This is a genomic window from Corallococcus sp. AB030, from assembly GCF_003668965.1.
GTDB classification, from domain to species: Bacteria; Myxococcota; Myxococcia; order Myxococcales; family Myxococcaceae; genus Corallococcus; species Corallococcus exiguus.
In genome coordinates, this window is record NZ_RAWQ01000074.1 from 1 (window position 1) to 40,961 (window position 40,961).

Annotated in this window: 38 protein-coding genes; 19 read left to right on the top strand and 19 right to left on the bottom strand. The window is 70.7% G+C overall.

The genetic code is table 11. The features are described 5' to 3' along the window. The first annotated feature begins 40 nt into the window (after positions 1 to 40). The 6 genes from D7Y15_RS18900 to D7Y15_RS18925 are packed head-to-tail and all read left to right on the top strand — an operon-like array spanning position 41 to position 8,582. Positions 41 to 676 (top strand): outer membrane beta-barrel domain-containing protein, encoded by a 636-nt coding sequence (locus tag D7Y15_RS18900; protein ID WP_120576595.1) that lies wholly within the window; start codon positions 41 to 43, stop codon positions 674 to 676. Beyond that, the gene (locus D7Y15_RS18905; protein ID WP_120576594.1) at positions 673 to 2,286 is read left to right on the top strand and encodes a hypothetical protein; all 1,614 of its coding nucleotides are present in this window, start codon (positions 673 to 675) and stop codon (positions 2,284 to 2,286) included. Before D7Y15_RS18900 ends, D7Y15_RS18905 begins: the two co-directional genes overlap by 4 nt. Beyond that, entirely contained in the window at positions 2,283 to 5,552 is a 3,270-nt protein-coding gene (locus D7Y15_RS18910) for a tetratricopeptide repeat protein (RefSeq protein WP_120576593.1), read from the top strand. Before D7Y15_RS18905 ends, D7Y15_RS18910 begins: the two co-directional genes overlap by 4 nt. Further along, a complete protein-coding gene (locus D7Y15_RS18915; protein WP_233605011.1) occupies positions 5,543 to 6,046 on the top strand; it encodes a hypothetical protein in 504 nt (167 codons plus the stop codon). The genes D7Y15_RS18910 and D7Y15_RS18915 overlap by 10 nt, the downstream gene beginning before the upstream one ends. Next, the gene (locus D7Y15_RS18920) at positions 6,043 to 6,681 is read left to right on the top strand and encodes a hypothetical protein (RefSeq protein WP_120576591.1); all 639 of its coding nucleotides are present in this window, start codon (positions 6,043 to 6,045) and stop codon (positions 6,679 to 6,681) included. Before D7Y15_RS18915 ends, D7Y15_RS18920 begins: the two co-directional genes overlap by 4 nt. Continuing rightward, positions 6,681 to 8,582 carry a tetratricopeptide repeat protein gene (locus D7Y15_RS18925; RefSeq protein WP_120576590.1) on the top strand — a complete coding sequence of 634 codons (1,902 nt, stop codon included), beginning with the start codon at positions 6,681 to 6,683 and terminating at the stop codon, positions 8,580 to 8,582. The genes D7Y15_RS18920 and D7Y15_RS18925 overlap by 1 nt, the downstream gene beginning before the upstream one ends. A 61-nt stretch (positions 8,583 to 8,643) precedes the next feature. Here D7Y15_RS18925 and D7Y15_RS18930 read toward each other — a convergent pair whose 3' ends face one another. Together D7Y15_RS18930 and D7Y15_RS18935 are read right to left on the bottom strand one after the other, a co-directional pair. Continuing rightward, on the bottom strand, positions 8,644 to 9,465 hold the full coding sequence (locus D7Y15_RS18930) for a hypothetical protein (protein ID WP_121753468.1): 822 nt from the start codon (positions 9,463 to 9,465) through the stop codon (positions 8,644 to 8,646). A 14-nt stretch (positions 9,466 to 9,479) separates the two neighbouring features. Next, the gene (locus D7Y15_RS18935) at positions 9,480 to 11,117 is read right to left on the bottom strand and encodes a hypothetical protein (protein WP_120576588.1); all 1,638 of its coding nucleotides are present in this window, start codon (positions 11,115 to 11,117) and stop codon (positions 9,480 to 9,482) included. Between the two features lie 205 nt (positions 11,118 to 11,322). Here D7Y15_RS18935 and D7Y15_RS18940 point away from each other — a divergent pair, with 205 nt between their 5' ends. Beyond that, complete coding sequence (locus tag D7Y15_RS18940) at positions 11,323 to 12,033, top strand: hemerythrin domain-containing protein (protein WP_158629071.1); 711 nt, start codon at positions 11,323 to 11,325, stop codon at positions 12,031 to 12,033. Here the strand turns inward: D7Y15_RS18940 and D7Y15_RS18945 are convergent. Both D7Y15_RS18945 and D7Y15_RS18950 read right to left on the bottom strand, forming a co-directional pair. Continuing rightward, a complete protein-coding gene (locus tag D7Y15_RS18945) occupies positions 12,014 to 12,508 on the bottom strand; it encodes a hemerythrin domain-containing protein (protein WP_121753470.1) in 495 nt (164 codons plus the stop codon). The two genes, D7Y15_RS18940 and D7Y15_RS18945, sit on opposite strands and share 20 nt — an antisense overlap. Positions 12,509 to 12,517: 9 nt before the next feature. Then, positions 12,518 to 13,162, bottom strand: coding sequence for a hypothetical protein (locus D7Y15_RS18950; RefSeq protein WP_121753471.1), 645 nt, complete (start codon positions 13,160 to 13,162; stop codon positions 12,518 to 12,520). Positions 13,163 to 13,218: 56 nt separating this feature from the next. Here D7Y15_RS18950 and D7Y15_RS18955 point away from each other — a divergent pair, with 56 nt between their 5' ends. From D7Y15_RS18955 to D7Y15_RS18965, 3 genes are read left to right on the top strand one after another with little or no spacing between them, the layout of a single operon-like run. Beyond that, on the top strand, positions 13,219 to 14,061 hold the full coding sequence (locus D7Y15_RS18955) for an LEA type 2 family protein (protein WP_169821730.1): 843 nt from the start codon (positions 13,219 to 13,221) through the stop codon (positions 14,059 to 14,061). A gap of 14 nt (positions 14,062 to 14,075) precedes the next feature. Then, on the top strand, positions 14,076 to 14,762 hold the full coding sequence (gene aat / locus D7Y15_RS18960; protein WP_120576583.1) for a leucyl/phenylalanyl-tRNA--protein transferase: 687 nt from the start codon (positions 14,076 to 14,078) through the stop codon (positions 14,760 to 14,762). A gap of 10 nt (positions 14,763 to 14,772) precedes the next feature. Then, complete coding sequence (locus D7Y15_RS18965; protein ID WP_121753472.1) at positions 14,773 to 15,696, top strand: hypothetical protein; 924 nt, start codon at positions 14,773 to 14,775, stop codon at positions 15,694 to 15,696. Here the strand turns inward: D7Y15_RS18965 and D7Y15_RS18970 are convergent. The 6 genes from D7Y15_RS18970 to D7Y15_RS18995 form a co-directional block, all read right to left on the bottom strand. Further along, on the bottom strand, positions 15,690 to 15,950 hold the full coding sequence (locus D7Y15_RS18970; protein WP_121753473.1) for a hypothetical protein: 261 nt from the start codon (positions 15,948 to 15,950) through the stop codon (positions 15,690 to 15,692). The two genes, D7Y15_RS18965 and D7Y15_RS18970, sit on opposite strands and share 7 nt — an antisense overlap. Next, a complete protein-coding gene (locus tag D7Y15_RS18975) occupies positions 15,947 to 16,546 on the bottom strand; it encodes a hypothetical protein (RefSeq protein ID WP_121753474.1) in 600 nt (199 codons plus the stop codon). Before D7Y15_RS18975 ends, D7Y15_RS18970 begins: the two co-directional genes overlap by 4 nt. Before the next feature lie 39 nt (positions 16,547 to 16,585). Beyond that, complete coding sequence (locus tag D7Y15_RS18980) at positions 16,586 to 16,786, bottom strand: DUF4926 domain-containing protein (RefSeq protein ID WP_121753475.1); 201 nt, start codon at positions 16,784 to 16,786, stop codon at positions 16,586 to 16,588. Further along, on the bottom strand, positions 16,783 to 17,118 hold the full coding sequence (locus D7Y15_RS18985) for a hypothetical protein (RefSeq protein ID WP_121753476.1): 336 nt from the start codon (positions 17,116 to 17,118) through the stop codon (positions 16,783 to 16,785). Before D7Y15_RS18985 ends, D7Y15_RS18980 begins: the two co-directional genes overlap by 4 nt. Before the next feature lie 146 nt (positions 17,119 to 17,264). Continuing rightward, positions 17,265 to 18,269, bottom strand: a complete 1,005-nt coding sequence (locus D7Y15_RS18990; protein WP_120576579.1) for a hypothetical protein — start codon at positions 18,267 to 18,269, stop codon at positions 17,265 to 17,267. 63 nt (positions 18,270 to 18,332) lie between these two features. Then, positions 18,333 to 19,136, bottom strand: coding sequence for a hypothetical protein (locus D7Y15_RS18995; RefSeq protein ID WP_121753477.1), 804 nt, complete (start codon positions 19,134 to 19,136; stop codon positions 18,333 to 18,335). A 55-nt stretch (positions 19,137 to 19,191) separates the two neighbouring features. Here D7Y15_RS18995 and D7Y15_RS19000 point away from each other — a divergent pair, with 55 nt between their 5' ends. Further along, a complete protein-coding gene (locus D7Y15_RS19000) occupies positions 19,192 to 20,553 on the top strand; it encodes a hemolysin family protein (RefSeq protein ID WP_120576577.1) in 1,362 nt (453 codons plus the stop codon). 4 nt (positions 20,554 to 20,557) lie between these two features. On the opposite strand, the gene D7Y15_RS19005 is transcribed toward D7Y15_RS19000, so the two are convergent. Genes D7Y15_RS19005 through glgA form a run of 3 tightly spaced genes read right to left on the bottom strand, consistent with a single transcriptional unit; the run spans position 20,558 to position 23,436 of the window. Beyond that, complete coding sequence (locus D7Y15_RS19005; protein ID WP_121753478.1) at positions 20,558 to 21,049, bottom strand: hypothetical protein; 492 nt, start codon at positions 21,047 to 21,049, stop codon at positions 20,558 to 20,560. Next, a complete protein-coding gene (locus D7Y15_RS19010; RefSeq protein ID WP_120576575.1) occupies positions 21,049 to 21,966 on the bottom strand; it encodes a serine/threonine-protein kinase in 918 nt (305 codons plus the stop codon). Before D7Y15_RS19010 ends, D7Y15_RS19005 begins: the two co-directional genes overlap by 1 nt. A 36-nt stretch (positions 21,967 to 22,002) precedes the next feature. Beyond that, positions 22,003 to 23,436 (bottom strand): glycogen synthase GlgA, encoded by a 1,434-nt coding sequence (gene glgA, locus D7Y15_RS19015; RefSeq protein ID WP_121753488.1) that lies wholly within the window; start codon positions 23,434 to 23,436, stop codon positions 22,003 to 22,005. Positions 23,437 to 23,507: 71 nt separating this feature from the next. On the opposite strand from glgA, the gene pdxH reads away from it, so the two are divergent. Next, positions 23,508 to 24,107, top strand: coding sequence for a pyridoxamine 5'-phosphate oxidase (pdxH, locus tag D7Y15_RS19020; RefSeq protein ID WP_120576574.1), 600 nt, complete (start codon positions 23,508 to 23,510; stop codon positions 24,105 to 24,107). A gap of 9 nt (positions 24,108 to 24,116) precedes the next feature. On the opposite strand, the gene D7Y15_RS19025 is transcribed toward pdxH, so the two are convergent. Together D7Y15_RS19025 and D7Y15_RS19030 are read right to left on the bottom strand one after the other, a co-directional pair. After that, positions 24,117 to 26,534 carry a CapA family protein gene (locus tag D7Y15_RS19025; protein ID WP_121753479.1) on the bottom strand — a complete coding sequence of 806 codons (2,418 nt, stop codon included), beginning with the start codon at positions 26,532 to 26,534 and terminating at the stop codon, positions 24,117 to 24,119. Positions 26,535 to 26,683: 149 nt separating this feature from the next. Further along, entirely contained in the window at positions 26,684 to 27,373 is a 690-nt protein-coding gene (locus D7Y15_RS19030) for an SDR family oxidoreductase (RefSeq protein ID WP_121753480.1), read from the bottom strand. A gap of 103 nt (positions 27,374 to 27,476) precedes the next feature. Here D7Y15_RS19030 and hemG point away from each other — a divergent pair, with 103 nt between their 5' ends. The 3 genes from hemG to D7Y15_RS19045 all read left to right on the top strand — a co-directional run bounded on the left by hemG (position 27,477) and on the right by D7Y15_RS19045 (position 30,961). Continuing rightward, a complete protein-coding gene (gene hemG, locus D7Y15_RS19035) occupies positions 27,477 to 28,877 on the top strand; it encodes a protoporphyrinogen oxidase (protein WP_121753481.1) in 1,401 nt (466 codons plus the stop codon). 255 nt (positions 28,878 to 29,132) lie between these two features. Beyond that, positions 29,133 to 30,191 (top strand): sensor histidine kinase, encoded by a 1,059-nt coding sequence (locus D7Y15_RS19040; protein WP_120576569.1) that lies wholly within the window; start codon positions 29,133 to 29,135, stop codon positions 30,189 to 30,191. Further along, positions 30,188 to 30,961: a LytTR family DNA-binding domain-containing protein gene (locus D7Y15_RS19045; protein WP_121753482.1), complete on the top strand. Its 774-nt coding sequence runs from the start codon at positions 30,188 to 30,190 to the stop codon at positions 30,959 to 30,961. Before D7Y15_RS19040 ends, D7Y15_RS19045 begins: the two co-directional genes overlap by 4 nt. Before the next feature lie 210 nt (positions 30,962 to 31,171). Here D7Y15_RS19045 and D7Y15_RS19050 read toward each other — a convergent pair whose 3' ends face one another. Further along, positions 31,172 to 32,638, bottom strand: a complete 1,467-nt coding sequence (locus tag D7Y15_RS19050; RefSeq protein ID WP_121753483.1) for a hypothetical protein — start codon at positions 32,636 to 32,638, stop codon at positions 31,172 to 31,174. A gap of 114 nt (positions 32,639 to 32,752) precedes the next feature. Beyond that, positions 32,753 to 34,240, bottom strand: coding sequence for a glutamate--cysteine ligase (locus D7Y15_RS19055; protein ID WP_121753484.1), 1,488 nt, complete (start codon positions 34,238 to 34,240; stop codon positions 32,753 to 32,755). A gap of 170 nt (positions 34,241 to 34,410) precedes the next feature. Between D7Y15_RS19055 and rlmN the strand changes: the two genes are divergently transcribed. Further along, positions 34,411 to 35,487 (top strand): 23S rRNA (adenine(2503)-C(2))-methyltransferase RlmN, encoded by a 1,077-nt coding sequence (gene rlmN / locus D7Y15_RS19060; RefSeq protein WP_121753485.1) that lies wholly within the window; start codon positions 34,411 to 34,413, stop codon positions 35,485 to 35,487. A 200-nt stretch (positions 35,488 to 35,687) separates the two neighbouring features. Continuing rightward, positions 35,688 to 36,074, top strand: coding sequence for a hypothetical protein (locus tag D7Y15_RS19065; protein WP_120576564.1), 387 nt, complete (start codon positions 35,688 to 35,690; stop codon positions 36,072 to 36,074). A 3-nt stretch (positions 36,075 to 36,077) separates the two neighbouring features. Here the strand turns inward: D7Y15_RS19065 and D7Y15_RS19070 are convergent, their stop codons facing one another. Further along, positions 36,078 to 37,688: an adenylate/guanylate cyclase domain-containing protein gene (locus D7Y15_RS19070; RefSeq protein WP_121753486.1), complete on the bottom strand. Its 1,611-nt coding sequence runs from the start codon at positions 37,686 to 37,688 to the stop codon at positions 36,078 to 36,080. Between the two features lie 33 nt (positions 37,689 to 37,721). Continuing rightward, entirely contained in the window at positions 37,722 to 38,576 is an 855-nt protein-coding gene (locus D7Y15_RS19075; RefSeq protein WP_120576562.1) for a metallophosphoesterase, read from the bottom strand. 91 nt (positions 38,577 to 38,667) lie between these two features. On the opposite strand from D7Y15_RS19075, the gene gluQRS reads away from it, so the two are divergent. Both gluQRS and D7Y15_RS19085 read left to right on the top strand, forming a co-directional pair. Then, positions 38,668 to 39,606 carry a tRNA glutamyl-Q(34) synthetase GluQRS gene (gene gluQRS / locus D7Y15_RS19080; protein ID WP_233605012.1) on the top strand — a complete coding sequence of 313 codons (939 nt, stop codon included), beginning with the start codon at positions 38,668 to 38,670 and terminating at the stop codon, positions 39,604 to 39,606. Positions 39,607 to 39,763: 157 nt separating this feature from the next. Next, positions 39,764 to 40,714, top strand: coding sequence for a hypothetical protein (locus tag D7Y15_RS19085; protein ID WP_120576560.1), 951 nt, complete (start codon positions 39,764 to 39,766; stop codon positions 40,712 to 40,714). Positions 40,715 to 40,961: the final 247 nt, after the last annotated feature.

A 40,961-nucleotide genomic window follows, 5' to 3' on the forward strand; every position in this document is an offset into this window, starting at 1 on the left:
CCCCACGTCGTCCCCCGCCACCTGACAGGAAAAAGTCCCCGTGCGATTCCTCCTGCTCTCCCTCCTGTGCCTGGTGCCCGGCCTCGCGCGCGCCCAGGCCGAGGAACTCGAGAACCCCGGCACCGTCTCCGCGGTGCAGGACCGGCTCTACCGCATGCACCACGAGCTCTCGCTCGGCGTGGGCGTGCTGCCCGCGGATGCCTTCTACAAGGGGCTCATCGGCACCGTCGGCTACACGTACCACTTCAGCGACAGCGTCGCGTGGCAGGTGGGCCGCGGCACGTACAGCTACAACGTGCAGACCAGCCTGCGCCGCCAGTTGGAGCGTGACTTCGACGCCGCCCCCACCGCCACCGCCTTCGAGGACCAGGTGCAGTGGATGGTGGGCTCCGACCTCATGTGGAGCCCGCTGTACGGCAAGACGTCCTTCCTCAACTCCAACGTCATCCACTTCGAGGTCTTCCTCCTGGCGGGCGGCACGGTGGTGAAGGTGGACCGCAGCGACGGCTTCCGTCCCGCCGTCAACCTGGGCCTGGGCGTGCGCATGTTCTCCAGCCAGAACGTGTCCTTCCGCCTGGACGTCACCAACAACACCGTCTTCGCGGGCGCGTCGCGCATCATCAACGTGCCCACCGTGCAGATTGGGACGGCCTTCAACTTCGGCGCCACGGAATGACGTCCCGCCCGCTCATCGTCGCCGCGCTCGCCAGCGCCGCGCTCCTCGTGTCCCCGACGGTCGCCCGCGCGGCACCGGACGCGGGCACGCTGCCCATGCCACCCCCACCGGCCGCCAGCGCGAAGGCCCCAGCCGCCGCCACGGACGCGGGCACAACCGGTCCCACGGACGCGGGCACCGCCGCTGGCACGCCCGCTCCCGCCAAGGCCGCCGTCGCGGAGGCGCCTCCGCCCCCGCCGCAGAAGGTGCCGCCAGAGACCTTCGACAACGCGCTCAAGGCCTACTTCGACGGCAAGCCTCGCGACGCCGCGGGCCCGCTGTACGCGTGGCTCCAGGCAACGCCGCGCACGGACGACAACTACGCGTGGGGCCAGTACTTCCTCGCGCGGAGCCTCATCGACCTGGGCCTCACGCACGCGGGCGCGACGTACCTGGCGCGCATCGCGCGTGAGCGCTCCAACCCCAACGTGCTGCCTCGCGCGCTGGACGCGCTGAAGGGGCTGACGGACCGGCCGCACGACGAGGTGATGATCGACGAGCAGGTCTTCGGCGCGCTCGACCTGGGCTTCCTCCCGGACGAGACGGGCGCCTACGCGCACTACCAGCAGGGCCTGGTGGACCTGCGCGTGGGCAACGAGCGCTGGGCGAACACGCACTTCTCCAAGCTGCCGGAGACGAGCGCGGAGGCCAGCCGCGCGAAGTTCGCGCTGCTCGTCACCCGGCTCAAGCAGGTGAAGGATCCGCCGGAGGAGATGGTGAAGGACTTCCTCGGCCTGTCCCAGGACGAGAAGCTCACCCGCGAGGCGCGCAACGAGGCGGCGCTCGCGGTGGCCCGCCTGCGCTACGAGAAGAAGGACTTCCCCGGCGCGCTGGAAGCGTACGGCAAGGTGAAGCTGCCGGAGCTGGACCCCGGCCGCGCCAGCCTCTACCTGGAGGAGGCGTGGACCCGCTACAAGCTGGGCGAGCTGCGTGCGTCGCTGGGCATCCTCACCACGCTGGACGCGCCGTCCTTCCGCGATGAGTTCATGCCGGACAAGTACCTGCTGCGCGCGCTCATCTTCCGCGACCTGTGCCACTACCTGCCCGCCAAGCGCGCGGCGAAGGAGCTGACGCGCCGGTACGCGGACTCGCTGGAGTCCGTTCGCAACCGCGAGGACCTGAGCCAGGACGCCCGCCTGCGCCGCGCCGCCAACGCGCACGGAGGCACCCAGCGCGCCGCGAAGTTCGTGTCGCTGCTGGACCTGGAGGGCGAGCGCCTGGGCCGCTATGCCGGCAGCTTCGGCGACCGGCTCTTCGGACACCTGACGCGCGTCTACGACTTGTCCCACGCGGAGGCCGTGCGCGTGTACGACGCGCGGCTGCAGGACGCCGTGCGCCAGGAAGCGGACACGCTGCTGCGCGCCGCCGAACAGGTGCGCCTCATGGAGTACGAGGTCGGCCTCAAGCTGTACGAGCGCGTGAAGAAGGGCGCGCAGGTGGTGGCGGCGCAGGAGGAAGAGCTGCTGTCCCCCGCGCAGGTCGCCTTCAAGTTCGACAACGAATACTGGAACGACGAGCTCAAGTCCTACCGGGTCCGCATCGAGAGCCGTTGCATCGAGGAAACCCCATGACCGGCCCGTTCACCGGCCTCATCACCGCCGCGCTGCTCGCGGCCGCGGCCCCTGGCCCTGGCCGTGTCGGGCCCAACACCAACCCCATCGTGTCCAAGGCGAAGGAGCGCGAGGAGCTCGTCGCCAAGCTGAAGCGCGACATCTTCAAGGTGGACCGCGCCATCGGCGAGACCGAGAAGCTCATCTCCAAGAGCCGCAACGCCCCCTACCTGCCGGACCTGCAGTTCCGGCTGGCGGAGCTCTACGTCGAGAAGAGCCGCTACGTTTACTACCTCCAGGCGGAGACCCGGCCGGAGGGCGCTACCGGCGCCATCGTCTCTCCGGAGACGCGCCTGATGAAGCAGAAGGCGGTGCAGATGTACTACCGCCTGCTGCGCGAGTACCCGGACTTCAAGGACGGGGACCAGGTGACGTTCTACCTGGCGCACGAGCAGCGCGAACTGGGCCAGTTCGACGAGATGCTCAAGACGCTGGGGGACCTGACGCGCAAGTTCCCCAACAGCCCGCTGCGCCTGGAAGCCGAGCAGATTCTCGGTGACCACTTCTTCGACAAGGCGGAGCTCGTCGAGGCGGAGAAGCACTACCAGGCCATCCTGGAGCTGCCGCCGTCGCCGGTGCACGACCTGGCCCGCTACAAGATGGGCTGGATCCGCGTGAACCAGGCCAAGCACGCGGAGGCCGTCACGTTCTTCGAGGCGGCGGCCGCCAGCGCGCCCCTGCCCGGCGTGGACGTGAAGAAGGCGCTCAACGTCAAGCGCGAGGCGCTGCTGGACCTGGTCTACAGCTACACGGAGGCCAAGCCCCCCAAGGGCGCGCTCAACTACTTCGAGAAGCTCAGCGAAGGCCGCGCCACGTACGCGCTCGCGCTGGACAAGCTGGGCAACCGCTACTTCATCAAGCAGCAGTACGAGTGGGCCATCCCCACGCTGCGCAAGCTGATGGAAGTGCAGCCCGACCCTGAGATGGACCTGGAGCGGAGCCAGAAGCTGTACGACTCGCTCAAGGCCGCCAAGGGCAAGGTGATGCCGGAGCCGGAGGACATCCGCTTCCTCGTGCGCGCCGCGGTGCAGAGCAAGACAGACCCGGAGATGTCGGAGTCCGACCGCAAGAAGCAGCTCGCGGAGACGGAGGAGATGGCGCGCGACCTGTCCACGCAGGTGCACCTGGCCGCGCAGAAGGCGGACTCGCGGGACCTGTACCTGAAGGCCGCGGCCGCCTACCGCGAGTACCTGGGGCTGTTCCGGCCGGACCAGTACGTGCGGCCCATCATGAAGAACCGCGCGGACGCGCTCTTCGCCGCCAAGGAGTTCCCGGAGGCCGCGCGCCAGTTCGAGGAGCTGGCCCGCTACGAGGACAAGGCCAAGGACGGCAAGGCCGTGGACACCGCCATGTACGGCGCGCTCCTGGCCCACTTCTCCACGCTCAAGCCGGAGGAGGCGCAGAAGCGCAACGCCTTCGAAGTGGCGGACGCTCGGCAGGCCCTGAAGCTCCTGGGCGCGAACTACGTGTCGCGCTACCCGCAGAGCCCGCACGTGCTGGACGTGAAGTTCAACATCGCGCGCGCCTACTACGAGGACGGCGATTACCCGAAGGCGGCGGAGCTGTTCACCGCGTTCGCGCTGGCGCACCCGCAGTACAAGGACGCGCCGGTGGCGGGCAACCTGGCCCTGGACAGCCTGCGGCAGGTGAACGACTTCAAGAAGCTGGACGAGACGGGCCGCAAGTTCCTCGCGTCCTCGCTGCCGTCCAACTTCCGCGGTGAAGTGCAGAAGATCCTCACGCAGAGCAAGGCCGAGGCCCTGGACGAACTGGCCCTGCAGAGCGCGCAGGAGACGGGCGACGTCATCGAAGGCCTGATGAAGGTCGCGGACGAGAACAAGAACAGCGACATCGGCGAGAAGGCGCTCTACGGCGCGTTCACCGCCGCGCGCGAGAAGCGCGACCTGCCGCGCGAGCGCGAGCTGGGCGCGAAGCTGGTGCAGTCCTACCCGAAGAGCCAGTACCTGTCGGACGTGCTGCTGACGCTGGGCCGGCACGCGGCGGAGGCGGCGGCCTTCAACGAGGCGGCCGGCTGGTTCGAACAGGTGGGCCAGAAGCTGACGGGCGACCTGGCGTCGGTGGACGGCTGGATGGCCGGTGCCCGCCTGCGCATCGCGCTGGGTGAGTACAAGGAAGCGTCCCGCAACCTGGAGACGGCGTCGGAGGCCGCGGGCGCGCGCAAGGGCGAGGTGCTGTCGCTGCTCGCCGAGACGCGCCTGAAGCAGAAGGACTACTCGCGCGCGAAGACGGCGGCGGAGACGGCGCTCAAGCTGGACAAGAACAACGTGGCCGCCGCGGCGGTGCTCGCGGAGGTGCAGGCCACCACCGCGCCCACCGCTCCGCCGGACGCGCTCATCTCCACCCTCACCGCCGCGGTGCAGGGCCCCAACGGCCAGACGGAGGAAGCGGCCAAGGGACTCTGGTACCTGGGTGAGATTCTGTACCGCGGCTACAAGGACCTGCCCGCGGACAAGGTGGAGGAGAAGGTCGCCGCGCTCCAGGCCATGGAGGGCGTGTACACGCAGGCCGCGTCGCTCGGGTATCCGGAGTGGGCGGTGGCGTCGCTGTGGAAGATTGCCCTGGCGTACGGCCACATCGCGGACGTGGTGGACCAGACGCCGGTGCCCGGCGGGCTGTCCGCCGCGGAGACGAAGCAGTTCCAGGACGCGGTGAAGCAGCAGGTGGGGCCGCTCAAGGCCCGCTCGGACGAAGCCTTCAAGGCGTGTCTGTCCCGCGCGGAGTCGCTGGAGGTCTTCAACGCGGCGGTGGTGGGTTGCCGCAGCCGCACGGACGTGGCCGCGCTGCCGGTGCCGCAGCCGGCCGCGCCCACGCAGCCCGCGGCGCTGGAGGACCTGCGCAAGAAGGCGGAGAAGGTGCTCACCGCGGAGGCGCTGGAGGCCCTGGGCATGGGCTACCTGGACGCGCACCAGTACGGCATGGCGCAGCTGACCTTCGGGCGCGTGACGGAGCTGCAGGACACGCGCGCGTCCGCGCACGCGGCGCTGGGCTGGGCCATGCTCAACCTGGGGGATGCCATGGGCGCCCGCGAGGCGTACGCCAAGGCGCTGGAGGCGGACCCCACCTACGACAAGGCCCGCCTCAACCTGGCCGCGCTGCGCTGCCGCTTCGGCGACACGGACGGCGCGCGCCGCGAGCTGGCCGTGCTCAAGGACATGGGCACGCTCAACGGTCCGGACGTGGACGCGGGATGGAAGGCATGCAAGTGAGCGCGCCCTTCCGCCGCATCGCCCCGGTGCTGTTCGCGCTCGTCGCCACCGCGTGTGGTGACGAGGGCGGCAAGCTGGAGGGCAGCGTGACGGAGCTCATCGACCTGCGCTACCAGCGCACGGAGGCGGCCCTGGCGGAAGGGACGCTGGCGGTGAGCTTCGTCAGCACGCAGGGCAGCGGGCAGGACGTGGTGTTGAAGGTGAGCGCGCGGGTGGCGGACATGCTGCCGGACAACGAGTACGCGGGCTCGCTGGACATCGACCTGGCGCAGGCGCTGGACGACGGCTCGCAGCGGGGCAGCGTGGACCGCAGCGTGCTGGACGAACCGGTGCGTCCGTTTCCGCCGCTCGTGCGCGGCAACCTCTTCGTGAAGTCCCTTCCGAAAAACACCGGGGACCGGGTGTCGGGCGAGTTCAGCGTCACGTTCACCAACGGCACCGACGTCTACTCCGGCCGGACCATCTTCAGCCGTTTCGAGGCCATCGCTCCATGAAGCGCCACCTGCTCCTCAGCCTGTCCCTCCTGACCGCCGCCTGCGGCCCGAGCTACGGCATGCGCGTGCCGGACGCGCTGGTGAAGAAGCTGCCGTACGAGACGCGCATCGAGCTGCTGGAGGCGGAGAACGACCTGGCGCTGGCCATCGACCGGGTGGACGAGGCGGACAACGAAGTCAACCGCGCGCGAGACAACATCCGCCGGGCCAAGTCCCGCCAGGAGGCCGCCGAGGACGAGGAGGACCGCGCGCAGGACGCGTCCTCCCGCGAGGTGGCGCAGCTGGCCATCGCGGAGTCGGAAGCCCGCGTGGAGTACCTGCGCGCGCACCAGCGCCTCAACGTGGGGCTGCGCGAGGTGGAGAAGCTGTCCCTGCGCTGCGCGTTCGCCCGCTTCGAGCTGGCGCGGCTGACGTCGGCGCGCAAGGCGAAGGTGCAGGGCAGTGAGCGTCTGGAGCCGAAGGACTTCGAGCAGCAGGTGTCCGAGTGCGAGGCCGCCGTGAAGGAAGAGCGCGCGAACCTCGGGGGGGACACGAAGGAAGCGCAGACGGCGAAGGAGGCGTGGGAGGCGAAGAAGGCCGCCCTGGCCAAGAAGACCTTCGACGCGCGCGCCAGCCCGTACGTGGAGAACCTGTGATGACGAAAGCCGGAGTCCTCCTCCTCCAGTTGTTGACGGCCCAGGCTCCCGCCCCGGAGGCACCTCCGCCGGAGAAGCCCGCCGCGCGCGCGGACAAGCTCCCGGACGACCCGGACGCGCTCTACAAGCTGGGCACGGCCTTCCTGTCGCAGAACCAGGCGCGCCGCGCGGTGGCGCCGCTGACGAAGCTGGTGGGGCTCACGCCGGACGGCGTGCCCGCGAAGGTCGCGCTGGCGCGGGCGCTGCGGCTGTCCGGTGACGTGCCCAAGGCCAAGGCGGTGCTGGACGCGGCGCTCGCGGCCTTCCCGGAGGAGGCCACGCTGCGCTCGGAGCGCGGCCTGCTGGCGCGCATCCAGGACGACACGGACGAGGCGATTACCCAGTACTCCGTGGCGACGGAGCTGGCGCCCAAGGACGCGGAGCTGCGCTTCAACCTGGGCGAGGTGCTCCAGCGCGCGAACCGCACGGATGACGCCATCGAGGCGTACCGCGAGGCGCTGAAGCTGGACGGCGCGCTCCAGGTGGCTCGGGTGAACCTGGGCAAGGCGCTGGCGGAGAAGGGACTGGCCGCGGAGGCGAAGGAGACGCTGCGCGAGGCCATCCGCCAGAAGGACAGCGACGCGGAGGCCCACTACAACCTGGGCGTCGTGCTGATGCGGGAGAACGACGTCACGGGCGCGTTCTCCGAGTACCAGGCGGCGCTGAAGGCGGATCCGAAGCACGCGCGCGCGCAGAACAACCTGGGCGTGGTGCTGGACGGCCAGGGCAACGCGCGCAAGGCGGCGGAGGCGTTCCAGAAGGCCATCACGTTGGATCCGAAGTACGCGGAGGCGCACTTCAACCTGGGGCTCGCGTGCTTCCAGTTGGGGGAGAACGCCCGGGCGACGAAGGCCTTCGAGAAGGCGCTGCTGCTGGAGCCCCGCCGCGCGAGCGGCCCGTACACGCAGCTGGGCCAGCTGTACCTGGCGCAGGGCAAGAAGACGCAGGCGGTGGCCGCGTTCCAGAAGGCCATCGAGAAGAGCGCCGACGACGGCAAGAAGACGACGGAGTCCTACCAGGGCCTGGCGCGCGCGTACCTGGAGCTGGGCAAGGTGGACGACGCGGTGGCCACGCTGAAGACGGCGGTGGAGACCTTCCCGGACGAGCCCGGCGTGCGCGCGGGCTACGGCGACGCGCTCAAGGCCAAGGGCGACCTGGAGGGCGCCATCGCGCAGTACTCGGCCTGCGTGAAGCTCCAGCCCACGGTGGAGAACCGGCTGATGCTGGCGGAGGCGTACGCGAAGAAGCACGTGGGCGCCCAGGCGCGGCCCCTCTACGAGGCCGTGCTCCAGGAGGATCCGAAGCACCGCGCGGCGAAGCTGGGCCTGGCGGACCTGCTGCTCGCGATGGGCGACTACGCGGCGGCGGAGAAGCTGCTCACGCCCGCGCCAGGCGAAGAGGCGGAGACGGCGGCGCTGGCGCGGCTGGGCATCCTGCACTCGCGGCGCGGCCGGCCGGACCTGGCGGTGCCGGAGCTGGAGGCGGTGGTGGCGAAGGACCCCGCGCAGTTGGAGGCCCGCGCGGAGCTGGGCTTCCTGTACCTGCGCGGCGGCGACGAAACCAAGGCGCTCCAGGTGCTGAGCGACGTGCTGGCGGTGGAGCCGCGCAACTCGCTGGGCCTGCTGTACCTGGGGCACACGCTGTACCGGCAGGGCAAGTTGCCGGAGGCGGAGAAGGCCTTCCGGGGCGCGTCGCAGGTGGACGCGAGCGCGGGCGAGCCGCACTTCGCGCTCGCGCAGCTGCTGGAGGCCACCAACCGCAAGCCCGAGGCGAAGAAGGAGTACGAGGCCGCGGTGCAGTTGCAGCCGGACCACGCGGACGCGAAGACCGCGCTGCGGAAGCTGGCCGTGGACGTGCCGTAGTCGCGGCGGGAGCGCACCGCACGAACCTGTCCGACAGTCGGACAGGTTGGGCCCGTGCTCTCTAGTCCCGGGCTCGCATGAGGCTGTCCGGGAGCGAGGGCCCCGTGGGCGCGGGCCGCGGTGACTCCGTGAGCGTCCGGCCGAAGTGGTAGCGCGCCTCCGCGTGGACGCCGAAGTATTCGCCTCCGGCGCTCGCCAGCAGCACGAGGTCGTCATCGGGGCGCCCATCCGCGGGCAGGCCCAGGGTCCAGGGCACTTCCCGCGTCTCCCCGTCCAGGACGATGGGCGACTTGGGGCCCTCCCGGAGAATCGTTCGCGGCGGCACGAGCAGGGAGACCTCCACGGGCGCGGTGAAGCCCGGGCTCCGGTCCAGCCGCGCGACGAGCCGCACCGTGTCCGCGCTGGCATCCACCACCCGCCAGGAGACGTGCAGCGGCGCCGGGATGCGCGCCGTGGCGGGGAGCACCGTGGGCCGTGACGCAGGGCTGTCCGTGGCCGTGGCGTCGTCCTCCGGGCCTCGCGTGAGCACCGTGGACGAAGGGGTTGTCGCCGCATCCCTGACGTGTGGCTTCGCCGGGACAGGCCGCGAGCCCTGACGCACGCGCGACTTCACGTCCCACGTATCCATTCCGTACGCGGGGAGCGCCACCGACCGCGCGGACGCGAGGAGCGTTGGAGAGGACGCGTGGACGGGCTTCTCCTGCGCCTGAGGAGGTGACTCGGAAGGCCTTGGTGGCTTCTTGCGCCGCACCCGGTCCACGCCGGACGCCATGCCCGCGGAAAGTGCTCCAACGAGCGCCAATGCCAGCACGGCCCCCGCCACGCGTTTGCGCATCAAGGGACGCAGGAGGTTCAGGGTCGTGGACCGTCGGCTTCGCTGCATCGGACGAGGGAGCTTCATGGACACAGGGGCTCGTGGCTCGGATACGGGAAGGCGGTGGCGGGTTCGGTGGCGGCGTCGACACGGGTGCTCGGGAAGCCCTGGCACATCAGCGCGTCCAGGAAGTCCGCGAGACACGGTGAGGACCTGCCCGTGTCCACGACGTCCGTGAGCGCGCCCTTCTCATCCCGCGTCCAGGTGTGTCGCGTGTAGCCGCGCGCCCAGGGCGCTCGGTTCATCGAGGGCGCGGCGAGCGCGTCGTAGAGGGGCTGACTCGACGGTGTACCGGCGGCCGTGCGGTAGAGGATGGCGGCCACCTCGTTCTCGTCCACGGGCTGGAGCAGGCCATCTTCGGCGCGGGGCCGCGTCCACGGGCTCACCGAGGAGGCTCGCGCGGACAGGTCCACCCAGAACAGCGTCCCGCCCTGCCGGTCGAAGTAGCGGGGACTGCGGCGCGCGTCCGCGCTGAACCACGTGGCCCAGCCCTCGCTCCATGCCTGTCCCGGGAAGGTGGGCACGCCCACGTAGTGCGACCCGCCCTCCTCCGGACTGGTGCCCCGGCTGGCCATCACCCAGTGCCCCAGCTCGTGCATCACCATCGCGTCCGACCACCACGCCGCATCCGAGTCCCCCGGCAGCCACACCTGCGCGTCCCAGCTTCGGCCCACCGCCGTCACCGGCCACGGCGCGAAGCACGCACCGCAGGACCAGGTCGTCCCGAAGCCCAGCCACGCCACCACGGGCAGGCCGTCGCGTCCGCCGTAGCGCTCGCGCATCTGGCGCCAGGCCGTGCCCAGCACGTCGAACACCGCCGCCGCGCCGGAGCCTTCAGACTCGGCGAGGGTGAACGCAGGTTGTTCGGACAGCTCGCGCGTCGTGCGCGACCAACTCCAGATGCGGGCCGCGTCCCCCGGCACCGCCTTCACCGACTGCGCGCCCGGCAGCCCGGGGTCCGCCACCGCGTAGGCCACCGCGCCGTCCCGTCCACGGCCAGCGGCGTACACGACCACGCGGTCGTCATCGCCCAAGGAGGACGACACCTTCAGCGTGAAGCGGCCGGCGTCATCCGTCACCTGCGAGTCGAGCACCTTCGTGCCCTGGAACGACACGATGAGGAACCCGCGAGCAGGCACCGGCTCCACGTCCAGCGTCCACGCGCGGAACTCCGCATCCGGGAAGCGGCGCGCGTAGAGCACCGTGCCGCTCAACGTGGGCCCGGGTCTGCCGCAGAAGCCCCGACCGGGCGTGGCTTCGCAGGCCACGTCACAGGCCCGCGTGGACCACCGGCCATTCGTGCACACCTGCAACGCCCGGGACTCCGTGCACCGCGAGACGCCGTCGACACATGCCGTACCTGAAACGCAGGCGACCTCCGGCGATTCGACGCAGGTCGTGTCCTCCGCGCAGTCCTCCCGGTGCACTGCGCCATCGACGCAGCGCTCCAGCACGCGAGGCCCCAGGCACCGTGACGGCGCGGGGAGCTGATCACACGCGAGCGCGGGCCGGACGGCCTCTTCAGGCAGGGACGTGACACAGGCCGCGCAGGCCGCGCCCTCGCAGTCCGCGGCACAGGGCGTCAGCTCCGCCCCCGGGTCGCAACCCGCGAGCGCCAGCGCCACGAGCGCCCAGCACCACACCCAGACCCCGCGTCCCACCAGGAGGAAACCTCGTTCGAGCCAGCGCCCCACACCGGGGCCGGATGCGAGCGTGAGGACAGCACGCACGACTCAACGTCAGGCAGAGCCAGGAGGACGACGGCCCCCCTGCCCGCTCGCCCTACCCGCCGCGCCACGCACAAAGCTGTTCGACTGTCGGACAGGTCCGGCCGACGAAACAACGAATCATACAAGGTGCATGTCCATGAATGAGGCGTCCAGCCGTCGCCGCTTCTTGTCCACGGCCGCATTGCTGGGCGTTGGAGCCACGGCAAGCCACCCTGTTGCCGCGGCCCCCAAGGCGGCGCCCAAGTCAAAGCCCGCGGAGGTGAACGCCACCGAGGACCTGATGCGCGAGCACGGCATCATCCGCCGCACGCTCCTGGTCTATGAGGAGATCGCTCGCCGCCTCGACCTTCGTGAAGAGAAGGCTCCCGTGGAGGTGCTCGCCCAGGCCACCCGCCTCATGCGTCGCTTTGGCGAGGCCTACCACGAGAAAACGGAGGAGACAGAGGTGTTCCCCCGGCTGGTGAAGGCGGGCCAGCAGAAGGAGCTCGTTCAGGTGCTCATCGAGCAACACGCCGCAGGGCGCAAGCTCACCGAGTCCATCCTCGCCGCGACCTCAGGCCGCGACGCACTCACGCAACCCCAGCCAAGAGCCGCGGCTGCGCGGCAGCTCAACCTGTTCATCCGCATGTACGGGCCGCACGCCGCGCGCGAGGACACGAACCTGTTCCCCGCCTTCCGCAACCTCTTCGACGAGAAGCAATTCAACGAACTCGGCGAGCGCTTTGAAGCGCAGGAACACCGGCTGCTGGGGAGCGATGGTTTCGAGAACGCGCTCAAGGAGGTGGCTCAGTTGGAGCGCGCGCTTGGGATCCACGACCTCGCCCGGTTCACGCCCTCGGAGAGGTAGGGGCCGTGCGCTCAAGGAACGCGGCCAACAGCGCCTTCCGCTCCTCTTCATTCAGCACCCCATCCAGCGCGGGGAACAAATACGTCTCCTCGCGCAACGAGTGGTGGTGCTCCAGATGCTTGAACGTGCTCTCCATGTCGAACACGCGCAAGACCGCGCGGCGGTAGTCCGGAGCGCTCGCGTCCAGCGCGTCCACGGCCTCCTGACACTTCGCCAGCAGCTCCCGCATGCGCTGGTGCTCGCCGGTGAAGAGTTCTGGCGCGGCGCCTCGGATCCTTCCGGCGCGCGGCAGCTCCGGCAAGAGCAGCGCCTCCTCCGCCTCCAGGTGCCGCGTCAGCTCTTCGCGGTAGCGCGCCAGCCGTTCACGCGCGGCGGGCAGGTCCATGCCCATCAGCGCTTCCTGGTGCAGGAGGAACAGCTCTTCCAGGTCGCGGTGGAGCGCTCCCAGGCTGACGAAGTCGGTGGGCGCGGCCATCAACGCCCTTCAGTGCACCTTGTCGTCGCGCACGTGGGCCTCGCGGGCCACTCGTGGACGCGGCGTCACCATGCGGGCCACTCCGGAGTAGAGCTGATCCTCCGTGTAGACCTTGCGCACGCGACGATGCGACGCGCGTGGGTGGTAGGCCGGGCCCGGGCGCTCCAGCCACTGCAGCACCCGCACCTCGCCCGAGTGCGCCAGGTCCGCGAGCAGCGCCTCCGGGCACAGCTTCAGGTAGCGGCGCACCAGCGGCCGCAGGCGGCGCCCGAACTCCGTGCCCAGCTTCGCGTGGCGGCGGCCCGCGTGCAGCGTGCCATCGAAGCGAAGCGAGATGTGGAAGAGCTCGTGCATCAGCGTTTCCAACCGCGACTTCGCGGTGGAGCCCCGGAAGAAGAGCGGGCGCAGCGTGATGCAGTACAGGATGCGGCGGCCCCGGATGCGCACCTCTGGCTTGCGCCGCCCCGCCTTGTCGATGCTCTTGCCCCCCTTGAAGCACAGGGGCTTCACCGTGCCTCGCGACGCGCGACGGGCCTCGCCTGCCACCACCAGGATGCGGCCCACCTTCACGTGGTTGAACTCGGGCATGCGCGCGGCGATGTCCCGGATGAGGGAGCGCAGGGTCCGGTTGAAGTTGGGACGTCGGGGAGCCACGGTTGGTGGACAGTCTAGCGGAAATCCCCTTGGGACTGGCCCCTGGCCTCCCCAGAATGTCCTTTGTGAATCGCTCGACCTGCCTGATGGCCCTGGTGTCCGCGCTGTTCGCCCTTAACTCCGGGTGTGCTTCCGCCCCCGTCCGCTCCGGGGGCCCCCCTGCCCTGACGGCCCAGGAGACCGCCGTCGTCTCCCAGGGGCTCACCGACGCCTCCGTGCGCTACACCGGACAAATCACCGGCACCGCCAACGGCGTCGTGGAGCGCGCCGACTATGAGCTCGTCGCCGACGGGCAGGTGGTGAAGACGGGCTCCACGAAGCTGGGGGTGCCGTTCGCGCCGGGAGCGCCCGCGGACTTCTCCATCGAGGAGAAATCCGCCTACGTGAAGAGCCCGGAGGACCTGGCCCGCCTGAGCGCCCAGGGCGGCACGGTGCTCATCGCGCTGCGCGGCACGCTGGTGGTGCGCTCCGGCGGCAGCGAGGACTCCCTGCCCTTCGCCGCCAGCCGCGCCGTGCGCGTGCCCCGGCTGCCGGAGGTCATCGTGGAGAGCCTGGACGCGGCCCGCTATTCGCCGGAGGAGGTGCAGATCAACCTGCGGCTGGGCGTGCGCAACCCGAACCCGTTCCCGCTGCGGCTGGACTCGCTGACCTACCAGGTCGCCATCGCGGACAAGCCCCTGGAGGAGGGCACCACCGCGCAGGCGGACTCGGTGGATGCGTCCGCCACGGGCGTGTACCCGGTGGAGGTGGCGGTGACGGCCCAGTCCTGGGGCCCGGGCGTCAAGGCGCTCATCGGGAAGGGCGTCCTGCCCTACAGCGTGAAGGGCGAGCTGAAGGGCCCCATGTTGCAGGTCCCCTACTTCCTCAAGGGTGACGTGAAGCTCAACGTGTCCCGCTAGACTGGCGCGCACGCGTGCCCATCTACCTGCTGAGTGACGACGAGCCGGAGCTGTTCCCCCCACCCGCCAAGGCGGACAAGAGCGGCCTGCTCGCGGTGGGCGGCGACCTGCGCCCGGAGCGGCTGGTGGCCGCGTACTCGCAGGGCATCTTCCCCTGGTACAGCGAGGGCCAGCCCATCCTGTGGCACTCGCCCGACCCGCGCTTCGTGCTGGAGCCGGAGAAGATTCACGTGGGCCGTTCGCTGCGCAAGGTGATGAACCGGGGCACTTACACGGTGCGATACGACACCGCGTTCCCGAAGGTCATCGACGCGTGTTCGCGCGTGCACCGGCCGGGGCAGGACGGCACGTGGATTACCGACGCGATGAAGCAGGCGTACATCCGACTTCACGAGTTGGGGCTGGCGCACTCGGTGGAGGCGTGGGACGGCGAGGTGCTGGTGGGCGGGCTGTACGGCGTGTCGCTGGGCGCGGCGTACTTCGGGGAGAGCATGTTCGCGCTGGCGCCGGACGCGTCGAAGGTGGCGTTCGCCACGGCGGTGGAACGACTCAAGGGGTGGGGCTTCCAGCTCATCGACTGTCAGGTGGAGACAGAGCACCTGGAGCGCTTCGGCGCGGAGTCCTGGCCGCGCAAGCGCTTCCTGACGGCGCTAGAGCGAGCGTTGAAGGAGCCCACGCAGCGAGGGGCGTGGACGGAGTAGACTTCACCGGATGGACGTCCACTACACCTGGATTGGCCCCCCTCCGACGGACCGCAACCGCGACATCACCGCGCCGAAGGCGCTGGCGACACGATGCGCGGGACAGAGCGTCAAAATCTATTTCTGGTGCCTGGACGCGCACGTCGCCACCTACGAGCGGGACTTCGCCGCGCACAAGAACGTCACCGTGCGAGGCATGCAGGCGTTCCTGACGAAGGCGGGCACGAGGGCGTATCGCTGGTACTACTGGTACCAGGAGTCGGACGACTGGGCCGTCGCGGCGATGACGGACATCCTCGACTGGGGCCTGGCGCTGGCGACGCCGCCCTCATACCGGGCCTTCGTGAAGGACGCGTGGTCGCTGTTCCTCATGTACACGTGGGGCGGCTACGTGCTGGACGCGGGTGTGGGGCCGCAAGGCGGAGGCACGTTCGCCCTGCCGGAGCCGCAGGCCTTCATGGCGCCGTCGCTGACGAGGGACGACGCGCTGATGATCCGCCGCTTCCAGCTGTCACGGCTCACCGGGTGGCAGGCGGAGGGCGACGTGACGTTCAACGAAAGCCGCGCGGATGAAGTCTGCGAGGCGATGAACTACGGCGCGGCGGACGACGGCGAAGGAGAGATGTGTCCCCAGTTGGAGGTCTGGATGCTGGGGAGCCCGCGCTACTCCAAGGGTGCCTGGGCCGCGCTCAAGCAGTACTGCGTGGTCTGGAAGGAGATGCAGCAGAACAACACGCTGGTGAGCACGACCGCGCCGCAGGTGTTCCGCTACCTCATCGCCGGCTCCGTCTACAACGGGCTGACGCGCACGCAGAAGGGCGGCGTCCAGGCTCCGCACGGCGCGCTCTGGTACTGCACGGACAACAAGAACGGCACGGTGGATGTGCCGGACCTGAAGCTGCGCAAGACGTACCACGGCTCCAGCGCTCAGTAGCCGGGCTGCAGCTGAAGCTCGTATCGCACTTGGACACCCGACTTCGCGAGGATGACATCCATCAGCCTCGCGGCAGTCACGCTCGCTTCCGCGGCAGAGACAGCATCCACGCGGAAATACACCTCCTCGACCCCGCCATTCTGCGGGCCGACACAACCGCTATCGAGCACGACCTCGTCAAGCGCTTCAAAGACAGACTGCCGCTCCGCAGCGATCAGTGGGCGCGACAAGTCGGCGTAGACGGACCAATTCATCCACGGGCCTCCCCCAGCGGTATCTCCGGGAAGGCTCCGCTCCACACCTCGCGGATTGCTTCCACCACCTGGGGCCCGTTCCCGGTGGCGGTCTGCTCCCAATAGGGGAAGTGCGCGAACACGGCCTCATGGTTCGCGGTCACCTCTGCGTGGAAGTCCATCCCGTTGTACCCGTGGATCCCAATCAGGGTCTTCAGTTGGGTCCGCGCATTCTGCCCACGCAGGGAGAAGGCCTCTGGAATCCTGCCCGTGAAGTGAGGACCAAAGTCCGCGGCGATCACACGAATCCGTCCCTGGATGTGATCGTTGAACGCATCCAAGGCCTCGGCCAGAACCCAGAGTTCCTGGTGCATCCGGGCACCGACCTGCTGGACCTCGAATGAGGCCGCGTGGGCATCCTCCACGTCGAACGCCGTCACGTAGCCGGCGCCTTCGGGGCTCTTGGCGTTCCAGTCCCGGCTGATCTGCCGGGCATAGGGCTCGTTGAGCACCGGGTAGAAAATGGGCTGCTCCGGCAGGCGCGGTGGAAAACGCCGCATGCCCGACCGGTAGATCAACAACAACTCGGCAAGCCCGACGGGACGATAGAGGCGCATGACGAACCTTACGATGTGACGACTGACTTCTGGACCACTTCACGCGAACGACACTGCCTCCAGGTCGTCTTCCGTCAGGGTCGCTTGAACGACGGGCCTGCCTTCGGCATCGATGAACTCGACCTCGAAGGCGCGCTTCGGGACCTCGAAGACCTCGATCACCGCGCCGACCATCCCCTTCGTCACGCGCTGCGCAGGAACGTCCCTGATGACGCGGACTGACTGGTGCATCGAGATCATGGCGTCACTTCACGACCCGCGTGGGGAGTTCGGAAAGAAACCACTCGGAGTGCTGGGTAGATCTGCAGGTCTTCCACGGGGAGAGCCTCTTCCTCGGCAATCCGAAACCGTGGACCGAGCCGGGCGACTTGGGTCTCCATCTCGTCGAGAAGCGACAGCACCTGATCGTTCACCAACTCTTCGAATTCCGTGAAGAGCGACACGAGGCTCGGTGCAGCGCCGCTGAGGTCGATCTCTCCCGACCAAAGGCTTCCCTCGGCTGACACGCTTACCCTGCCGATGAGGTTGCCTTGCGCGTCGACCAACTGCCCTTCGAGCCTGGAGCTTGCCATCGCTGAACACCTCAAACTGGCTACTCGTAGATTCTCGCCGCCTCCAACATATCGACGGTCAACTCCCTTCTGGACCGCTTCACGCGAAAAACCCCTGGATGCTGACAGCAGCGTCCAGGGGCTTCGGCTTCACAGCCTGAGCGCGGCTACTTCTTGCACGGAGACAGCGTGCGCTTCGCGTGGATGAGGTCCTCTTCCGTGGGACTCCCGTACCGCACGGCCTTCGGCGCGGCCTTCAGTTTCTGGTAGTCGTACGCGTAGAGCACGCCCATCTCCCGGCTCAGGATGAAGCGCGGGCCGCTGAAGTCCCAGAGTCCTCCGAAGAGCTGGCCTCCCGGCTTGAGCGGCGTCAGCGCCGTGCTCTCCCGCCCGCGCACGAACAACATGGACAGGTCGTCCGTCGCCCAGTTGCACGGGTTGCTGCCGTTGCGGTGCAGATAGGACACCGTCAGGTCGAACGCGCCCTCGCCCTCTTCGCCCGTCACGCCGAAGTACTCCCACAGCCGCGCGCACTCCGGCGCCGCGCAGTCCTGCGGCGGGATGTGCTCCGCGTAGTCCGGGGGAATGCCGTCTGACTCCTTGCCCGTGTGGCTCCGGTTGGGCCGGCGCAGCACGCACCCCGTGGGCTCGTCCTTCTGCCGGAGCGCGACGGGCGTGCCCGCGAGCCGTCCGGGCGGCAGCACTTCACACTCCATCGCCAGCTCCGCCATCAGGTACGTCTGGCGGTCCTCGTCCGTCCCCATCCGCACCGCCCAGTACGCGATGGGCGTGCCCTTGCACGCCTTCGACTTCTCCTTGCCGAACACCCAGATGGGCGCCTTCGTCGTGTCCAGCGCGCCCAGCTTCTTCGACTGGTCCATGGGCACCGGCTTCACCCCGGAGCGGCTTCGCGCCCCCGCCTGGAAGAACTTGTCCTTCGAGGGCGGGATGATGGCCTGGTGCACCAGCCAGCCCAGCCGGTCGATGCCCACCTGTCCCATGGGCGTCATCGGCAGGAACTCCGGCTTCACCGGGCAGCCCCGGTCTATCTCCGGCAGGTCCACCACCACCGCCGAGCCGTCATCCTCATCCACCTGCGCCCACGCGGCCCCCGGCCCAACCGTCAGCGCCAGCACCAACGCGAACCCCGCGCACTTCACTCCGTTCGTCATTCCGTCGGACCTCCACCCACGGTCATACCGCAAGCGGATGCCCTCCGGCGCGCCCTCCGAAGTTCAGCGCGGCTTCTTGGGCGGAGCCTTGCGCTTCACCGGCGGAGGCGGCGCCGGCGGCACCCCGGCATCCCCCGGCACGTCCGACACCGTCGCGTCGAGCGCCTCCTGCTTCGCGGCGTCGTCCGGCTTCGGCGGCGCCTCCACCTCCGTGCGGTCCTCCAGCGGCACCCGGCCCACCGCGCGGTTGAACAGCTCCCACAGCGCCTTGCGGTGCCCCTCGCGGTCCGTCTTCCCGGACAGCACCAGCCCCGCGCCGCTGTAGCGCACCGTCAGCCCCGGCGGCATGCCCGCCTCGAAGTCCTCCAGCTGCGCCTGGAGCTGCGGCACCGCGAACGTCAGCTCCAGCTCCTTCGCCAGGTACGCGTGCGTCTTGAGGAACGTGCGCAGCGCCAGCCGGCACGCGGTGTCGTTCACCGTCGCCGTGAGGCTCCGCTCCACGCCTTCCGTGGCCTTCAGGTCCGGGCACGCCTTCCTGGCCGCAGCGAATTCGGATCCGGTGTTCTGCAGCTCGATGGGGCCCACCATCACCCGCCACACCGCGAAGCGGCCTTCCGCGTACAGCAGCACTCGCGCGATGCCGGCGGCGTGGGGCGTCAGCAGCAGCTCGCCGCTCTGGGGCAGCGCCTCCGCCGTGACGACGTTGGGCGCGTCGGACTCCGCCCAGTCCACGGCGGTGAGCTTCTGGAAGGTCTCCTTGCCGGGCTCCAGCGTCAGGGCCTGGTCCACCGGCCAGGCCAGGGCCGCCGAGGGCGCCGCCAGCGCGCCCAGCAGTCCGCCAATGACGTACATCCGACGTCCCCGCATGGTGCCTCCCGCCAGGGTGGTATGCCCCTCTAGCACGGGATAAGAACGGACCCCTATGCCTACCTGGACCCTCTGGGTCGCCTGCCTGGCCCTCTGCTTCATGAGGTCCCTGGTCGCCGCCGCGGAGTCCGCGCTCTATGGGACGTCCGACCTGCGCGCCCAGGAGCTCGCGGAGGAGAGCAAGAGTGTCGCCGCGCGCCGGGTGCTCCGTCACAAGACGGACCGCGAGCCCGCCGCCACCGCCCTGCGCCTGGGCATGGTGCTGTCCGGCTTCCTCGCCGCCGCCATTGGCGCCTTCGTCCCGCCGCGCCTTCTGGACTTCAGCCGCTACGCCGAGGCCACCTGGGTGCCCATCGCCACGGTGTGCGCGGGCGCCCTCTTCGTGGGCGTGCTCGCCAGCCTCATGGAGGTGACGCTGCGCGGCCTGGCCAACGGCAACCCGGAGCGCTGGGCCCTGCGCCTGTCGGGCCTGGTGTCCCTGCTGGTGACGGTGCTCTACCCGCCCATGCGCATCATGCTGGGCCTGCTCAACCTGGGCGCCCGCACCATGGGCCGCACGCTGCGCTTCGAGCCGCCGCCCCCACCCCTGGAGGAGCTGGAGAAGCTGCTCGCCGCCCAGGCCGCGCGCAACGAGGTGGACAAGAGCGCCCCGCAGCTCATCCGCTCCATCTTCGAGCTGTCCGACAAGCGCTGCCGCGACGTGATGGTCAACCGCACGGACGTCATCTCCGTGGACGTCACCACCCCGCCGGATGAAGTGCTGCGCATCCTGGCGGAGGAGAACCACTCGCGCATCCCGGTCTACAAGGATGACGTGGACCACATCGTCGGCGTGCTGCACGCGCGCGACCTCATCCCGCTGCTCCAGCACCCGGAGCTCATCGTCCTGCAGGACGTCATCCGCCCCGCCCACTTCGTGCCGTGGATGAAGCCCGTGGGCGACCTGCTCCGCGACATGCAGAAGCGGAAGATCCACATGGCCATGGTCGTCGACGAGTACGGCGGCTTCATGGGCGTCGTCACGCTGGAGGACATCCTCCGCGAAATCGTGGGCGACATCGGCGACGAGTTCGAGGTGGAGGAGAAGCTCGTCGAGAAGATGGCCGACGGCAGCTCGCTGGTGGACGCCGCCATGGAGGTGGATCAGTTCACCAAGCTCTTCGGCTTCCCGCTGCCAGAGGGCGACTTCGACACGCTGGGCGGCTACCTGTCCTCGCTCGCGGGCCACCTGCCGGACGTGGGCGAGCGCTTCACCTACAACGGCTGGCAGTTCGTCGTGGCCACCAAGGAGGGCGCCCGCATCGACCGCGTGCGGATGTCCCGCCTCAAGAGCGTCGCGCCCGGCCTCCCGGACGGCCAGGGAGGCTCGCCGCGACAGGCCTCCGACTCCAGCTCGGCTCCGGACGCGAAGAGCTGAAAGCTCACTGCGCCGGGCTGGACTCCCCGCCCGGCACCCACGCGAGGTCCAGCGAGCGCGTGTCCCGGAAGGGCGCGCGCCGCTCGGAGCCTCCGAAGCGCAGCACCACGCCGCCCTCCACCCGCACCACGTGCGAGCCCGGCTCCGGACGGCCGCCGCCGCGCGCCACGGCCAACGGGAAGTAGACCTCCAGGGGGACTTCGCCCTTGCCGTCCAGGGGCACGCCCATCACCTGCTCGCCCGTGGCCACGCGCCGTCCGTCCACGCGCAGGTCGAAGTCCACGCGGGTGAGCGTGGCCGCGTCCGAGGACGGGTTCCCCACCTGGAGCTTCAGCGTGAGCGCCCCGCTGCCGTCGCGCGTGAAGGCCACGTCCATCGCCTCCACCCGCACCGCCTCGTCGTAGGCGCGCGGCCGGAAGGGCACCACGCCCAGGCAGCCGGACAGGCAGGAGATGCCGGCCAGGCCCAGCCCGAGCACCGCCCGGCGCGAGCGCATCAGCCGCCCAACAGAGGCTGCAGCGCCTCCACCGTCAGGGGCCAGCTCGCGCGGCGCGCCAGGACCTCCAGCGCCTTGATGAACTCCCCCGCGGACTGGAAGCGGCGGGCCCGGTCCGCGAACAGCGCCTTGCGCGCCACCCGCGCCGCGTAGTCCGGCAGGTCCGGAGACAGCGTGGACAAGAGCGGCACGCGCGCGTCGCGCACCTGGTGCATCAGCTGCGCCTCGTTGTCGCCGGTGAAGAGGCGGCGGCCGGCCCACAGCTCCCAGAGGATGACTCCCACGGCGTACAGGTCCGTGCGGGCGTCCACCGCCTGCCCCAGCACCTGCTCCGGGCTCATGTACGGCAGCGTGCCGCGCAGCGCGCCGGAGTCGCCGCGGATCATCCCCTCGACCTCCGCCACGCCGAAGTCGGTGAGCTTCACGTCGCCCTGGACGCCCAGGAGCACGTTGGCGGGGTTCACGTCGCGGTGGACGATGGTGGCGCCGTTCTCCCCCACCTTGGCGCGGTGGATGTAGTCCAGCGCCTTGAGGATGCACCACGCGATGTAGCAGGCGGACTCCGGCGGCATCGCGGCGCCCGCCTTGAGCAGCAGCTCCTGCATGTAGCCCAGCGTCCGGCCACTCACGAGTTCCTGCACCATGAGGTAGTCCGGCCCGGCGCGGAACAGCCGGAACGTCCGCACGATGTGCGCGTTGCGCAGGCGCACCGTCAGCTTCGCCTCGTCGACGAAGGCCTTCACATACGCGGGGTCGTTGCGGAAGGACGGGTGCAGCCGCTTGATGACCACTTCGTCGGGCTCGCCCGGGGAGCGCTGGGTCGTCTCACGGGGACGCGCCTGATACACCTCGGCCATGCCTCCGACCGCAAGCCGGCCGACCACTTCATAGCCACCCAGGTCCGGAGCTTCCGCCACGGGGCCAAGATTAACGCGGATCCGGGAGCGGCCCCACTATTCCGCCACCAGTGACGTGAAGAGGGCCTCGTACTTCCGGGCGGACGCGGTCCAGGAGAAGTCCTTCCCCATGCCCCGCACCTGGAAGTCCCCCAGCCGTGCGGGGTCCGCGTACAGGGAGAGCGCCCGGCGGATGGCGGCCAGGAGCGCCGAGCGGTGGAAGGACTCGAAGAGGATGCCGTTGCCATCCAGCCCCCCCTCCACCGTGTCCACCAGTCCACCCGTGGCCCGGACGATGGGCACCGTGCCGTAGCGCAGTGAATACATCTGGTTCAGGCCGCACGGCTCGTAGCGGCTGGGCATGAGGAAGAAGTCCGACCCGGCTTCCACCAGATGTGACAACGCCGGGTCGAACCCGATGTGCACGCCCACCTGCTTCGGGTGGCGTGCCTGCAGCGCCCTCAGGCCCGCCTCCAGGGTCGGGTCGCCGTTGCCCACCGCCACGAACCTCAGGTCCCCCTGGAGCGCCGCGGGCAGCGTCTCCAGCAGCAGGTCCACGCCCTTCTGCCACGCCAGCCGGCTGACGATGCCGAACACCGGCGCGTTGCCTTCCGTGGGCAGGCCGAAGCGCTCCAGCAGGGCGCGCTTGCACATCGCCTTGCCCGTCATGTCCTCCGGGCCGTAGCGCGCGGGCAGGAAGGAGTCCGTGTGGGGGTTCCACTCGTGCGCGTCGATGCCGTTGATGATGCCGGTGAGCGCGTGCGAGCGGCGGCGCAGCAGTCCATCCAGCCCGTAGCCCTGCTCCGGCGTCTGGATTTCGCGCGCGTAGGTGGGCGACACGGTGGTGAGCGCTTCGGAGTAGACGAGCCCCGCCTTGAGGAAGTTGACGTGGTCGTAGAACTCCACGCCCTCCGGCGTGAAGAGGTCCCACGGCAGCCCCAGGTCCTCCATGGTCCGCTTGGGGAACTGCCCCTGGTAGGCCAGGTTGTGGATGGTGAAGACGCACTTCGCCTTAGCGAGCGGCGTGCCCTGGAAGCCGCGGCGCAGGGCCACGGGGACCAGGCCCGTCTGCCAGTCGTGCAGGTGGATGATGTCCGGGAAGAAGCGCAGGCGCTGCGCGGCCTGGAGCGCGCCCACGCACAGGTAGGCGAAGCGGCGGGGGTTGTCCGCGAACTCACTGCCCGCGTCGCCGTAGAGGCCCTTGCGGCCGCCGTAGAAGGCCTCGTTCTCCAGGAAGAGGACCTCCAGGCGTTCGGAGAGGCGCGCGGACAGGATGGGGCCGCCCGTTTCACCGAAGGGGAAGCGCAGCACCAGGGACTGGCCGGTGGGCAGCAAGTGTCCGGTGTTGCGCACGTCCTGGTAGCGGGGCGTGACGATCTTCACGTCGTGCCCCAGCCCGGCGAGCGCCGTGGGCAGGGCCCCGGCCACGTCGCCCAGTCCCCCCGTCTTCGAGAAGGGGGTGACCTCCGAGGCGATGAAGAGGATCTTCATGAGTCCCGCCATTGCGTGCGAGTCCCGACAGGGAGTCAACCGCGAACGTGCGCGCCGGGGCCGTGTTTCCTATGGTGCGCCGCGTGACGAATATCCCTCCCGACCCCATCCAGCGCTTCGCCGACCTCTTCGCCCAGGCGAAGGCCGCCATCCCCGTGGACCCGAACGCCATGGTGGTCGCGTCCGTGGACGACCAGGGCCGCCCCAGCTCACGCGTGGTGCTGCTCAAGGACTTCGATGCGCGGGGCTTCGTCTTCTTCACCAACTTCCACAGCCGCAAGGGCCGTCAGCTCCGTGCGCACCCGTACGCGGCGCTGTGCTTCTTCTGGCAGCCCCTGGAGCAGCAGGTGCGCATCGAGGGCCGGGTGGAACAGGTGACGGACGCGGAGGCGGACGCGTACTTCCAGAGCCGCGCGCGCGGCAGCCAGATTGGCGCGTGGGCCAGCCTCCAGAGTGAGGAGCTGCCCTCGCGCGAGCTGCTGGAGCAGCGCGTGGCGGAGGTGGAGGCGCGCTTCCAGGGCCGTGCGGTGGAGCGCCCGTCGCACTGGAGCGGCTTCCGCGTGGTGCCGGACCGCATCGAGTTCTGGCACGCCCGCCCCAGCCGGTTGCACGAGCGCAACGTGTACCTGCGCGACGGCGCGGGCTGGAAGACGCAGCTGCTGTTCCCTTGAAACAAGTCCTCAGGGCACGCGGTGCTCGCGGAAGGTGACGCGCAGCGTGTACGTGCCCGCCGGAGCCTCCACCCGCACGAAGTCCCGCGCGTGCGGCGTCTGCTGCGTCAGCGTGCCTCCCGTGGCCTGCTTCTCCCAGGCCACCAGCGCCAGGTCGTCCACCGCCGTCACGCCCTGGCCGGACTTCGGAGGCGCGGTGTTGAGCGTCAGGTCCAACGCCCAGGGCGCGTTCCACAGGTCCGGCTTCGGCGGATCCGCGGGGAAGTGCAGGTCCTCCGCCACCAGCGTCCAGTCGTAGGTGCCGCCGTCGTGGCGCAGCAGCGTCTGCTCGCCGAAGAGCGTGTAGGACTCCACGGGCAGGTACTGCACCTTGGCGGAGAAGGCACCACCGCCCCGCCCCTTCAGCCACGCCACCGCCGTGAGGTCGCGGTTGGGCGGCCCTTCGGCGAAACCCGGCGGACGGAAGCGGTTGACCAGCTTCACCGCCGCGCTCCGTGAGTCGCTGGCCGCACGCCGCTGGCAGAGCGCCGCCGCGCCCCGATGCGGCCCGTCCTGGCACACGTAGCCGGCGTTCGGGCCCGCGCTCCAGCGCGAGGCTTCGTTGGCGTCGTCGTCCACGTCGTGGTCCTCGAAGTCGCCGTGCAGGAGCACGTCGCGCCCGGCCTTGAGCTTCACGCCCGTCACGTCCGCGCCCTTGAGCTTCGCCACCGCCACGGACTCCCCTTCATGGCGCAGGGGCCGCAGGTCCACCGTCGCGCGGCCGTTCGCGTCCACCGTCACCGGCACGTCCACGGTGCGCTCGCTCACCGCCGCGTGTCGGTCCTCCGGGAGCACTTCGCCCCAGGAGGGCTGGGGCACCAGCTCCACGCCGCCCTCGCGGGACAGCTCCGCCAGGTTGCGCAGGAAGTTCTCCGCCAGGTCGCCCGCGACGGGCCGGGGGCGGTAGTCCTCGATGTACACGGGCACCGCGCGAGCCCGGTCCACGCGCGTGCCGCTGGCCTCCACCTCCGCCATCAGGCCCACCATCGTCTCCATGCGGTCCTGGTCGAAGGCGAAGTTGCCCAGCGACTGCGCCATCAACACGCCCTCGTGGCGCGCGAAGCCCTGCGGGATGTGCGGGTGGTGCGCGATGACGAGCCCCGCGCCCGCGTCCACCAGGTCGCGCATCCGCTGCGCCGTCGGAGTGGAGGGCCGGATGCTGTACTCGACGCCGGTGTGCAGCACCGCCACTGGCACGCGGCCCTGCGCCTTCTCCGCGGCCAGCAGCGCGGACGCCCGCATCAGGTTCCGCGCGTCCGCCGCGCCGCCCTGATTGGGGCCCGCGACGTACTGCTGGTCATGCGCGCTGCCGGTGATGGAGCACATGGACACCAGGCTGTAGTTCGCTCCCGCGAGCGACACGCGCGCCGGAATGAAGGCCTGGTCCTCGTTCTGGCCCGCGCCACTGAAGGCCATGCCTGTCGCGGCCACGTGCGTGAGCGTGTCCTCCAGGCCCGGCGCCAGGTAGTCGTAGACATGGTTGTTGCCCAGGCTCACGTAGTCCACGCCCAGCCACGGCAGCGCGGGCAGCGAGCCGGGCAGCGTGAAGAACGCGTAGGCCTTCTCGTCGTGGGGCGTCGCCGGATGGTCCGTCACCGGCGTCTCCAGGTTCACGGCCCGGAAGTCCGCCGCCTGGAAGTAGGGCCGCACGTGCGTGAAGACGGCCTTCGTGCCCGGCAACGGATCCGACACGCGGATGAGCGCCGCCGGGTCGTCCGGCGGCATCTGGTTGCGCGGCGTGGTGTCGTCCGGGTCGAGGAAGCGCCGGCCCAGCGACACATCTCCCGCGAAGAGCATCCGCACGCCGTCCTTCGGAGACAGGCGCACCGGCGGCAGCGTCACGCGCTTCTCCGTCAGGCTCCGGCGCAGCTCCACCGCGACCACCGCCGGGCGGAAGCCCTCCGCCTCCACCGTGAGCAACCGGTTGTGACGGGGCAGTACGGGAAATCGGAAGTGTCCGGTCGCGTTCGTGCGCCCCTGCGCGTCCCCCACCTTCACCACGACGTCCGCCACTGGCGTGCCCGCCGTGGAGACCAGCGAGCCATCCAGCGCGATGCCGGTGCAGGCGTAGTCATGGCGCGCGGTCCGCTCGGCTTCGGGCACGGTGGCGTCCGCCGCGGGCTCCGGCGCGCAGGCCGTCAGCACCGGATCCTCTTCTGGCGGTGGCGGCTCTTCCGCCGTCTCGTCGGGAGGCGGCTCCTCCTCCGGCGGTGGCTCGGGAGGCGGGGGTTCTTCCTTGGGCGGGTCGTCCGGAGGCGTCACGGGCGTCACCGGTTCATCCCCCGGCGTCACGGCCTCCTGTCCGCTCTTCGGCGTGGAGGCGCCCGGACCACACGCCACGAGACACGCCGCCACCCACACCGTGGGCCACCACCGCCGCCACGCCATCCCACCCCTCCGCCGCGGACTTCCTCGCGACGAGATGGGGACGGCGGCAGGCAGGCGCCAGCGACGGCCTCGTCCCCGAGGGCTGCCTGCCTGCCCCCGGGGGCCGGGGCGTGTTCACCCGGCGACAGCGACCCTGTCCCTTCAGGCCACTACCAAGGCACTTCCGCGCCCTCGTAGTCGAAGAACCGGCCGGAGTGCTCCAGCGAGACGCTGTCGATGACCCTCAGCATCCCGCGCACGGACTCCTCCGCCGGCAGCGGCGCGTCCTGCCCGCCCATGTCCGTCTGCACCCAACCCGGATGCAACAGCACGCACGCCAGGCCTTCGCGGCGCAGGTCGTTGGACATGGAGCGCACGCCCATGTTCAGCGCGGCCTTGGACATGCGGTAGGCGTACGCGCCGCCCTCCGTGTTGCTGGAGAGCGACCCCATGCGGGACGTGACGTGCGCCACCTTGCGCCCCGCGCCGTGCCGCAGCGCGGGCAGCAGCGCGGAGGTGATGCGCAGCGGCCCGAGCGCGTTCACCTCGATGGTGCGCGCCAGGTCCTCGTAGTCCAGCTCATTCAGCCCCACCCACTGGCCGGACACGCCCGCGTTGTTGATGAGCACGTCCACCGGCTCGCGGCAGATGCGCTCCGCGAAGGCCTGGACGCTGTCCGCGCGGGTGACGTCCAGTGGATGGATCCTCAGGCGGCTGCCGGCCTCCAGCAGCAGCGGCTCCAGCCGGCGCGCCAGTTCCGGGGCACGCACCCCTGCATCCACCGTTTCTCCCCGCCGCAGCAGTTGCTGCACGAATTCGAAACCGATGCCACGGCTCGCTCCCGTGATGACATAGCGCATGCCTTTATTAACGCGCCGGGAGGCTCTCCTTGGCAAAGCTCTTGCCTTCGCACTAAGGCGCCCGGGGTTGCTCACCTCACGACAAGCTCGGGAGTAGGACGACATGACGGTCGCGGTCATTGGGGGAGGCATCACCGGACTGGCGCTGGCCTACCAATTGCGGGCTCGCGGTACTGCTGCCGTGGTGCTGGAGTCGACGTCACGCGTGGGTGGAAACGTGCAGACCCACGCCCGCGAGGGCTACCTGTTGGAGGCCGGACCCAACAGTTTCCTCGACCGGGAGCCCACGACGCGTGAACTGGCGGACGTGCTCGGAGTGTCATCCCGGATTCGTTCGGCGGATGCAGCGGCAAAAAACCGTTACATCTACACACGCGGAGCCCTGCGAGCCCTGCCCACGTCGCCTCCGGCGTTCCTGAAATCCGACATCCTTCCCCTTGCTTCCCGCCTGCGGGTGGTGGGGGAGCTGTTCAGCGGACGCAACCCCACGGGTGCGGACGAGTCCCTGGCCCGGCTGGGGCGGCGCCACCTGGGGCGCGAGGCGACGGCGGTGCTGCTGGACGCGATGCAGACGGGCACCTACGCGGGCGACCCGGAGCAGCTCAGCGCGGAGGCCACGTTCCCGCAACTCGTGAAATTCGAGCAGGAGCACCGCAGCCTCATCCTGGGCGCCATCCGTGCGCAGCGCGCGGCGCGACAAGCGAAGGGCTCGGGCGCGGTGGAGACAGGCCCCCGGCTCACCGGGCAGATGAGCACGTTCGACGGCGGCCTGGGCGTGCTGGTGGACGCGCTGGCGAAGGCGCTGGGCGACAGCGTGCGCACGGACGCGAAGGTGGAGGGACTGGAGCGCGCGGCGGATGGCTGGAAGGTGCGGTACCAGGAGCGGGGCCAGCCGGCGGAGCTGAGCGCGACGCACGTGGTGCTGGCGGTGCCCGCGCACGTGGCGGCTTCTCTCGTGCGCCCTTTGGACGCGGAGCTGGCGGAGAAGGCGGACGCCATCCCGTACGCGCCCATCGCCGTGGTGCACCTGGGCTTCGCGCCGGGGACGGTGCCGAAGCCGGACGGATTCGGGTTCCTGGTGCCAGCGGTGGAGGGCACCGCGATGCTGGGCACCATCCATGTCTCCACCACGTTCCCCTTCCGCGTGGAGGGCGGGCGCGTGCTGCTGACGTGCCTGATGGGCGGCGCTCGCCGGCCGGAGGTCGTCTCCCGGGATGAGGACGCGCTGGTGGCGCTGGCTCGCGAGGAGCTGAAGACGATGGCGGGGCTCACCGCGACGCCGGAGCTGACAGCGGTGTTCCGCTGGCCGCGCGGGATTCCCCAGTACACCGTGGGCCACCTGGAGCGCCTGGCGTCGATGGAGGAGCGGCTGAAGCGCTGGCCCGGCCTGCACCTCACCGGCAACGCGTACCGGGGCGTGGGCGTCAACGACTGCCTCAAGGAGGCTGCGCGGCTGGCGGACGCGCTGGGTGGGCCGGCGGCGGGAGCCACCCGGAGCGCCTGAGCGACCGCTCACCCCGGGACAGCGACGGCCGGGGGCAACCCTCCCCGGAAGGTCCCTGGGTCGATGCCAGAGTTCGTGGGCATGTTTCATGGACACTGGAGAAGCCCCCCATGTTCTCACTGCGCTCGCCGCTCTTGTTCGTGCTCGCCGTCCTCTTCTTCCCCGCGGTCCTCGCCGGGACGTTCGTCCTGGACCTCGTCCCCGCGCCCGTCCCCCAGCGCTAGGACGCGGGACGGTGTAGCCTTCCGCCTCCGCATGCAGGAGACGTCGCCGGAAGGCTCCATCGTTCGCGCCACGCTGCGCGCGCTCGTCGCGCCGTGGCGGTTGGCCCCCATCGTCCTGGTCTCCCTTCCGCTGCTCGCGGCCCAGGTGCGCTGGAGCGTGGATCCTCGCGCGTTCTGGATTGGCCTCCTGCTGTGCCTGATGTGCGTCGCGGTGGCGCCCGTGTCGTACCGGGTGCTGTTCCCGGAAGGGCTGGACCTGAGCCACGGCGGCATCCGCTTGCTGCTCTACGCGGCGGTGGGCAGCGGCGTGGTGCTGTCGGTGGGTTACGCCCTGCCGCGCGTCACGCTGATGCAGGACATGTTCCTGTCGGAGCCGTACAACCTGGCCATCTGCGGCGGCCTGTTCCTCGTCGCGGGCTGGGGGTTGGGGCGGGACATCGGCTTCGAGGAGACGCTGGCCCGTGAGCGCGCCCGCGCCACCCGCTTCGCCTGGGAAGCGGAGCAGGCGCAGCTGCTGGCGCTGCGCAGCCACCTGGATCCGCACTTCCTCTTCAACACGCTGAACGCCATCGCGGAGTGGTGCCGCGAGGACGGCGCCGTCGCGGAGGCCGCGGTGCTGCGGCTGTCCACGATGCTCCGCTCGGTGCTCGCGGGCGTGCGCAGCGTCACCTGGCCGCTGTCGCAGGAGCTGGAGCTGATGCGCACGCTCTTCGACCTGCACCTGCTGCGCGACCCGGACCTGTTCCAGCTGCGCATGGACGTTGCGGACGGGCTTTCGGACGTGCCCGTGCCGCCGCTGTTGCTCCTGCCCCTGGCGGAGAACGCGGTGAAGCACGGCCCGGCGGCCGGCCACCGGGGCCCGTTGAGCGTGGAGGTGGTCACGCGCGAGGGGGCGGTGGTGGTGTCCATCGACAACCCGGGCGCGTCCAAGGGCCCGCGAGAGGGCAGCGTGGGCCTGCCCACCGTGGAGCGGCGGCTGGCGCTGGCCTATGGCGGCCACGCGCTCCTGTCCCTGGAGAGCGCCGACGGGCGCACCCGTGTCACCGTCACCCTGCCCCGCCAGGGCCCCCAACCCGGAGTCCTCACGTGAGAGAGCCCCTGCGCGTCCTCATCGCCGACGATGAACTGCTGGCCCGCAAGCGCCTGTCCCGCCTGCTGGCCGCGCTGCCGGACGTGAGCGTCTGCGGCGAGGCGGTGGATGGGGACTCGGTGCTCGCGGCGGTGCGCGCGGGCGGCGTGGACGTGGTGCTGCTGGACATCCACATGCCGGGCCTGAGCGGACTGGACGCGATGGCGCTGCTGCCGGAAGGCGGGCCCCACGTCATCTTCTGCACCGCCCACGCGGAGCACGCGGTGAACGCCTTCGAGCACGGCGCGGTGGACTACGTCCTCAAGCCCGTGGAGGCGGCGCGGCTTCAGAAGGCGCTGGAGCGCGCGCGGGCGCGAGTGCCGGCGCGGGTGAAGGCGCCTACCGCGACGGCGCCGACGGCAGCGGCGGAGAAGCCGGCACTGACACGGCTGCCCATCCCGACGCGGCAGGGGCTGGTGCTGGTGTCGCCGGACGCCATCTCGCACGCGTCGCTGGAGGACGAGCTGGTGACGGTGTTCACCGCGCAGGGCGACTACCTCACCGACTTCACGCTCAACGAGCTGGCGGACAAGCTGCCCCCGGAGCACTTCCACCGGGTGCACCGCCGCGCGCTGCTCAACCTGTCCCACGTGACGCGGCTGGAGCCGCTGGAGACCGGCGGCTATCTGGCGCGTACGGCGCGGGGCCACTCAGTGGAGGTGAGCCGCCAGTCCGCGCGCGAGCTGCGCCGCATGCTGGGCCTGCGCAAGGGCGCGGAGGACGAGGGCTGAGCGCGACCGCCAGTCCTCACGCGAGCTGCGCCACATGCTGGGCCTGCGCAAGGGCGCGGAGGACGAGGGCCGAAGCCCAGCCTACGTGCGGCACCGCTTCCAGTCGGCGCGCACACCTTGCAGGCGCATCCCACGCGCAATCCGTCGCGGGCTGGCGTCAGCAACCGTGAGGCAGGCGCGGCGAGCGCACCCGCCTCGACGCCGAGCGCCTCAGTTCCAGACGAACAGCCGGTGCACCTGCGCCGCGTCGTCGCCCAGCGTGTCCGTCAGGGCCTGCTTCGCGGGCCCGGGCAGCTCCACGCCGCCTCGCGCGCAGCGGGCCGCATCCTCCACGGCGAAGGCGGGCGCATTGCAGAACGCGTCCTGCCAGCGCGACATGAGCGAGGCGAAGAAGGTCTGCTCGTAGCCGCGCAGCTGGCCATCCAGCCAGCCCTCCTTGTTGGGCCGCTGGAACACCTGCGGGCGCACGCCGCCGGGCTCGAAGGTGATGTTGTGCTCGTAGCCGGAGGCCTCCAGGGCGTTCTCCGCCTTCACCGCCAGCGGCGCGTGCCGCTCCTGGAGGATGCCCTGGGCCACCACCGCGAAGTGGTACTCCACGCCCCGCCGCTGCGCGTGGTAGTCGAACGAGCGCGACACGTCGCGGTACTTCGTCACCTCGACCGTCGTCTTGTACTCCACCGTCTTCGTCTGACGGACCAGGCGCTTCTTCATCACGCCCTTCTCTTCGTAGGACTCCTCCACCGAGTACGGCACCTCCGCCGTCGCGGTGCGGTCCTCGTGGTCCGTGTACGGCACGCGCTCCGTCCACGGCGCCGTCAGCCGCACGGGCTCGACGGTGCGCCGCTCGCTCAGGCTCCCGGCGATGGTCATCGGCGCGTGGCGCTGGGACGCCTCCGAGTACCAGGGCGAGGCCTCGAACGCGCCCGACAGCCGTGTCATCAGGTACTGCACGACGTCATTGCTGATGCCATCCACGGACACCTCCCACGTGGGCACGCCCAGCGCCTCCGGGAACATCCCCGCGCGGGGCGCCGACTGCTGGTAGTGCCCGCAGTAGCGCGACACCAGCTCCGTCCAGTGCTGCGCGCCGCCGGACAGCGACTGCTTCAGCTTCGCGCACGTCGCCACGCCGCCCTGCGCTACCGCCTCCTCCACGTCGCGGCGGATGGGCGCCATCTCCGGTTGGGCCAGGAGCGTGCGCTTGCGGTCCAGGTGCGACTCCGCCGTCAGCGCGTTGCCCAGCTTCGCCGGGTCGATGATGAGCTGGCGCAGGTGCCGGTGCGTGCCCGCCATCTCCTCCAGGAGCGAGCTCTCCATGCCGCCATCCAGCTTGGAGTTCCACTTCACCCTGTAGGTGAAGAACTGCTCCAGGTTCGCTTCCGCGTCCTCGTCCCGCCCCTCCACCCGCGCCTGCCGCGCCTGGGTGAGCAGCTGCGACAGGCCGCGCCAGCGCAGGTCATCCAGCGACGCGCGATACTCGGGGTTGTTGGGCTCGTCATTGACGAGCTTCACGTAGACCTCGGCCGCCTCCACGAAGCGGCCCTTCTCCGCCAGGTCGTTGGCGTGGCCCCGGGTGGTCGAGCACGCGGTCAGTCCCCCCGCGCACAGCAGCGCGGGGACGAGGAAGGGCTTCCGGCGGGCGCCGGAGCGGAACGAAGCAAGGAGCGAGGCAATCACGGGAACGGCACCCTTCAGCGAGAGGCACGCGGCCCCGCAGGCTGACTCACAGCATGCCGCGATTATTCACCGCGACAGCCCCGTCCCGACAAGGCCCCCAGGCTCCGGGGTACGTCAGCGCTCCACCGGCCAGGTGTGCACCGGCAGCCCCTCCTCTGACAGCTCCAGGTAGCGCTCCAGCAGGGCCGCCAGCGCGTCCTGGCGGGGCATGTGGGCCTCCAGCCGCTCCAGCACCGCCCGCTGCCAGCGAGCCCCCGTCCGCTGAAGCGCCACGCGCCGGGCGATGATGTCCAGCAAGCCGTCCGCCTCCGAGGCCTCCACCCCGGCCTCCAGCAGCCCGCGCCTCGCCACCGGCAACAGCTGCTTCACCAGCTCCGCCGCCGGCATCACCCGAGGACTGGGCGCGGTCTCCGCCGGCCACAGCAGCGTCGCGCCCAGGCCGTAGTGAGCCGCCTGCTTGAAGTTGCGCCGCGCTTGCCAGAAGGGCAGCGCCGGCAGCAGCGCGTCCACCCGCTCCGCGAGACCCAGCGTCAGCCCCAGCAGGAACGCACCGTTGGCCACCATGTCCACCGGCGTGGGGCCGGACGGCAGCGCGCGGAACTCGATGCGCACGTGGCCTTCCCCGTGCGGATCATAGATGGCCCGGTTCCATGACCAGACCGTCCCCTGGTGCAGCCGCAGCTCCTCCAGCTTCGGCAGGCCGCCAGCGGCCACCACCTCCAGCGGGGACTCCTGCCCCATCACCGGCAGGAGCGCCGGATGGAGCGCCACGGCCTCCGCGAACAGCTCGTGCAGTCCCTCGCGCACCCAGCCGTGTCCGAACGTCACGCGCGGGTGCAGGTGCGCGGCCTCGTCGCTGTCGCTCCGGTCGTCGGTGGCCTGCTGGAAGAGCGCCACGCGCGTCTCCTCCCACAGCCGCTTGCCCAGGAACACCGGCGAGTTTCCGCACGCGGCCAGCACCGGCCCGGTGGCCAGCTGCGCGGCGTTGTACACGCGCGCGAAGTCCTCCGGGGCCACGCGCAGGTGGAACTGGAGCGACGTGTTCGCCCCCTCCAGCGTCACGTCCTCCCAGGCGAGGTTGAGCGTGTCGTCGCCCGCGATGGCCACCTGGAAGGGCCCGTCGCGCCGCTTGCGGATGGCCGAGGCCAGCGCCCGGTAGCGCGGCTGCGGCGTGAGCGCGTTCTTCCCCAGGTCCACCTGCCGCAGCGTGGGCAGGATTCCCACCGCCGCCACGCGCGCGCCCTCCGTCGCCGCCGCGCGCCTCAACTCCGCCAACACTTCGTCCAGTTGGGCCTGGAGCCCGGTGAAAGGCCGCCCCGCGAGCAACGAGGGGCGCAGGTTCATCTCCATGTTGAAGCGGTTGAGCTCCAGCGTCAGCCGGTCGTCCTTGGACTTCGCCAGCACCTGCTGGTTCACCGGCAGCGGCGAACCCGCGCCGTCCACCAACGCCACCTCCAGCTCCGCGCCCATCGTCGCGGGTCCCACGCCAAAGCCCGGGCGCTGGAGCACCTGTCGCAGCGCCTCCAGGCTCTCCGCGAGCCGCTCCACGAACCGCGCGTGCTCCTCCGGCGTGAACTCCTCCTGCTGGATGGCCAGACCCATAGGCCCTCCACGATTGGCACGACGCGGCGCACTGGCACGCGCGGTGTCAGCCGCTGGACGCCGCAACGCACCGGGAACCCCGCCCGCCTCCCACACTCGCTCCCTCGTCCGCCCCTCAGGCCGGCGGACCCGGGTGCGTCCGCGCCGGGTGTGTTATCCCAGGTCCCGTCATGCCGGACGCCACCGTCAACCTCTACGACCTGCCCCGCCCCGCGCTGGATGCGCGGCTCGCCGGCTGGGGCTTCAGCCCCCAGTACCGCGAGCGCGTGTGGACGGGCCTGTACCGCGACGGCGTCACCGCGACAGGCGACGTGCAGGGACTGCGCCCGGACCTCCAGGCCGTGCTCCAGGAGCGAGCGCACCTGGGCACGCTCGCCACGCATCACGAGAGCTTCAGCAGCGACGGGCTCACCCACAAGCTGCTCTTGCGCCTGCACGACGCGCAGACCATTGAGACGGTGCTGATGCGCTTCAAGGGCCGCGCCACCGTGTGCGTGAGCACGCAGGCCGGGTGCGCCATGGGCTGCGTCTTCTGCGCCACGGGCCAGATGGGGCTGTCACGCCACCTGACGCCGGGCGAAATCGTGGGCCAGGTGCTCCACGTCACGCGCGTCCTGCGCGCGCAGGGGGAAGCGCTGCGCAACATCGTGCTCATGGGCATGGGCGAGCCCCTGCACAACTACGAGCACACCATGGCCGCGGTGGACATCCTCGTGGACCCCAAGGGCCTGGCGCTGGCGCCGCGCTTCATCACCTTGTCCACCGTGGGCGTGGTGCCCGGCATCCTCCGGCTCGCGGACGAGGCGCGCCCTGTGCAGCTCGCGGTGAGCCTCCACGGCGCCACGGACGCGGAGCGCGCCGCGCTGGTGCCCGCGGGCCGCCGCTGGCCTCTCAACGAGCTGATGGACGCGTGCCGCTACTACGTGGCGAAGCGCAAGCGCCGCATCTTTTTCGAGTGGACGCTCATCTCCGGCCGCAACGACACCGCGGAGCACGCACACCATCTGGGGACGCTGCTGCACGGGATGGACGCGCACGTGAACGTCATCCCGCTCAACCCCACGGTGGGCTACGACGGCGGCCCCAGCGTCCCCGACGCGGTGCGTGCGTTCCAGGACGTGCTCACGTCGTACGGCGTGCCCAGCACGGTGCGCCAACGTCGCGGCATCGACATCGACGCGGGCTGCGGCCAGCTCAAGGCCGCCGTGGAGCGCAAGCCCCGCCGCTCCCTTCCCGTCGCGTCCTGAGCAACGTGCGGGGTCGCTCGGAACACCACCCGACCTGACGTGTCACCCCGGAGCGCTAGCGTCCGCTCCGTCCGCACGCGCGTAACGAGGTGTGTGCGGCACGTGGATGTTCGGGGGCCCTTGCATGGCATGGGCTCGTGGGCACATTCTTCAAGACGGCTTCCACGCAACCCCAACGGCTTCTCTGGCGGAGGTGGGCAATGCTTTCCATCCAGGAGCACGGCACGGTGGAAGAGGCGAGCAGCAACCTGCTCGACTTCATCCTGATCCCCGACAACTGGCTCGAGCAGGCGCCTCCGCAGCCCGAGGCCTCCGCCACATGGCCGGCATCGGATACCCAGTACCAGCGCCGCGTGGGTACGCTGCGCATCTGTGCGTCGGTGGACGTGGCACCGTCGCTGGACGTGGTGCTCCACATCGCGTTCCGCGCACCGGGGCTCACGCCGATCAAGGCGGCGGACCACCTGGAGAGCTTCCTCAAGCAGCGCCTGCCGCTGACGCCCAACAGCGAGTGGCAGGTGGAGGTGGACGAGCGCCGGTGGATCCACTTCTCGCGGCGCTACGCGGGCACGCACCTGCTGGCGTGACAGCTACGGCGCCAGCCGGTAGTGCCGCAGCGGCTGCGCCACGTTCTTCACCGGCGTTTCCGTGAGGGGGCCGAACTGGAGCTTGCGCACGAAGGGCTCCTGCGACTGCTTCAGCGCTTCGTGCACGCTCTCCATCACCAGCGTCTCGCGGAACCCCGCCAGCGACTGCAGCCGCGCGGCCTGGTTCATGCCACTGGAGAACGCGGTGTAGTTGCGGTTGGGACCAAAGAGGCCGCAGTTCGCTGTGGCCAGATTCACGCCCACCGACACGCCCAGGCCCGGCAGCTTCACCCGCTGGCACAGCGCGGCCACCTCCTCGCGTTCGCTCAACTCCGCAGTGAAGGCCTGGATGTCCTGCGCGGCGCGCACGGCGGCCTCCGCGCGGCGCACGCGGTCCGTCTGGAAGAAGGGCGGACCGAAGAGGCCGATGACGCAGTCGCCCACCATCTTGTCGAACACGCCGCCGCGCTGCCAGATGCAGTCCACGGCGCGCGCGCTCCACTCGTCCACGAAGCGGCCGATGCTGCGCGGGCTGTCGAAGCCCTGCTCGCAGATGCGGGTGAAGCCGTTGATGTCCGCGAACAGGATGCCCACCTCCTGCTCCTGCGCGCGCAGGTGCCGCGCGTAGTCCGGGTCCTCCAGCAGCGCGTCGATGGCCACCGTGGGGAAGAACTGCGACAGGTGGATGCGCTCGCGGTTGTAGTCCAGCAGGCGCTGGCTCAGCGTGGAGGCCAGCACGCGGATGAGGTCCATCGCGTACGCGGAGAAGCCCTCGTTGCTCCAGACGACAATCTTGCCCAGGGGCTCGCTGCGCGTGGCCGCGGAGATGAGCACCGCTTCCGTGGAGCGCCCGTCGAACAGGCGCTTGAGCACGCCCGCGTCCCCGTGCAGCAACCGCGTGCCGTGCTGGTGCAGCAGCGTCTCCAGCTGCGAGCCGGGCTGATCTCCGCTCTCGTACTCCAGCTGCCCGTGCCGGTACGAACGGTAGTGCAGCACGTGCGGCTGCACGGCGTCGCGGTACAGGAGGAGGAAGCCCGGCAACCGCACCCGCTGCGCCAGCGTGCGCACCGCGTGGTCCATGCCCGCCTCGAAGACGGGGTTGGCCAGGTGCTCGTTGCACTGGAGGATGAGCTGGTGCTTCTCCGACGCGGTGTGGACCAGCATCAGCACCGTGTCCAGCTCCTCCGCCACCACGTCCAGCGCGCGCGCGCGCTTCGCGGTGATGCCCGCGTCACCGGGCGGCCCCGCGAAGAGCACACCCATCGTCCCCACCGGTGAGCCCGCCACGTCCAGCGTCTGGGTGAGCAGCGTGCCCGTGTCGAGGACGCTCAGGCCCACGGGCCCCGCCAGAAGACTCCCGGCGAAGACGCCGCCCCAGTCGCCCGCGCTCCAGGTCTGCTCCACCAGCTCCTCGTCGCGCGTGGTGACGGCGATGGCGCGCGCGCCCAGGTGCGAAAGCAGCGTGGGGAAGCAGCGCCGGAAGCACTGGGTGAGCGTCTCGCGCTCCCGCAGGCTCTCCTCCAGGAGGTCGTCCGTGACGCGTCCCAGCTGGCGCAGGTAGCGGTACTCGTCCAGGGACAACTCAACGGGTGGGGACGTGGGCGCCGGGGTCATGTGCGCCCCTTGTACCGCCGCCCGGGGGGACTGTCACAAGGCCGGCACGTGCTTCGTGCCGCCCACGACGACGCCGTCCTGGACCTCGATGAGCCAGTAGCCCTCCTTCCCCGCCTGGGTGGAGGAGCCCGCGCCGAACAGGTGGGGCCGGTCGTCGGTGGCCGGGTGGTGGTAGCGCTGGTGGATGTGCCCATGGAGCACCGCGAAGCGCGGGCCCGGCAGGAGCTTCAGGAGCGCGTCCGCGTCACGCAGGCCGTGGTGCCAGCCGTCCGCGTGGTTCGCGGCACCGCGCGGCGCGTGGTGCACCACCACCAGGATGGCGCGGCCGTCCAACCGGGCGTCCTTCAGCAGGGCCGCCAGGCCTTCGAGCTGCGCGGGGCCCACGGTGCCGTAGGACAGGCCGGGCGTGGGCAGCGGGCGCGCGGAGCACAGGCCCACCACCGCGGCGCCCTCCCCCACCAGCCTCACGAAGGGGAACGCGCCCTCGCGGCGGTACTCCGGCAGGTCGCTCTCCAGCAGGTCCCCGAAGTGCCGCGCGAAGCGGCCGTCACGCGCCGCGCCGGGGGTGAAGACGTCGTGGTTGCCGGGGATGACGGTGCAGCGCGCGGGCGTGGGGGCCAGGGGCGCGAGCGCGGCGCGGGCGGCGCGGAACTCGCCTTCCAGGGCGTAGGCGGTGAGGTCGCCGGAGAGGATGAAGTGGTCCACGCCGTGCGTGCCCGCCTCGCGGGCGATGGTGGACAGCGTGGCCTGCGCGTTCCGGTAGGCCTTCGCCCGGCCTCCCGCCGTCAGCTCGACGAGCGCAATCCAGCGGCGCCAGCCCAGCTTGCGCAGCGGCAGGGCGAAATAGTCCTCGGTGATGTGGACGTCGGAGCAGTGCAGGAAGCGCATGGAGGGAGTCACATCCCAGGAACGGAAGGAAGCGGCGGGGCATTCTCTCCCAGCGCGCGGTGCGGGCGGGGAAGTTATGGTCGCCGCCACGATGCGAGGACGCTTCGCCCCCAGCCCCACCGGCCGCATGCACCTGGGCAACATGAGAAGCGCGCTCCTGGGCTGGCTCCAGGCCCGGGCCGCGGGCGGCGCGTTCCTGCTGCGCATCGAGGACCTGGACCGCGCGAGATGCCGCCCCCAGTTCCTCCAGGACCTCTACGAGGACCTGCGCTGGCTGGGCCTGGACTGGGACGAAAAACCGCTCATCCAGAGCGAGCGCGACAGCGTCTACCGCGAGGCCCAGGAGAAACTCGGGCGCGAGGGGCTCATCTACCCGTGCTTCTGCACGCGCGCGGAGATCGCCCGCGCGGCGAGCGCTCCCCACGGCCTGTCCGACGAAGGCCCACGCTACCCCGGCACCTGCGCGCACCTCACCGCCGAGCAGGTTTCGGAACGTGCCCGCACGCGCGCCCCCGCGTACCGCTTCCGCGCGCGCGAAGGCGAAGTGCGCTTCGTGGACGAGCTCATGGGCCCGTACGCCCAGGATGTGCAGGCGCTGGTGGGGGACTTCGTGGTGCGCCGCAACGACGGCGTGGCCAGCTACCAGCTCGCGGTGGTGGTGGACGACGCGGCCAGCCGCATCACCCACGTGCTGCGCGGGGACGACCTGTTGCCCTCCACGCCCCGGCAGCTCCAGCTCTACGCCGCGCTGGGCCTGCCCGCGCCCGCGTTCCTCCACGTGCCGCTGGTGATGGGCGAGGACGGCAAGCGGCTGGCGAAGCGCGACGGGGCGTTCGCGCTCGCGGAGCTGCGGGCGCGCGGCCGACCTCCCGAGCACGTCCTGGGTCTGCTCGCCGCATGGAGCGGCCTGGGCGACGGCAGCCCGGTGACCCTGCCCGCGCTCGTCGCGCGCTACCGCACGGACGCGCTCCCTCGCGAGCCGGTGGTGGCGCGCGAGGCACTGCTCCTCGACGCGCTCGGCCTGCGCTGAGGCCACCCGGCCTTCCGCCCCACCCTTCGGGGCGGGGCGGCCGTGAAGCAGTGAAACGAAGTGGCTTCCCCGGTGCACACCTTCAGCCCAGACACGTACGTCCGGACCGTGCCCAGGCGCGGCTTCGGCGACTCACGGGAAGCGAGGGTGGAGTCCAATGGCAGCCATTGTTGAAAGCGAACGAGCCGGCATCATCCCAGCGGTGCCAGGCAGTGCGTACAAGCTGAGCTGGGGCGCCATCTTCGGTGGCACCTTCGTCGCGCTGGGCGTCTGGATATTGCTCTACACGCTGGGGCTGGCGCTGGGCCTGTCGTCGGTGAACCCCGCCGACGCGGGGAGCGCGAAGTCCGCGGGCATCTTCACCGGCATCTGGAGCGTGCTCGTGCCGCTGGTGGCGCTCTTCGTGGGCGGCGTGGTGGCCGCGCGCAGCGCGGGCATCGTGGACAAGGCGGGAGGCGCCATGCACGGCGCGGTGCTCTGGGGCCTGACGACGCTCATGGGCGTCCTCGTGCTGGGCATGGTGCTGTCGAGCGTGCTGGGCGCGGTGTTCAACGTGGGCAAGGCCGCGGTGGGCGCGGGTGGCACCGCCGCCGTGGGGGCGGTGACGGGCGGCGGTGAAGCGGCGAAGGCGTTCGGCCTGGACGCCAACGACGCGCTCGCGCCGGTGAACCAGCGCCTGCGGCAGGAGGGCAAGCCCACCATCACCGCGAACCAGCTGGAGGCAGCGACCAAGGACATCGTCACCGAGGGCGTGCGCCAGGGCCGCATGGACCGTGAGCTCCTGGTGAGCAACATCGCGCAGAACACCAAGCTGTCGCGCCAGGACGCGGAAGGCGTGGCCGACCGTGTGGAGCAGCAGGTGGACCAGGCCAAGACCAAGGCCAGTGAGCTGGGCCAGCAGGCCCAGCAGGGCGCGCTGAAGGTGGCGGACCGCTCCGGCCGCGTCTTCTGGGGCATCTTCGCGGGGCTGCTGCTGGGGCTCGTCGCGGCGGTGCTCGGCGCCACGCTGGGCGTCAGCCGCAAGCAGCGCATCCGCGCGGAAGGGGCGGTGGTGGTGCCCCCGACGACGCCCACGACGCCCGGCCCGCGGCGCGAGGTGTATCCGTAGCCTCGGGCGCTCGCGTGAATCCCCGCTTCACGGCCCTTCGTGAGGCGGGTATGACACGCGGGCTCCCGGCCCATGGCGTCCTCTCACCGCACCGTTGTCCATTGGCTCCTCATCCCCGGCCTGAGCCTGGGGCTGTTCCTGCTGTTCACGCTGGGAGCCGCGTGGGTGACGCGCTTCACGGACGCACCGGAGCTGCCTGAACCCGCCGCGCCGCCGCCGGCCCTTCCGCCGCGCGCGACCGCACCGG

Excerpts from the sequence above, each read along its gene's own strand:
- D7Y15_RS18905 (WP_120576594.1), top strand. The coding sequence starts at position 673 with ATGACGTCCCGCCCGCTCATCGTCGCCGCGCTCGCCAGCGCCGCGCTC.
- D7Y15_RS18910 (WP_120576593.1), top strand. The coding sequence starts at position 2,283 with ATGACCGGCCCGTTCACCGGCCTCATCACCGCCGCGCTGCTCGCGGCC.
- D7Y15_RS18915 (WP_233605011.1), top strand. The coding sequence starts at position 5,543 with ATGCAAGTGAGCGCGCCCTTCCGCCGCATCGCCCCGGTGCTGTTCGCG.
- D7Y15_RS18920 (WP_120576591.1), top strand. The coding sequence starts at position 6,043 with ATGAAGCGCCACCTGCTCCTCAGCCTGTCCCTCCTGACCGCCGCCTGC.
- D7Y15_RS18925 (WP_120576590.1), top strand. The coding sequence starts at position 6,681 with ATGACGAAAGCCGGAGTCCTCCTCCTCCAGTTGTTGACGGCCCAGGCT.
- D7Y15_RS18930 (WP_121753468.1), bottom strand. The coding sequence starts at position 9,465 with ATGCAGCGAAGCCGACGGTCCACGACCCTGAACCTCCTGCGTCCCTTG.
- D7Y15_RS18940 (WP_158629071.1), top strand. The coding sequence starts at position 11,323 with ATGAATGAGGCGTCCAGCCGTCGCCGCTTCTTGTCCACGGCCGCATTG.
- D7Y15_RS18945 (WP_121753470.1), bottom strand. The coding sequence starts at position 12,508 with ATGGCCGCGCCCACCGACTTCGTCAGCCTGGGAGCGCTCCACCGCGAC.
- D7Y15_RS18955 (WP_169821730.1), top strand. The coding sequence starts at position 13,219 with ATGTCCTTTGTGAATCGCTCGACCTGCCTGATGGCCCTGGTGTCCGCG.
- D7Y15_RS18965 (WP_121753472.1), top strand. The coding sequence starts at position 14,773 with ATGGACGTCCACTACACCTGGATTGGCCCCCCTCCGACGGACCGCAAC.
- D7Y15_RS18970 (WP_121753473.1), bottom strand. The coding sequence starts at position 15,950 with ATGAATTGGTCCGTCTACGCCGACTTGTCGCGCCCACTGATCGCTGCG.
- D7Y15_RS18975 (WP_121753474.1), bottom strand. The coding sequence starts at position 16,546 with ATGCGCCTCTATCGTCCCGTCGGGCTTGCCGAGTTGTTGTTGATCTAC.
- D7Y15_RS18980 (WP_121753475.1), bottom strand. The coding sequence starts at position 16,786 with ATGATCTCGATGCACCAGTCAGTCCGCGTCATCAGGGACGTTCCTGCG.
- D7Y15_RS18985 (WP_121753476.1), bottom strand. The coding sequence starts at position 17,118 with ATGGCAAGCTCCAGGCTCGAAGGGCAGTTGGTCGACGCGCAAGGCAAC.
- D7Y15_RS18990 (WP_120576579.1), bottom strand. The coding sequence starts at position 18,269 with ATGACGAACGGAGTGAAGTGCGCGGGGTTCGCGTTGGTGCTGGCGCTG.
- D7Y15_RS18995 (WP_121753477.1), bottom strand. The coding sequence starts at position 19,136 with ATGCGGGGACGTCGGATGTACGTCATTGGCGGACTGCTGGGCGCGCTG.
- D7Y15_RS19000 (WP_120576577.1), top strand. The coding sequence starts at position 19,192 with ATGCCTACCTGGACCCTCTGGGTCGCCTGCCTGGCCCTCTGCTTCATG.
- D7Y15_RS19005 (WP_121753478.1), bottom strand. The coding sequence starts at position 21,049 with ATGCGCTCGCGCCGGGCGGTGCTCGGGCTGGGCCTGGCCGGCATCTCC.
- glgA (WP_121753488.1), bottom strand. The coding sequence starts at position 23,436 with ATGAAGATCCTCTTCATCGCCTCGGAGGTCACCCCCTTCTCGAAGACG.
- pdxH (WP_120576574.1), top strand. The coding sequence starts at position 23,508 with ATGGTGCGCCGCGTGACGAATATCCCTCCCGACCCCATCCAGCGCTTC.
- D7Y15_RS19025 (WP_121753479.1), bottom strand. The coding sequence starts at position 26,534 with ATGGCGTGGCGGCGGTGGTGGCCCACGGTGTGGGTGGCGGCGTGTCTC.
- D7Y15_RS19030 (WP_121753480.1), bottom strand. The coding sequence starts at position 27,373 with ATGCGCTATGTCATCACGGGAGCGAGCCGTGGCATCGGTTTCGAATTC.
- hemG (WP_121753481.1), top strand. The coding sequence starts at position 27,477 with ATGACGGTCGCGGTCATTGGGGGAGGCATCACCGGACTGGCGCTGGCC.
- D7Y15_RS19040 (WP_120576569.1), top strand. The coding sequence starts at position 29,133 with ATGCAGGAGACGTCGCCGGAAGGCTCCATCGTTCGCGCCACGCTGCGC.
- D7Y15_RS19055 (WP_121753484.1), bottom strand. The coding sequence starts at position 34,240 with ATGGGTCTGGCCATCCAGCAGGAGGAGTTCACGCCGGAGGAGCACGCG.
- rlmN (WP_121753485.1), top strand. The coding sequence starts at position 34,411 with ATGCCGGACGCCACCGTCAACCTCTACGACCTGCCCCGCCCCGCGCTG.
- D7Y15_RS19065 (WP_120576564.1), top strand. The coding sequence starts at position 35,688 with ATGCTTTCCATCCAGGAGCACGGCACGGTGGAAGAGGCGAGCAGCAAC.
- D7Y15_RS19070 (WP_121753486.1), bottom strand. The coding sequence starts at position 37,688 with ATGACCCCGGCGCCCACGTCCCCACCCGTTGAGTTGTCCCTGGACGAG.
- D7Y15_RS19075 (WP_120576562.1), bottom strand. The coding sequence starts at position 38,576 with ATGCGCTTCCTGCACTGCTCCGACGTCCACATCACCGAGGACTATTTC.
- gluQRS (WP_233605012.1), top strand. The coding sequence starts at position 38,668 with ATGCGAGGACGCTTCGCCCCCAGCCCCACCGGCCGCATGCACCTGGGC.
- D7Y15_RS19085 (WP_120576560.1), top strand. The coding sequence starts at position 39,764 with ATGGCAGCCATTGTTGAAAGCGAACGAGCCGGCATCATCCCAGCGGTG.